The organism is Superficieibacter sp. (assembly GCF_032071645.1).
Lineage (GTDB): Bacteria > Pseudomonadota > Gammaproteobacteria > Enterobacterales > Enterobacteriaceae > Superficieibacter.
Window position 1 is genome coordinate 1 of the sequence record NZ_DAMAPU010000004.1, and the last position, 57,671, is coordinate 57,671.

At 55.3% G+C, this 57,671-nt stretch carries 51 protein-coding genes, 3 tRNA genes and 4 pseudogenes (1 of these 58 running past the window's edge); 23 read left to right on the top strand and 35 right to left on the bottom strand.

The genetic code is table 11. The features are described from left to right. Positions 1 to 103: 103 nt before the first annotated feature. The 16 genes from RT197_RS09090 to mngA all read right to left on the bottom strand — a co-directional run bounded on the left by RT197_RS09090 (position 104) and on the right by mngA (position 14,723). Positions 104 to 179: transfer RNA gene (locus tag RT197_RS09090), tRNA-Lys, on the bottom strand. 6 nt (positions 180 to 185) lie between these two features. After that, a tRNA-Val gene (locus RT197_RS09095) sits at positions 186 to 261 on the bottom strand. A 17-nt stretch (positions 262 to 278) separates the two neighbouring features. Then, positions 279 to 354 (bottom strand) — tRNA-Lys (locus tag RT197_RS09100). Positions 355 to 529: 175 nt separating this feature from the next. Next, positions 530 to 1,324 (bottom strand): cell division protein CpoB, encoded by a 795-nt coding sequence (cpoB, locus tag RT197_RS09105; protein ID WP_312949508.1) that lies wholly within the window; start codon positions 1,322 to 1,324, stop codon positions 530 to 532. Between the two features lie 9 nt (positions 1,325 to 1,333). Next, the gene (pal, locus tag RT197_RS09110) at positions 1,334 to 1,858 is read right to left on the bottom strand and encodes a peptidoglycan-associated lipoprotein Pal (RefSeq protein WP_312949510.1); all 525 of its coding nucleotides are present in this window, start codon (positions 1,856 to 1,858) and stop codon (positions 1,334 to 1,336) included. 34 nt (positions 1,859 to 1,892) lie between these two features. Further along, positions 1,893 to 3,185 (bottom strand): Tol-Pal system beta propeller repeat protein TolB, encoded by a 1,293-nt coding sequence (gene tolB / locus RT197_RS09115; protein ID WP_312949513.1) that lies wholly within the window; start codon positions 3,183 to 3,185, stop codon positions 1,893 to 1,895. A gap of 133 nt (positions 3,186 to 3,318) precedes the next feature. After that, positions 3,319 to 4,590, bottom strand: a complete 1,272-nt coding sequence (tolA, locus tag RT197_RS09120) for a cell envelope integrity protein TolA (RefSeq protein ID WP_312949514.1) — start codon at positions 4,588 to 4,590, stop codon at positions 3,319 to 3,321. A 64-nt stretch (positions 4,591 to 4,654) separates the two neighbouring features. Further along, positions 4,655 to 5,086 carry a colicin uptake protein TolR gene (tolR, locus tag RT197_RS09125; protein ID WP_312949517.1) on the bottom strand — a complete coding sequence of 144 codons (432 nt, stop codon included), beginning with the start codon at positions 5,084 to 5,086 and terminating at the stop codon, positions 4,655 to 4,657. A 3-nt stretch (positions 5,087 to 5,089) separates the two neighbouring features. Then, positions 5,090 to 5,782, bottom strand: coding sequence for a Tol-Pal system protein TolQ (gene tolQ, locus RT197_RS09130; protein ID WP_312949519.1), 693 nt, complete (start codon positions 5,780 to 5,782; stop codon positions 5,090 to 5,092). After that, positions 5,779 to 6,183, bottom strand: a complete 405-nt coding sequence (ybgC, locus tag RT197_RS09135; RefSeq protein WP_312949522.1) for a tol-pal system-associated acyl-CoA thioesterase — start codon at positions 6,181 to 6,183, stop codon at positions 5,779 to 5,781. The genes tolQ and ybgC overlap by 4 nt, the downstream gene beginning before the upstream one ends. Positions 6,184 to 6,331: 148 nt before the next feature. Beyond that, on the bottom strand, positions 6,332 to 6,625 hold the full coding sequence (ybgE, locus tag RT197_RS09140) for a cyd operon protein YbgE (RefSeq protein WP_312949524.1): 294 nt from the start codon (positions 6,623 to 6,625) through the stop codon (positions 6,332 to 6,334). After that, complete coding sequence (gene cydX / locus RT197_RS09145) at positions 6,625 to 6,738, bottom strand: cytochrome bd-I oxidase subunit CydX (protein ID WP_271281493.1); 114 nt, start codon at positions 6,736 to 6,738, stop codon at positions 6,625 to 6,627. Before cydX ends, ybgE begins: the two co-directional genes overlap by 1 nt. 14 nt (positions 6,739 to 6,752) lie before the next feature. Beyond that, positions 6,753 to 7,892: a cytochrome d ubiquinol oxidase subunit II gene (gene cydB / locus RT197_RS09150; protein ID WP_312949535.1), complete on the bottom strand. Its 1,140-nt coding sequence runs from the start codon at positions 7,890 to 7,892 to the stop codon at positions 6,753 to 6,755. Positions 7,893 to 7,907: 15 nt separating this feature from the next. After that, on the bottom strand, positions 7,908 to 9,476 hold the full coding sequence (gene cydA / locus RT197_RS09155; protein ID WP_312949537.1) for a cytochrome ubiquinol oxidase subunit I: 1,569 nt from the start codon (positions 9,474 to 9,476) through the stop codon (positions 7,908 to 7,910). 674 nt (positions 9,477 to 10,150) lie between these two features. Continuing rightward, positions 10,151 to 12,781, bottom strand: coding sequence for a mannosylglycerate hydrolase (gene mngB / locus RT197_RS09160; protein WP_312949539.1), 2,631 nt, complete (start codon positions 12,779 to 12,781; stop codon positions 10,151 to 10,153). A gap of 22 nt (positions 12,782 to 12,803) precedes the next feature. Continuing rightward, positions 12,804 to 14,723: a PTS 2-O-a-mannosyl-D-glycerate transporter subunit IIABC gene (gene mngA / locus RT197_RS09165; RefSeq protein ID WP_312950442.1), complete on the bottom strand. Its 1,920-nt coding sequence runs from the start codon at positions 14,721 to 14,723 to the stop codon at positions 12,804 to 12,806. 200 nt (positions 14,724 to 14,923) lie between these two features. On the opposite strand from mngA, the gene RT197_RS09170 reads away from it, so the two are divergent. Further along, complete coding sequence (locus RT197_RS09170) at positions 14,924 to 15,640, top strand: GntR family transcriptional regulator (RefSeq protein WP_312949540.1); 717 nt, start codon at positions 14,924 to 14,926, stop codon at positions 15,638 to 15,640. A 104-nt stretch (positions 15,641 to 15,744) separates the two neighbouring features. Here the strand turns inward: RT197_RS09170 and sucD are convergent, their stop codons facing one another. From sucD to sdhC, 8 genes are all read right to left on the bottom strand, one after another. Beyond that, on the bottom strand, positions 15,745 to 16,614 hold the full coding sequence (gene sucD, locus RT197_RS09175) for a succinate--CoA ligase subunit alpha (protein WP_312949542.1): 870 nt from the start codon (positions 16,612 to 16,614) through the stop codon (positions 15,745 to 15,747). Then, positions 16,614 to 17,780, bottom strand: coding sequence for an ADP-forming succinate--CoA ligase subunit beta (sucC, locus tag RT197_RS09180; RefSeq protein ID WP_103677500.1), 1,167 nt, complete (start codon positions 17,778 to 17,780; stop codon positions 16,614 to 16,616). Before sucC ends, sucD begins: the two co-directional genes overlap by 1 nt. Before the next feature lie 81 nt (positions 17,781 to 17,861). Then, complete coding sequence (gene odhB, locus RT197_RS09185; RefSeq protein WP_312949547.1) at positions 17,862 to 19,091, bottom strand: 2-oxoglutarate dehydrogenase complex dihydrolipoyllysine-residue succinyltransferase; 1,230 nt, start codon at positions 19,089 to 19,091, stop codon at positions 17,862 to 17,864. A gap of 14 nt (positions 19,092 to 19,105) precedes the next feature. After that, complete coding sequence (gene sucA, locus RT197_RS09190; protein WP_312949550.1) at positions 19,106 to 21,913, bottom strand: 2-oxoglutarate dehydrogenase E1 component; 2,808 nt, start codon at positions 21,911 to 21,913, stop codon at positions 19,106 to 19,108. Positions 21,914 to 22,117: 204 nt separating this feature from the next. Beyond that, complete coding sequence (locus RT197_RS09195; RefSeq protein ID WP_312949553.1) at positions 22,118 to 22,834, bottom strand: succinate dehydrogenase iron-sulfur subunit; 717 nt, start codon at positions 22,832 to 22,834, stop codon at positions 22,118 to 22,120. A gap of 15 nt (positions 22,835 to 22,849) precedes the next feature. Continuing rightward, positions 22,850 to 24,616, bottom strand: coding sequence for a succinate dehydrogenase flavoprotein subunit (sdhA, locus tag RT197_RS09200; RefSeq protein ID WP_312949556.1), 1,767 nt, complete (start codon positions 24,614 to 24,616; stop codon positions 22,850 to 22,852). Continuing rightward, a complete protein-coding gene (sdhD, locus tag RT197_RS09205) occupies positions 24,616 to 24,963 on the bottom strand; it encodes a succinate dehydrogenase membrane anchor subunit (RefSeq protein WP_312949559.1) in 348 nt (115 codons plus the stop codon). Before sdhD ends, sdhA begins: the two co-directional genes overlap by 1 nt. Further along, positions 24,957 to 25,361 carry a succinate dehydrogenase cytochrome b556 subunit gene (sdhC, locus tag RT197_RS09210; protein ID WP_312949561.1) on the bottom strand — a complete coding sequence of 135 codons (405 nt, stop codon included), beginning with the start codon at positions 25,359 to 25,361 and terminating at the stop codon, positions 24,957 to 24,959. The genes sdhD and sdhC overlap by 7 nt, the downstream gene beginning before the upstream one ends. A gap of 637 nt (positions 25,362 to 25,998) precedes the next feature. On the opposite strand from sdhC, the gene RT197_RS09215 reads away from it, so the two are divergent. Continuing rightward, positions 25,999 to 27,285 carry a citrate synthase gene (locus RT197_RS09215; RefSeq protein ID WP_312949563.1) on the top strand — a complete coding sequence of 429 codons (1,287 nt, stop codon included), beginning with the start codon at positions 25,999 to 26,001 and terminating at the stop codon, positions 27,283 to 27,285. Positions 27,286 to 27,345: 60 nt separating this feature from the next. On the opposite strand, the gene nei is transcribed toward RT197_RS09215, so the two are convergent. From nei to RT197_RS09240, 5 genes are read right to left on the bottom strand one after another with little or no spacing between them, the layout of a single operon-like run. Further along, positions 27,346 to 28,137 (bottom strand): endonuclease VIII, encoded by a 792-nt coding sequence (nei, locus tag RT197_RS09220; RefSeq protein WP_312949564.1) that lies wholly within the window; start codon positions 28,135 to 28,137, stop codon positions 27,346 to 27,348. Positions 28,138 to 28,183: 46 nt separating this feature from the next. After that, positions 28,184 to 28,912 carry a 5-oxoprolinase subunit PxpA gene (gene pxpA, locus RT197_RS09225; protein WP_312949565.1) on the bottom strand — a complete coding sequence of 243 codons (729 nt, stop codon included), beginning with the start codon at positions 28,910 to 28,912 and terminating at the stop codon, positions 28,184 to 28,186. After that, the gene (gene pxpC / locus RT197_RS09230) at positions 28,893 to 29,831 is read right to left on the bottom strand and encodes a 5-oxoprolinase subunit PxpC (RefSeq protein WP_312949567.1); all 939 of its coding nucleotides are present in this window, start codon (positions 29,829 to 29,831) and stop codon (positions 28,893 to 28,895) included. Before pxpC ends, pxpA begins: the two co-directional genes overlap by 20 nt. Then, complete coding sequence (pxpB, locus tag RT197_RS09235) at positions 29,825 to 30,481, bottom strand: 5-oxoprolinase subunit PxpB (RefSeq protein WP_312949569.1); 657 nt, start codon at positions 30,479 to 30,481, stop codon at positions 29,825 to 29,827. Before pxpB ends, pxpC begins: the two co-directional genes overlap by 7 nt. Before the next feature lie 14 nt (positions 30,482 to 30,495). Beyond that, the gene (locus RT197_RS09240; RefSeq protein WP_312949571.1) at positions 30,496 to 31,239 is read right to left on the bottom strand and encodes a type 2 GTP cyclohydrolase I; all 744 of its coding nucleotides are present in this window, start codon (positions 31,237 to 31,239) and stop codon (positions 30,496 to 30,498) included. 251 nt (positions 31,240 to 31,490) lie between these two features. Here RT197_RS09240 and dtpD point away from each other — a divergent pair, with 251 nt between their 5' ends. Next, positions 31,491 to 32,969 carry a dipeptide permease DtpD gene (gene dtpD / locus RT197_RS09245; protein ID WP_312949573.1) on the top strand — a complete coding sequence of 493 codons (1,479 nt, stop codon included), beginning with the start codon at positions 31,491 to 31,493 and terminating at the stop codon, positions 32,967 to 32,969. Between the two features lie 40 nt (positions 32,970 to 33,009). On the opposite strand, the gene phrB is transcribed toward dtpD, so the two are convergent. The 3 genes from phrB to RT197_RS09260 all read right to left on the bottom strand — a co-directional run bounded on the left by phrB (position 33,010) and on the right by RT197_RS09260 (position 35,734). Further along, positions 33,010 to 34,437, bottom strand: coding sequence for a deoxyribodipyrimidine photo-lyase (gene phrB, locus RT197_RS09250; RefSeq protein ID WP_312949575.1), 1,428 nt, complete (start codon positions 34,435 to 34,437; stop codon positions 33,010 to 33,012). A 3-nt stretch (positions 34,438 to 34,440) separates the two neighbouring features. Continuing rightward, positions 34,441 to 35,397: a DUF523 and DUF1722 domain-containing protein gene (locus RT197_RS09255; RefSeq protein WP_312949577.1), complete on the bottom strand. Its 957-nt coding sequence runs from the start codon at positions 35,395 to 35,397 to the stop codon at positions 34,441 to 34,443. Positions 35,398 to 35,527: 130 nt separating this feature from the next. Then, on the bottom strand, positions 35,528 to 35,734 hold the full coding sequence (locus RT197_RS09260) for a YbfA family protein (RefSeq protein ID WP_312949580.1): 207 nt from the start codon (positions 35,732 to 35,734) through the stop codon (positions 35,528 to 35,530). Between the two features lie 300 nt (positions 35,735 to 36,034). Between RT197_RS09260 and RT197_RS09265 the strand changes: the two genes are divergently transcribed. The 7 genes from RT197_RS09265 (at position 36,035) to speFL (ending at position 44,172) form a co-directional block, all read left to right on the top strand. Next, a complete protein-coding gene (locus RT197_RS09265; protein ID WP_312949583.1) occupies positions 36,035 to 36,124 on the top strand; it encodes a potassium-transporting ATPase subunit F in 90 nt (29 codons plus the stop codon). Continuing rightward, a complete protein-coding gene (kdpA, locus tag RT197_RS09270; protein ID WP_312949585.1) occupies positions 36,124 to 37,803 on the top strand; it encodes a potassium-transporting ATPase subunit KdpA in 1,680 nt (559 codons plus the stop codon). The genes RT197_RS09265 and kdpA overlap by 1 nt, the downstream gene beginning before the upstream one ends. 20 nt (positions 37,804 to 37,823) lie before the next feature. Continuing rightward, a complete protein-coding gene (gene kdpB, locus RT197_RS09275; protein WP_312949588.1) occupies positions 37,824 to 39,872 on the top strand; it encodes a potassium-transporting ATPase subunit KdpB in 2,049 nt (682 codons plus the stop codon). 7 nt (positions 39,873 to 39,879) lie between these two features. Further along, positions 39,880 to 40,458, top strand: coding sequence for a potassium-transporting ATPase subunit KdpC (kdpC, locus tag RT197_RS09280; RefSeq protein WP_312949590.1), 579 nt, complete (start codon positions 39,880 to 39,882; stop codon positions 40,456 to 40,458). Beyond that, entirely contained in the window at positions 40,455 to 43,136 is a 2,682-nt protein-coding gene (gene kdpD / locus RT197_RS09285) for a two-component system sensor histidine kinase KdpD (protein ID WP_312949593.1), read from the top strand. The genes kdpC and kdpD overlap by 4 nt, the downstream gene beginning before the upstream one ends. After that, entirely contained in the window at positions 43,133 to 43,810 is a 678-nt protein-coding gene (gene kdpE / locus RT197_RS09290) for a two-component system response regulator KdpE (protein ID WP_312949595.1), read from the top strand. The genes kdpD and kdpE overlap by 4 nt, the downstream gene beginning before the upstream one ends. 257 nt (positions 43,811 to 44,067) lie before the next feature. Beyond that, positions 44,068 to 44,172 carry a leader peptide SpeFL gene (speFL, locus tag RT197_RS09295; protein WP_148872342.1) on the top strand — a complete coding sequence of 35 codons (105 nt, stop codon included), beginning with the start codon at positions 44,068 to 44,070 and terminating at the stop codon, positions 44,170 to 44,172. Between the two features lie 204 nt (positions 44,173 to 44,376). Here speFL and RT197_RS09300 read toward each other — a convergent pair whose 3' ends face one another. After that, positions 44,377 to 44,547 (bottom strand): hypothetical protein, encoded by a 171-nt coding sequence (locus RT197_RS09300; RefSeq protein ID WP_312949601.1) that lies wholly within the window; start codon positions 44,545 to 44,547, stop codon positions 44,377 to 44,379. Between RT197_RS09300 and speF the strand changes: the two are divergent. The 9 genes and pseudogenes from speF to RT197_RS21990 all read left to right on the top strand — a co-directional run. After that, positions 44,489 to 46,624, top strand: a pseudogene (gene speF, locus RT197_RS09305) (ornithine decarboxylase SpeF); the annotation flags it as partial. The gene RT197_RS09300 and the pseudogene speF overlap by 59 nt on opposite strands. Next, the gene (gene potE / locus RT197_RS09310; protein WP_312949604.1) at positions 46,621 to 47,934 is read left to right on the top strand and encodes a putrescine-ornithine antiporter; all 1,314 of its coding nucleotides are present in this window, start codon (positions 46,621 to 46,623) and stop codon (positions 47,932 to 47,934) included. The pseudogene speF and the gene potE, both read left to right, overlap by 4 nt. 609 nt (positions 47,935 to 48,543) lie before the next feature. Continuing rightward, positions 48,544 to 49,743 (top strand): annotated as a pseudogene (locus tag RT197_RS09315) (RHS repeat-associated core domain-containing protein); the annotation flags it as partial. Next, positions 49,740 to 50,126: an ankyrin repeat domain-containing protein gene (locus RT197_RS09320; protein ID WP_312949606.1), complete on the top strand. Its 387-nt coding sequence runs from the start codon at positions 49,740 to 49,742 to the stop codon at positions 50,124 to 50,126. The pseudogene RT197_RS09315 and the gene RT197_RS09320, both read left to right, overlap by 4 nt. Beyond that, positions 50,107 to 50,595, top strand: coding sequence for a hypothetical protein (locus RT197_RS09325; RefSeq protein WP_312949608.1), 489 nt, complete (start codon positions 50,107 to 50,109; stop codon positions 50,593 to 50,595). Before RT197_RS09320 ends, RT197_RS09325 begins: the two co-directional genes overlap by 20 nt. After that, the gene (locus RT197_RS09330) at positions 50,592 to 51,095 is read left to right on the top strand and encodes a DUF6714 family protein (RefSeq protein WP_312949610.1); all 504 of its coding nucleotides are present in this window, start codon (positions 50,592 to 50,594) and stop codon (positions 51,093 to 51,095) included. Before RT197_RS09325 ends, RT197_RS09330 begins: the two co-directional genes overlap by 4 nt. Positions 51,096 to 51,152: 57 nt before the next feature. Beyond that, positions 51,153 to 51,498: pseudogene (locus tag RT197_RS09335) on the top strand (RHS repeat-associated core domain-containing protein); the annotation flags it as partial. Further along, positions 51,478 to 51,912 (top strand): hypothetical protein, encoded by a 435-nt coding sequence (locus RT197_RS09340; RefSeq protein WP_312949613.1) that lies wholly within the window; start codon positions 51,478 to 51,480, stop codon positions 51,910 to 51,912. The pseudogene RT197_RS09335 and the gene RT197_RS09340, both read left to right, overlap by 21 nt. Positions 51,913 to 52,401: 489 nt before the next feature. Continuing rightward, positions 52,402 to 52,534: pseudogene (locus RT197_RS21990) on the top strand (IS1 family transposase); the annotation flags it as partial. A 138-nt stretch (positions 52,535 to 52,672) separates the two neighbouring features. Here RT197_RS21990 and pgm read toward each other — a convergent pair. Together pgm and seqA are read right to left on the bottom strand one after the other, a co-directional pair. Then, on the bottom strand, positions 52,673 to 54,313 hold the full coding sequence (pgm, locus tag RT197_RS09345; RefSeq protein ID WP_312949615.1) for a phosphoglucomutase (alpha-D-glucose-1,6-bisphosphate-dependent): 1,641 nt from the start codon (positions 54,311 to 54,313) through the stop codon (positions 52,673 to 52,675). Between the two features lie 24 nt (positions 54,314 to 54,337). Next, positions 54,338 to 54,880, bottom strand: coding sequence for a replication initiation negative regulator SeqA (seqA, locus tag RT197_RS09350; protein WP_312949617.1), 543 nt, complete (start codon positions 54,878 to 54,880; stop codon positions 54,338 to 54,340). Between the two features lie 181 nt (positions 54,881 to 55,061). Between seqA and ybfF the strand changes: the two genes are divergently transcribed. The 4 genes from ybfF to fur form a co-directional block, all read left to right on the top strand. Next, positions 55,062 to 55,832, top strand: a complete 771-nt coding sequence (gene ybfF / locus RT197_RS09355) for an esterase (protein ID WP_312949619.1) — start codon at positions 55,062 to 55,064, stop codon at positions 55,830 to 55,832. A gap of 130 nt (positions 55,833 to 55,962) precedes the next feature. Further along, positions 55,963 to 56,256, top strand: a complete 294-nt coding sequence (ybfE, locus tag RT197_RS09360) for a LexA regulated protein (protein WP_312949621.1) — start codon at positions 55,963 to 55,965, stop codon at positions 56,254 to 56,256. A gap of 150 nt (positions 56,257 to 56,406) precedes the next feature. Next, the gene (gene fldA, locus RT197_RS09365) at positions 56,407 to 56,937 is read left to right on the top strand and encodes a flavodoxin FldA (protein WP_312949624.1); all 531 of its coding nucleotides are present in this window, start codon (positions 56,407 to 56,409) and stop codon (positions 56,935 to 56,937) included. 289 nt (positions 56,938 to 57,226) lie between these two features. Beyond that, a protein-coding gene (fur, locus tag RT197_RS09370; RefSeq protein ID WP_312949627.1) for a ferric iron uptake transcriptional regulator crosses the window boundary here: on the top strand, positions 57,227 to 57,671 show its 5' portion. 8 nt of this gene lie beyond the right edge of the window; the window shows 445 of its 453 coding nt (coding positions 1–445); its start codon is at positions 57,227 to 57,229; its stop codon lies off the right edge, out of view.

Here is a 57,671-nt window from a genome sequence, read left to right on the forward strand (position 1 = left end):
AACCTGCGACCAATTGATTAAAAGTCAACTGCTCTACCAACTGAGCTAACGACCCATCGGGTCACGCCTTCGAAGATACTGCTTGCTCGGGTCCACCTGATGATGGTGGGTCGTGCAGGGTTCGAACCTGCGACCAATTGATTAAGAGTCAACTGCTCTACCAACTGAGCTAACGACCCGAGCGGTGGTGGGTGATGACGGGATCGAACCGCCGACCCCCTCCTTGTAAGGGAGGTGCTCTCCCAGCTGAGCTAATCACCCGTTACTGCGCTGGTTAGTGGTGGGTCGTGCAGGATTCGAACCTGCGACCAATTGATTAAAAGTCAACTGCTCTACCAACTGAGCTAACGACCCACTATTTTACTGCTTTTCGGCTGCTTCAGGCTTGTTTGATATCCCGTGGCAACGGCGGCATATATTACTGATTTAAGAATTCAGCGCAACAAAAATTTTGAGGAAGATCACTTAACTGCTTATGATTCATGCAGCAAGACCAGAAATAAAGCGCTTTCTGGTCATGCGCTAATCATTACAGACCAGAAAGACGTTTTTGCGCCTGTTTGGCTCCGTCGGTGCCTGGATACTTGTTGATCACCTGCTGGTAAACGGCTTTCGCTTTCGCGGTATCACCTTTTTCCTGCATGATGATCCCGACCTTGAACATGGCATCAGCAGCTTTTGGCGATTTCGGGTAATTTTTTACCACATTCGCAAAATAATACGCCGCGTCATCCTTTTTCCCCTTGTTGTAATTCAACTGTCCGAGCCAGTAATTCGCATTCGGCAGGTAGGTTGAATCCGGGTACTTTTTGATGAAGTTCTGAAAGGCGGTGAGGGCATCATCCTGGCGCGATTTATCCTGCACCAGCGCGACAGCCGCATTGTAATCGGTATTGGCATCGCCGCTTTGGACCGGTGCGCCTGACGCCGACGCGCCCGCATTCGGCGCTGGCGCTGGTGTTGCGCTGGCCGCCCCGCTCTGATCGCCGTTCGCAGGCTGCGCCGCTGCGCCGCTGCTGCCAAGGCTATCTATCTGCAACTGCACCTGTTTCTGACGCTCAATGACCTGACTGAGCTGATACTGACTTTCCTGAATCTGACCACGCAGGGTGTCAATATCGGTCTGATTGTCAGTAAGCTGCTGCTGGAGCTGGGTTAAAAGCTGGCTGTGAGCATTTGAAATACGCTCAAGTTGAGTGACGCGGTCTTCGACCGAGCCGGAGCCGACACTACTGATTGGTGCCTGAGCAAAAGCGGCCCAGGGGGCCGCTATTCCAACCAGTAACGACAGACTCAGTAGTTGATGTCTGAAGTTACTGCTCATGCCATTCTCTTAGTAAACCAGTACGGCGCGACGGTTTTTGGCGTAAGCCGATTCGTCGTGACCCAGTACTGCAGGTTTTTCTTTACCGTAAGAAACGATGGAGATCTGGTCAGCAGAAACGCCTTTACCCTGCAGGTACATTTTAACGGCGCTGGCACGACGTTCACCCAGGGAGATGTTGTACTCAGGAGTACCACGTTCGTCCGCGTGACCTTCTACGGTGACTTTGTAAGACGGGTTGCTACGCAGGAAGTTAGCGTGCGCATCCAGCATTGCAGCGAAGTCAGAACGGATATCGTACTTGTCCAGATCGAAGTAAACGATGTTGTTCTGTTGCAGTTGCTGCATCTGCAGACGTGCCTGCTCTTCAGAAGACGCGTTGCCGCCGCCGTTAGCATCCATACCAGTGCCAGCGCCGTTCAGCATACCGCCTTCGCTACCGTCGTTGCTGGCATTCTTGTTGGAAGAACACGCTGCGATTGCCATAACAGGCAGGGCAATCATCAGCCCTTTCAGCACTTTGTTCAGTTGCATTTCAATGATTCCTTTATTAATCAATTATTTATTATCACAGATACGGCGACCAGGCAGGGAATTTGACCTGTCCATCAGTTGCCGGAAGACGCGCTTTGAAACGCCCATCTGTAGAAACCAAATTCAGCACGGAACCCATCCCCTGAGAAGAGCTGTAGATTACCATAGTGCCGTTAGGTGCCAGACTTGGCGTTTCATCCAGGAACGTTGACGACAGAACCTGTACGCCACCCGCTCCGAGATCCAGTTTAGCAATGTGTTGCTGCCCACCGTTGGAGCTAACCATTACCATAAATTTACCATCGCTGCTGACATCAGCATCCTGGTTTTGTGAACCTTCCCAGCTAATGCGCTGCGGCGCACCGCCGTTGACGTTCACTTTATAGACCTGCGGACGACCGGCCTGGTCAGAGGTAAAGGCCAGATTCTGGCTGTCCGGGAACCAGGTGGGTTCAGTGTTGTTGCTGCGACCATCAGTTACCTGGCGGATTTGACCAGAGCCAACGTCCATCACGTACAGGTTAAGGCTACCGGTTTTAGACAGGGCAAACGCCAGTTTGCTGCCGTCCGGTGAGAATGCCGGTGCACCGTTGTGACGCGGGAAGGAAGCCACCTGACGCACGGCACCGTTCGCCAGCGTCTGGATCACCAGCGCAGAACGACCGCTTTCAAAGGTGACGTAAGCGAGCTTGTCACCTTTCGGAGACCAGGCCGGAGACATCAAAGGCTGCGGTGAACGGTGAACCACAAACTGGTTGTAGCCATCGTAATCAGAAACGCGCAGTTCATACGGGAACTGACCGCCGTTGGTCTGCACTACGTAGGCGATACGAGTACGGAATGCGCCTTTAATACCGGTGATTTTTTCAAAGACTTCATCACTGGCAGTATGACCTGCATAACGCAGCCACTGCTTGTTCACTTTATACGTGTTCTGCGCCAGTACGTTCGGCGCACCGCCGCTCACGTCAACCAGCTGGTAAGCCACGCTGTAGCTTCCGTCCGGGTTTGGCGTCACCTGACCCACAACAACTTCGTTAATGCCAAGCGCAGTCCAGGCAGCCGCCTGAACGTCCTGTGCGGTTGCCGGCTGCTGTGGCAGCTTGGCGCGATCTAATGGATTAAATTTACCGCTGTTACGCAGGTCTGCACCCACGATACCGCCGATATCTTCAGGCGCGGCACCAGGCCCCGCCCACTGAAAAGGCACCACACCAATTGGGCGGCCCGCTTCCACACCGCTGTCGATCACGATGCGGACTTCTGCGTGCAGCACTGCCGCCCACATAATCAGAAAACCAAATGCTACTCGTAATGCCTGCTTCATCATATCTCCCTTATCCAGGCGGAAAGCCCACGATAATTTAGCAGAATGTTAACAAACTAAAATGGACAAAACTACTTTCACCCTGTCACTACCAGAGGTGATTCTTCTGCCGCTCTCACGGTCAAAGTTTAACCTATGGTTTAAAGTCCAGCGGTGCATTTTTAAAGACTTCGTATACCGCCTGGCTTGGTGGTTTTGGGATCTTCGCCTGTTTAGCCGCTGTAAGAGCAGCCTGGCAGAGCGCGGGATCGCCACCTTCAGACTGGATATCAAGCAGTAAGCCGTCAGGAGCCAGTTTCAGGCGCAGCGTACAGGTTTTACCTGCATAAGACGATGCGTCATAAAAACGGCTTTCGATGGCAGCTTTAATCTGCCCGGCATAGTTGCTGATATCCGCGCCTGATGCGCCATTATTTTTAGTATTACCACTCCCTGCCGGAGAAGCATTATTCCCTTTCGCTCCGCCACCGGTTTTCGGTGCATTCTTACCGGAGCTAAGATCGCCAAAGATATCATCAGCCGCAGCATCCGCTGCGGCTTTTTCAGCGGCAGCTTTTTTGGCTGCTGCTGCTTTATCTGCTGCGGCCTTGTCGGCGGCGGCTTTTTTATCAGCAGCGGCTTTCTTGTCCGCAGCCGCTTTCTTATCGGCGGCCGCTTTTTCAGCCGCAGCTTTGTCAGCAGCAGCCTTTTTATCGGCAGCGGCTTTCTTATCTGCAGCCGCTTTTTCTGCGGCTTTCTGCTCGGCGGCGGCTTTTTCAGCAGCGGCTTTCTGAGCTGCGTCCGCTTTAGCTTTTTTCTCCGCTTCGGCAGCCGTTTTAGCAGCTTCAGCCTGTTTCTTCGCTACGGCAGCGGCTTTTGCCGCCTCGGCGTCGGCCTGTTTCTTCGCATCCGCTGCCGCTTTCTTCGCTGCCGCCTCCGCTTCTTTAGCCTGGGCATCCGCTTTGGCTTTTGCCTCCGCTTGCGCTTTCGCCGCCGCTTCCTCAGCCTGTTTTTGCTGCGTTTTCGCCTGCTGCGCCGCTTCTTCAGCTTTTTTCTGTTCTTCTTGCTGCTGCGCCGCTTCTTCCTGCGCCTGCAGTTTTTCTTTCTCAAGCTGCTTTAGCTTTTCCTGATCAGCAGCCTGTTTATCACGTAGCTCCTGCGCCTGTTGCTGTTCCTGCTTTTTGCGTTGCTCAGCGGCACGGCGGGCGCTCGCTTCCTGTGCTTTGGTGCGATTATAGTTCTCAACGACCGCGCCGGAATCAACCATCACGGCATCAATAGAAGAGCCGCCTCCCCCGCCTGCGGAAGCTTCAATATGCTCATCGAACGAACTCCAGATCAGCCCTGCCACCAGAATAACGTGCAGCACGACTGAAATGATTATCGCTCGTTTAAGCTTGTCGTTTTGTTCGGTTGCCTTTGACACTCTCGGTTCCCAAAAACAGTTCGCCTGTTACCCGCCGTTTGCACAGCGGAGAAAATATGTCGGATCAAATAGGCTGCGTCATCAAACCAACCGATTTCACACCCGCAGTATGTAACAGGTTCAGCGCTTTAATAATTTCATCATAAGGCACGTCTTTCGCGCCACCGATTAAAAAGACCGCTTTCGGATTCGCTTTCAGACGGCTCTGCGCTTCGGCAATGACCTGCTCCTGCGGCAACTGCGGAAGCGTCTCGCCGCCCACCTTGATGCTGTATTGCCCAATGCCGGAAACCTGCACAATCACCGGCGGCTCGTCGTTGGAATTAACGGCCTCCGTCTCCTGGGCTTCCGGGAGATCAACTTCCACGCTCTGGGTAATAATCGGCGCTGTCGCCATGAAGATCAGCACCAGCACCAGCAACACGTCCAGCAGCGGTACGATGTTGATTTCGGACTTGACTTCGCGACGGCTCCGACGTCCACGTGCTTTAGCCATGATTTACCCCTTATTGCTCTCGCTGCTGCTAAACGCCTGACGATGCAGAATGGCGGTAAATTCTTCCATGAAGTTGTCGTAGTTCAGTTCGAGTTTGTTAACGCGCTGGTTCAGGCGGTTGTACGCCATTACCGCCGGAATTGCCGCAAACAGACCGATCGCGGTCGCGATCAGCGCTTCTGCGATACCCGGCGCAACCATTTGCAGGGTGGCCTGTTTTACCGCACCGAGACCGATAAACGCGTGCATGATCCCCCATACCGTACCGAACAGGCCGATATAAGGGCTGATAGAGCCAACGGTGCCGAGGAACGGGATATGCGTTTCCAGGCTTTCCAGCTCGCGGTTCATGGAAATACGCATAGCGCGGGAAGCCCCTTCCACGACCGCTTCCGGCGCGTGATTATTAGCGCGGTGCAGTCGGGCGAACTCTTTAAAGCCGCTATAGAAGATTTGCTCAGAGCCCGCCAGACTATCGCGACGCCCCTGGCTTTCCTGATACAGGCGAGAAAGCTCAATCCCCGACCAGAATTTATCTTCGAACGCTTCCGCTTCACGCGCAGCGGCATGGAGGATGCGCGTTCTCTGGATGATGATGGCCCAGGACGCGATTGAAAAGCCAATTAAGATCAGCATGATAAGTTTAACCAGAAGGCCAGCCTTCAGGAACAAATCAAGGATATTCATGTCAGTCACTGCTTAAACTCCGCGACAATAGACTTGGGAAGCGCACGAGGCTTCATTAAGAGTGGATCAACGCAGACAATCAGAACCTCAGCTTCGTTCAGGATTTTATTCTCTGCATTGACGATGCGCTGCGTGAACACCAGCGAGGTACCACGCATCGATGTTATTTCCGTTTGAACGTCGAGCATGTCATCGAGTCTGGCGGGCGCAAAATACTCGATCGTGATTTTGCGAACCACAAAGGCAACCCGTTCAGCCAGCAGAACCTGCTGACTGAAGTGATGATGACGCAGCATCTCTGTGCGTGCTCTCTCATAGAAAGCCACGTAGCTGGCGTGATAAACCACACCACCGGCGTCGGTGTCTTCATAGTAGACACGTACCGGCCATCGAAACAGCGTTGTATTCACTTTACATCCCAGTAACGCAAAAAAGGTTAGAGCTTTCAAACTTCGCTACTATACGCGCGGGAAAGGTTGTTTGGAATGGGTTGAAGTAAACGTAGAGTAAAAATTTATGGGCTTTTGCAAGCCCATAATCGTAAAGGTGTGTACTTGCTCAACTAAAGAAAAAAATCAAGCCTGCAATCAGGACGACATCGGCAACAAGTGGACAAAATATGCCCTGCCAGACCACCGCACGCGGGCGAAAACCGACGCCGTGGATCACCCCGGCACAAACCGCCCACATCAGCACCAGTCCGTGCCAGATTGCCAGTCCGCTGGTCTTCGCCGCAAAGCGGGTCGGGTCCCAGAACATGCAGCCTGCCAGCAGTAATGCCATCACTAAAGAAAGCGCCCGTAACGGGCGCTTGTCCATTACCGCATAAAGAGACGCGATAATCGTTTTCATCAGTGTTTTTCTTCGCCTGCTTTGGCCGCTTCAACGTGTTCAAGCGCCAGCGCAGTGATCACGCCGAATGCACAGGCAAGAAGCGTTCCGAGGATCCATGCGAAATACCACATATTTAGCTCCTTACTTAATACATAGAGTGAGTGTTGCTTTCGATCTGTTCTTTCGTAATGCGACCGAACATTTTCCAGTAACACCAGCCGGTGTAGAGCAGGATAATCGGCACAAATACCAGCGCAACAAAGGTCATCAGATTCAGCGTCATCTGGCTGGAGGTGGCATCCCACATCGTCAGGCTGGCATTCATCATGGTGCTTGACGGCATGACAAACGGGAACAGCGCAATACCCGCAGTGAGAATGATGCACGCCAGGGTCAGAGAAGAGACAACAAAGGCCAGCGCCCCTCTTTCCAGACGTGACAGCAGGATCGTCAGCAGCGGCAGCACTACGCCCAGCGCCGGGATCAGCCACAGAGCAGGCATATTATTGAAGTTCACCAGCCATGCACCGGCCTGACGCGCAACTTCTTTAGTCAGCGGGTTTGAAGCAGCATGATGATTAATGGCGGAGGTCACGACATAGCCATCAATACCGTAGACCACCCAAACGCCAGCCAGCGCGAAGCAGATCATGGTAACCAGCGCCGCAATCTGCGAGGTGGTACGCGCGCGCAGATGCAGTTCGCCGACGGTACGCATTTGCAGGTAAGTCGCGCCCTGGGTGATGATCATCGCCACGCTCACCACGCCCGCCAGCAGGCCAAACGGGTTCAGCAACTGGAAGAAGTTTCCGGTGTAGTACAGACGCATGTATTCATCTACGTGGAACGGTACGCCCTGCAACAGGTTGCCGAACGCCACGCCGATCACCAGCGGCGGCACAAAGCTACCGATGAAAATGCCCCAGTCCCACATGTTGCGCCAGCGGGAGACTTCAATCTTCGAGCGGTAGTCAAACCCGACCGGACGGAAGAACAACGACGCCAGCACGAGGATCATCGCCACATAAAAGCCGGAAAACGCCGCGGCGTAAACCATCGGCCAGGCAGCGAACAGTGCGCCACCGGCGGTGATCAGCCATACCTGATTGCCGTCCCAGTGCGGGGCGATGGAGTTAATCATGATCCGACGCTCGGTGTCATTACGGCCGAGGAAACGGGTGAGCATCCCCACCCCCATGTCGAATCCGTCGGTAACCGCAAAACCGATCAGCAGCACGCCAATCAACAGCCACCAGATAAAACGCAATACTTCATAATCAATCATTTGACGACTCCTGTCTTAGCGTGCCGGTTGCGAAGCGACGGTAGACTGCTCGTAGTGATAACGACCGGTCTTCAGGCTGCTTGGGCCAAGGCGTGCAAATTTGAACATCAGGAACAACTCTGCCACCAGGAACAGGGTGTACAGGCCGCAAATTAACAGCATGGAGAAGATAAGGTCGCCCGGTGTCAACGATGAGTTAGCGACTGCGGTCGGCAGCACCTCACCAATGGCCCACGGCTGACGGCCGTACTCTGCCACAAACCAGCCCGCTTCGATGGCAATCCACGGCAGCGGGATCGCGTAGAACGCGGTGCGCAGCAGCCATTTTTTCTGCCCGATACGGTTGCGGATCACGCTCCAGAAAGAGGCGGCGATGATCAGCAGCATTAATATGCCGCAGCCCACCATAATACGGAACGCAAAGTACAGCGGCGCAACGCGCGGAATAGAGTCTTTAGTTGCCTGCTGGATTTGCGCTTCGGTAGCATCAGAGACGTTTTCCGTATAGCGCTTGAGCAGCAAGCCATAGCCAAGGTCTTTTTTCACGCTGTTGAACTGATCGCGCACGGCCTGATCGGTAGAACCGGCACGCAGCTCTTCCAGCAGGTGGTAAGCACGCATCCCGTTACGAATACGCTCTTCGTGCTGCACCATCAGGTCTTTCAGGCCGATAACCGGCGTGTCAACCGAACGGGTGGCAATGATGCCCAGCGCGTAAGGGATCTGGATAGCGAGATGGTTCTCCTGAGAATCCTGATCGGGAATACCAAACAGCGTAAAGGAAGCAGGCGCAGGCTGCGTTTCCCATTCGGCTTCAATGGCCGCCAGTTTAGTCTTCTGCACGTCGCCCATTTCGTAACCGGATTCATCACCCAGAACAATAACGGACAGCACCGCCGCCATGCCGAAGCTGGCTGCAATAGCAAACGAACGTTTAGCAAAGGCAAAGTCGCGACCGCGCAGCATGTAGTATGCGCTGATACCGAGAATAAACATCGCGCCGCAAACGTAGCCGGAAGCCACGGTATGGACGAATTTGACCTGGGCAACCGGGTTCAGCACCAGCTCGGAGAAGCTCACCATCTCCATACGCATGGTTTCGAAGTTGAAGTCTGAGGCAATCGGGTTCTGCATCCAGCCGTTAGCGACGAGGATCCAGAGCGCGGAGAGGTTAGAGCCAAGCGCCACCAGCCACGTTACCGCCATATGCTGCACTTTGCTCAGGCGATCCCAGCCGAAGAAAAACAGCCCGACGAACGTGGACTCCAGGAAGAACGCCATCAACCCTTCGATGGCCAGCGGCGCACCGAAGATATCGCCCACATAGTGAGAGTAGTATGACCAGTTAGTCCCGAACTGGAACTCCATAGTCAGACCGGTTGCCACACCCAGCGCAAAGTTGATACCAAACAACTTGCCCCAGAATTTGGTCATATCTTTATAAATTTGTTTGCCGGAAAGCACGTACACCGTTTCCATAATGGCCAGCAAAAACGCCATACCCAGCGTCAGCGGCACAAACAGAAAGTGGTACATCGCAGTTAAGGCAAACTGTAAGCGCGACAGTTCGACGATATCTAACATTATGACTCCTTGCTCATCGCATGAAGACTCCGAGAGTGAACCCCGTTAGAAAGGATCACACGCATGCCCCAATACAAATTATATGTAGCTTTTCTGCCGTAGAATGCGGATTTATCATTGCGTTCTCACTTTTATACTGAAAAGTTACAAATACGTTAATAAAAAACTCAAATTGATCCCGCGAATATACTACGCCGTAAAACCCTTGCAATAAACAGGTTTTTACAGAGTAATTTTACGATTTTAGATGGCGATCAAGATCTGCACATTTTATCAGTTTGCGGCAGATTTGATCTGCAACAATTTAGCCCTTTCTGGTGCATTTTTCAAAGTATTACTTTTTGATTTAAATCAATTTTAGCGATAATTGTTAATTATGTTCGTATTTGGCGTCCAGAGTAAAAACCATGTTAAAAACATGATCTTTTAATAACATTGATGACGGTCAATTATTGCGAAAAGCCTGCGCCCGCAGGTTAAATTAATGAGGGGAAAAAAATTAACGCCGCCAGAGGAAAAAATACGGCGGTCTGAGCCTGTTTTCATGTAGCCAGAGTGGTTATCGTTGTTTATTACATTTATTTTACTTACTAACCCGTGAAAATTAACACCGCTGATTGATACTTCCGGTGAATAACAAAGCCACTCATTGAGTGGCTTTGCGGGGGTGAGATTTAAATCTTAACGCTCCACGTTCGCGCCTGTCCTGGGCGGAAGCTGACGGGCCGGGCGGTGATGTCCGCGCCCTGCGCGCGGAACTGTTCGTCCATCCCGGTTTCCTGACAGTGCGGATGGTGCTGATTAAACATCAGCATCGTCTGCGCGTTTTCGCTGTCCGACGGGTTAAAGAGACGCACAATCAGTTCGTCGCGATCTTCCGCCTTTTTCAGCACGCTTAGCTGACAGCCGGTGGAAGGCATACTGAACAGGCTGTAGTTTTCCGGCGCGGTCAGCGTGCTGCGGTTGAGTTTCATGGCGTCCCAGGGGATTTTGTTGTAGCACTGTACCGGCGTCAGCCAGCACCTTGCCTGCTGCGCGACGCCCGCATTAAGCGGTGACCCCACGAACGGCCACAGGCTGAAGCGACACTGAAGTTCCCCGCGCAACTGCGAATCCGGCACCGGCATTTTGATCCCGGAAGGCCGCCCCGGTCGCAGGAGCAAATCTTCTTTGCCGAGCAGCCCGACGCCGCGCAGCAGCGTCAGCGCAAACGCGCTGCGTTCTTCGCCAATGATTTCCACCTCGCGCAACCCCTCGCTGAACAGCGCCAGGCCGTGGCGTTGATGTTGCAAGGCGGCGTAATTAAGCAGATTCCACACCGGCACCGGCGCTTCTTTCCAGCCCTCTTCCTGCCAGTTTGCCATCGCCGGATCGCTGACCGGGCGCGTAACAGCGCCAAACTGGGTATCGGTCAGAACCGTTTGCGCTTTATACGGCACCGGAATGCGCACCCGCACGCGGTGATCGTCGGCCTGATTCACAATCCGCAGGTCAAAATCCACGCGTTTGCTGTGATGGCTCAGCGTAATAGTGCTGTCGATAATCAGCCTGCCATCACGCTGACGCGCGGCGCGTTGCGCCAGATCCACAGGAACAGCCATTTCACTGCGCAGCGTTGCCCGGCTTTGCCACGCATCGTGGGTGACATTCATCAGGCGGGTCGTCCCGGCGGAGGTGAGCAGCCACTCTTCGCGCAGCGGGGAATAATCATATTCGTCACCGTCGTCGGAGCCGTCTTCAAATTCCAGCACCCGGTCGTACACCAGACCGCTGTCTTTATCGGTCATTTTCAACGTGCCGTCATCGTTGAGCACGATCCGCCAGCCGTCGTTTTCCAGTAGCGCGTCGCTCTGCGCCGGTACGGCCGCCTGCGTCCCCGCTTCGCCGGGTAAAATATGCAGCGTCAGATAGCCCATCGCGGGCAGCACCTGGCACAGCTGGATGTCGTACTCCATAAAGGGATCGTAGTTGCCGTAATGGACGATCTGGCGGTCCACCAGGCCGGGGTCAATCTCCCGTTGCGCGCGAATGTAATACGGCACATCGTGGCCTTCGCTGTCCTGCAAGCGGAAGGCGGCGGCGCGCAGGCGGAGGGTGGTGTTGACCACTTCCTTACGCGGCCACGGCATCAGGTTGAAGAGCGCCAGTTTATCGCCCGCCTGCTGCGGCATATTGTCGACGATTTTGCGCATATAAAAGCGAATGAGGCTATCGGCCATATCTTCCGCCAGCCAGAAGCGGCTCATGATTTCGCGATGCACTTCATCGCTACAGCAGCAGCCGATACTGTCGTGGGCGTGATTTTTGAGGATCTCTTTCCACATTTTTTCCAGCAGGCCGTGCTGATACTCAAAGCCCAGCGTCCAGGCGAGGGTCGCCAGCGGCTCCAGCAGATTAACGATTTTGTTTTCAATTCGTGCGTGGGCAATTTTGATATCCATCCGCGTGGAGCCGATGGTGCGGTGCACGCGCATATATTTGCCGTCAATGAATTCGCCTTTCAGCGTTGCCAGCGCATCGCGCTGTTGCTCAATACGTTCGAAGACCTCTTCAAAGCGGCTCATCACAAATTCTCGCTGCGGATAAATTTCACGCAGTTTAGCCATCACCGCAAAGATATTTTGCTGGAGCGGCATCTGATCGTGGCCGTTCGGCAGCAGGATCTCTTTGGTGATCGAGGCGCTTTCCAGTACTTCAAAGTAGCTGTCGAGACGTTTACGCAGCCCCTCTTCGTCCTCCGGCAAATATTTGCCGATGGCATAACCCAGCGGCAGCACCTGGGCCACCACTTCGCTCCCCTCCCCGCTCTGCCAGAGGAATTCTGTTTTATCGGTGCCGTGACGCTCGGAACAGCCGCGCCAGAACATGGTGCGCGTAATACCAAAGCCGTTGTAGATTTGCGGAAGCTGCCCGGACATGCCGAACGAATCCGGCAAATAACCGATTTTCATCGGCTCGCCAAACGCCAGGCAGTCGCGCATCCCGTAAAGCAAATTACGCAGGACAGACTCGCCTGCCACAATGGTGGTGTCGGTTTGCGTATACCACGGGCCGACGATCAGCCTGCCCGCCTGCACCAGCGCCGTCACCCGCGCTTTGTTTTCCGGTTTTACCGCAAAATAATCTTCGAGGATCGCCGTTTGCCCGTCGAGAACGTAGTATTTGTACTCCGCATCCTGCTCCAGACGGGTGAGGATTTCTTCCATATTATTGACGAGTAAAATGCGGGACTCTTCGGTGGTGAAGTACCACTCTCTGTCCCAGTGCATATGCGGCGTAATGTGAACGCGAGATACAGCTTTCATCTTCGTTTCCTTTCAATCAAAATCAGATCGTAGCGCTGTCAGGGAAGTATTTACCCGCCCGCACCGCGTGGCGTCGCCACAGCACCAATACACAGGTGGAAATAGCCGTGCCGAGCAGCGCCGCGCCAAACCAGCCCGCCGCCGCAATCGCGCCGCCCAGACCGCCGTCGTGCAGCAGGAACAGTGAGAAAATTCCCGCCCCCGGCGTGGAGAGGCCGATGTGCATTCCGCCGACAACCGCGCCGGTCACCAGCGACCCCAGCACAAATGACCCGATGACCCGGAGCGGATCTTCAATCGCCATCGGAATGGCGCCTTCGGTGATCCCGGCAAGCCCCAGCAGCCAGGTTGATTTGCCGGTCTCGATTTCAAAGCTTTTAAAGAGATGCGGCGCAATCATGGTGGAGGCGGTGACGGTAAACGCCGAAACCATCTTCACCGAGGCAAAAATGGCATACGGACCGAAAACGCCGTTCGCCATTGCGCCGAGGCAAAAGGCGTAGGCGGCCTTATTGACCGGCCCGCCGAGGTCGAAGGAACACATAAAGCCGAGGATCGCCCCCAGCAGCAGCGCATTGGTGCCGGATAACCCCTTCAGCCAACTGGTCAGCCCGTTGTTAATCCACGCGACCGGTTCGCCGATCACAAACAGCATCAGGCTGCCCGCCACCAGCGTGCCGAGAACAGGATATAAATAGAACGTCAGAAAACCGTTAAACCGGCTGCTCAGGCGGATATGCGCTTTCACCCAGCGCATCAGATACCCGGCAATCAGCCCGCCGACGACCGCGCCAAGAAAGCCGGAGCCGATCATATTGGCTGCCAGCCCCGCCGCAAAACCGGGTGCCAGGGCCGGTTTATCGGCCAGCGAATACGCGGTATAGGCCGCCAGCACAGGCACCATCAGCGTGCCGAGAATGCCGCCGCCCAGCTTGCGGTACATCCACAGCCAGGAGTTCTCCTGATCGAAAAGAGGTTGCAGGCCCAGCATCTGCGCCAGCAGTACCGAAACCGCCAGCACCGTGCCGCCCGCCACGATCAGGGGTACGGCAAAAGAAATCCCGCTTAGCAGCGCCTGTTTTAATTCGGTTTTAACGCTCTTTTTGCTTTCCTCCTGCACCTGCGTAACCCGCTGCGCGCCGCCGGGTTTCAGCGCCAGCGCCTGCTGGATTAAGGCTTCGGCGCGGCGGATGGGTTCTGCCACCGGCACGTTCAGCGCCGGTATGCCGTTAAAGCGCTCCGATTCTTTCACCGCCACTTCCGCCGCGAAAATACACGCCCGCGCAGCATTAAGCTGCTCCGCCGTCAGCCGCCCTTCAATGCCGTTCGCGCCCTGCTTTTCAACGTATACCCGCACGCCCAGCTTTTTCCCGGCTTTTTCGAGGTATTCCGCTGCCATATAGGTGTGCGCGATCCCCGCCGGGCAGGCGGTGACGCAGACAACCACCGGCGCATCGGCGGCGACCGCCACTTCTTTCGCCCGCTCGTCGTCGGATGCCAGTGCGGTTAAAAGCTGTTCCGGCGTGCTGGCTGCGCTGACAGCCGCGCGCGCCGCATCGTCAGCCAGGCGGCTGGTTAATGCAGTTAACAACTGCATATGAGTCGATCCGGCTTCGGCAGGCGGGATCGCCAGCAGGACCACTAAATCCACCTGTTCCGGCCCGTCCACGCCCTGCCAGCTTACCGGCTCGCGCAGCGTCGCCACGGCAAAAGCGGCGTCTTTCACCGCATGGCTTTTGCCGTGCGGCACCGCCAGCCCTTCCCCCAGTGCGGTTGGCCCCTGCGCTTCACGGGCAAATACGTCGTCAAGAAACTGATCCAGATGTGTGATTTTGCCAAGCTGTGCCAGCCGTTGCGCCAGCGCGTGGATGGCCGCATCCCGGCTGTCGAACGTCGTTTGCAGGCAGATCGCCTCCGGGTGCGTTAATGTCGTCAGGTTCATCATGATCCCCACTGATTCATAAAGGGCAGCCTTTCTCGCTGCGGATGATCTTTATCATGGCGCAGAAAGTAATACATTTATGTGATCATTTTCGCTTTCTTTGAAATTTGTATTTAATTTGTATTATTTACATTTTATCAACGACGCGGATAATTGCTGGAAAGGTATTATTTCGGCGCACGCCAGGAGCCAGCAACGTAATGTCCAACAAACCGATGTACCGGCAAATCGCCGACGCCCTGCGCGAACGCATCCAGCGCGGCGATCTGAAACCCGGCGATGCGCTGCCCACGGAATCCACGCTTCAGGAGCAGTTCAACGTCAGCCGCGTCACCGTGCGCCAGGCGCTCCGGCAGCTCACCACCGAGTCGATCATTGAAAGCATTCAGGGCAGCGGTTCGTACGTAAAAGAAGAGCGGGTGAATTACGATATCTACCAGCTCACCAGCTTTTACGAGAAGCTGGCCGACCGTAACGTAGATACCCACAGCGACGTCAGAGTATTTGAGGTGATCCCGGCCGAGCCGTGGCTGGCAGAAAAGCTCCAGATCGCCGCAGAGGAAAAAGTCTGGCACATCAAACGGGTGCGCTTTATCAAGCAGAAACCGGTGAATCTGGAAGAGACCTGGATGCCGCTGGCCCTGTTCGCCGACCTGACGTGGGAAGTGATGGAAAATTCAAAATATCGCTACATTGAACAGATCAAAAAAATGATTATTGACCGCAGCGAGCAGGAGCTGGTCCCGGTGATGCCTTCCGAAGAAGCGATTACCGCGCTGGCGATCGACGCCCATCAGCCGATCCTCGAAAAAATCTCGCGCGGTTTCCTGAAAGACGGCAGAGTGTTTGAATACAGCCGCAACGTCTTCAGAAACGACGATTATAAATTTACTCTTGTTGCCCGGCGTGGGCGTTAATCCCCCGGACGCGATAACGATTCCGCTGCCTGAGGCACCATAAAAAAAGGCCGCTTTTCAGCGGCCAACCATGTCGAAAACCAGCTCCCTCTTCGGGGAGCCCTTTACTTAATAATCGCTTTCAGCGCTTCGCCGATATCCGCCAGGCTGCGTACGGTTTTCACGCCTGCCGCTTCCAGCGCCGCGAATTTTTCATCCGCCGTGCCTTTGCCGCCCGCGATGATTGCGCCCGCGTGGCCCATACGTTTACCCTTCGGCGCGGTGACGCCCGCGATGTAGCCGACCACCGGTTTGGTGACGTGATCTTTGATATACGCCGCCGCTTCTTCTTCTGCACTGCCGCCGATCTCACCGATCATCACAATCGCTTCGGTCTGTGGATCTTCCTGGAACAGCTTCAGAATATCGATAAAGTTAGAGCCGGGGATCGGGTCGCCGCCGATGCCCACGCAGGTGGACTGGCCAAAACCGTAGTCGGTCGTCTGCTTAACCGCTTCGTAGGTCAGCGTACCGGAACGGGAGACGATGCCCACTTTACCCGGCTTGTGAATGTGTCCCGGCATAATGCCGATTTTGCATTCGCCCGGTGTGATGACGCCCGGACAGTTCGGGCCAATCATGCGCACGCCCGCTTCGTCCAGCTTCACTTTTACCGTCAGCATATCCAGCGTCGGGATGCCTTCGGTAATGGTGATAATCAGCTTAATACCCGCGTCGATCGCTTCCAGAATCGAATCTTTACAGAACGGTGCCGGAACGTAGATCACCGAGGCGGTTGCGCCGGTGGCTTCCACCGCTTCACGCACGGTGTTGAACACAGGCAGACCCAGATGCTCAGTGCCGCCTTTGCCCGGCGTCACGCCGCCGACCATTTGCGTACCGTAGGCAATCCCCTGTTCGGAGTGGAATGTCCCCTGGCTACCGGTAAAACCCTGGCAGATCACTTTGGTGTTCTTATCAATTAAAACTGACATTATTTCCCCTCCACTGCGCCAACGACCTGCTGGGCTGCATCCGTCAGACTCTTCGCTGCAATAATATTCAGGCCGCTGTCTGCCAGGCGTTTCGCGCCCAGTTCAGCGTTGTTCCCTTCCAGACGTACCACTACCGGCACGTTAACACCGACTTCTTCGACCGCGCCGATGATGCCGTCGGCAATCAGATCGCAGCGGACGATACCGCCGAAGATGTTAACCAGCACCGCTTTCACGTTGTCGTCGGAAAGAATGATTTTGAACGCCTCGGTGACGCGCTCTTTGGTTGCGCCGCCGCCCACGTCGAGGAAGTTCGCCGGTTCGCCGCCGTGCAGTTTAACGATGTCCATGGTGCCCATCGCCAGACCCGCGCCGTTAACCATGCAGCCGATGTTGCCATCGAGCGCAACGTAGTTCAGTTCCCACTGCGCAGCCTGTGATTCACGCGCATCTTCCTGCGAGTGGTCGCGCATTTCGCGCAGATCCGGCTGGCGGAACAGCGCGTTGCCGTCCGCGCCCAGTTTGCCGTCGAGGCAAATCAGGTCGCCCTGTTTGGTGATCACCAGCGGGTTGATTTCGATCAGCGCCAGATCGCGCTCAAGGAAAATAGTCGCCAGGCCCATGAAAATTTTGGTGAACTGCTGAACCTGTTTACCTTCCAGACCCAGTTTAAACGCCAGTTCACGTCCCTGATACGGCATCGGACCGGCCAGCGGATCGAGCGCCACTTTGTGGATCAGGTGCGGGGTTTCTTCCGCCACTTTTTCAATTTCCACGCCGCCTTCGGTAGACGCCATGAATACCACGCGACGCGAACTGCGATCGACGACCGCGCCGAGGTACAGCTCTTTATCAATGTCCGTCGCCGCTTCCACCAGGATCTGGTTCACCGGCTGACCGTTAGCATCCGTCTGGTAGGTCACCAGACGTTTACCCAGCCAGTGCTCAGCGAAGGCGCGAATTTCTTCTTTGCTTTTGACGACTTTTACGCCGCCCGCTTTACCGCGACCACCCGCGTGGACCTGGCATTTCACCACCCACGGACCCGCACCAATTTTCGACGCCGCCTCTTCTGCTTCGCGCGGCGTATTGCAGGCATAGCCTACCGGCGCGGGTAAACCATAGCGGGCAAAGAGTTGTTTTGCCTGGTATTCATGTAAGTTCATGTGTTCTGTCCATCCTTCAGATAGTCGTTATCTTTATGTCCGCAGGCCAGCCGACCTGCGGGCAGGTGATATTCTTTACTACTACACGTCCAGCAGCAGACGGGTCGGATCTTCCAGCAGATCTTTAATGGCGACCAGGAAACCTACCGATTCACGGCCGTCGATCAGGCGATGATCGTAGGAGAGCGCCAGATACATCATCGGCAGGATCTCCACTTTACCGTCAACCGCCATCGGACGATCTTTAATGGCGTGCATACCGAGGATCGCGCTCTGCGGCGGGTTGATGATCGGCGTGGACATCAGCGAGCCAAAGACGCCGCCGTTGGTAATGGTGAAGTTACCGCCGGTCAGATCTTCCACCGTTAACTTGCCGTCACGTCCTTTCAGCGCCAGTTCTTTAATGCGTTTTTCGATGTCTGCCATGCCCAGCGCGTCAACGTCGCGCAGTACCGGCGTCACCAGGCCGCGCGGCGTGGAAACGGCCATGCTGACATCGAAGTAGTTGTGGTACACCACGTCATCGCCATCAATAGAGGCGTTCACTTCCGGGTAGCGTTTCAGCGCTTCGACAACCGCTTTTACGTAGAACGACATAAAGCCCAGACGAATACCGTGACGTTTTTCGAAGGCATCGCCGTACTGCTTGCGCAGATCCATAATCGGCTTCATGTTGACTTCGTTGAAGGTCGTCAGCATGGCGGTGGAGTTTTTCGCTTCCAGCAGACGCTCGGCAACGCGCTTGCGCAGACGGGTCATCGGCACGCGTTTTTCTGAACGGTTACCCGGTTGCGGAGCAGCGGCTGCGGCTGCGGCAGCCGCCTGCGGCGCTTTCTCTTCCGCTTTTGCCGGCGCTTTGCTCAGATGTTTGTCCACATCTTCACGGGTAATACGCCCGCCCACGCCGGTGCCTTTGATGGCGCTGGCGTCAAGATTGTGCTCGGCCAGCAGGCGACGGATCGCCGGGCTGAGCGCATCGTTATTTTGCTCTTCAAGCGATGCCTGCTGACGCTGGGCCGGGGTCGATTCTTTCGCTTCTGACTTCTCGCTGGTTTCTTTACCGGCGCTGTTGCCTTCGCGCAGGCGGCCCAGGATCTGGCGGGAAGTTACGGTCGCGCCTTCGTCTTCCAGCACGGCATCCAGAACGCCATCCGCCGATGCCGGTACTTCCAGTACCACTTTGTCAGTTTCGATTTCTACCAGCACTTCATCACGTTTTACCGCATCGCCCGGTTTTTTATGCCAGGTTGCCACGGTCGCATCCGCAACGGATTCAGGCAGGTCAGGAACGAGAATATCTACGCTACTCATTATTTATCCTTTATTTAATCGACGTTCAGCGCGTCATTGACCAGATCTTGCTGCTGTTTCTGGTGAACGGACAGATATCCTACCGCCGGTGAGGCGGAGGCCGGGCGGCCTGCATAGCGCAGGGCAGCCCCAAAGGGAATCACTTCACGGAAATGATGCTGGCTGCAATACCATGCGCCCTGGTTAAGCGGCTCTTCCTGGCACCAGACAAAATCATGGACGTGAGCGTAAGGCTTCAGCGCTTCCTGTACCGCCTGATGCGGGAACGGGTAGAGCTGTTCGATGCGCACAATGGCGACATCTTTTTGATCGTTTTTGCGGCGCTGCTCCAGCAGGTCGAAATAAACCTTACCAGAACACATCACCACGCGCTTCACCGCCTGCGGATCGAGTTCATCAATCTCGCCAATGGCTGGCTGGAAAGCACCGTCTGCCAGTTCTTCAAGCGTAGAGACTGCCAGCGGGTGACGCAGCAGCGATTTTGGCGACATGACGATCAGCGGGCGACGCATTCCGCGCAGCGCCTGACGACGCAGCATGTGGTACACCTGCGCCGGGGTGGACGGCACGCACACCTGCATGTTTTGCTCGGCGCACAGTTGCAGGTAACGCTCCAGACGGGCGGAGGAGTGCTCCGGTCCCTGCCCTTCGTAACCGTGCGGCAGCAGCATCACCAGTCCGCACATCCGGCCCCATTTCTGTTCGCCGGAAGAGATGAACTGATCAATCACCACCTGCGCACCGTTGGCGAAGTCGCCGAATTGCGCCTCCCAGATGGTCAGGGTGCGCGGCTCTGCGGTGGCATAGCCGTATTCAAACGCCAGCACCGCTTCTTCAGACAGCACCGAGTCCCAGACTTTAAACGGTCCCTGCGCATTGTGAACGTGGTGCAGCGGGGTATAGGTTGAGCCGTTTGCCTGGTTGTGGATCACCGCATGACGGTGGAAGAAGGTGCCGCGACCGGTGTCTTCCCCGGACAGACGCACGGAAATGCCTTCATCCACCAGCGTGGCGTAGGCGAGGTTTTCCGCGCCGCCCCAGTCAAACAGTTTTTCACCCGCCGCCATCGCCTGACGGTCGCCGTAGATTTTCGCGACCCGCGACTGCATTTCAATGGCTTCCGGCACGGTACTGATGCGCTTCGCCAGTTCCTGCAAACGCTTCATTTCCACTTTGTTCGGATAGCTTTCATCCCACTCGTGGTTAAGGTACGGCGACCAGGTGAAGGAGTGCATATTCATCGAGCGGAACTCTTTCACCACGCACTCACCGGCATCCAGCGCGTCGCGGTAAAGGTTCACCATTTCAGTCGCATCTTCCAGCGTCGCAACCCGATCCTGCTCCAGACGATCGGCGTACAGCTTACGCGGCGTCGGGTGCTTCTTGATTTTCTGATACATCAGCGGCTGGGTCGCGCTCGGCTCGTCGGCTTCGTTATGGCCGTGACGGCGGTAGCACACCAGATCGATGAACACATCACGTTTAAAGGTATTACGGAAATCCAGCGCAATGCGGGTGACGAAAGCCACGGCTTCCGGGTCATCGGCGTTAACGTGGAAAATCGGCGACTGCACCATTTTACCGATGTCAGTACAGTACGGCGTGGAGCGCGCATCCAGCGGGTTGGACGTCGTAAAACCGACCTGGTTGTTAATCACGATCCGCACGGTGCCGCCCACTTCGTAGCCCCGCGCTTTCGACATGTTCAGGGTTTCCTGCACCACGCCCTGCCCGGTCACGGCGGCATCGCCGTGGATGGTGATCGGCAGCACTTTATTGCTGCTCGGCTCGTCCAGACGATCCAGACGCGCGCGCACGGACCCCATCACCACCGGGCTAACGATTTCCAGATGCGACGGGTTAAACGCCAGCGCCAGGTGTACCAGACCGCCTTCGGTTTCGATATCCGACGAGAAGCCCATGTGGTATTTCACGTCACCGGTGCCGAGGTGTTCTTTATGCTTACCGGCAAACTCATCAAACAAATCCTGCGACTGTTTGCCGAGCACGTTAATCAGGACGTTCAGTCGTCCACGGTGCGCCATGCCCAGCACCACTTCGCGGGTGCCGCTTTTACCGGCGTGGCGGATCATCTCTTTGAGCATCGGGATCAGCGCATCGCCGCCTTCCAGCGAGAAGCGTTTCGCGCCGGGGAATTTAGCCCCCAGGTAGCGCTCCAGCCCTTCTGCCGCCGTCAGTTCGCCGAGGAACCGTTTTTTCTCTTCAACGCTAAAGTTCGCGTGACCGGCCACGGATTCGATACGCTGCTGGATCCAGCGTTTCTCTTCGGTGGAGGTGATGTGCATGTATTCCGCGCCAATCGAACCGCAGTAGGTCTGCTTCAGCGCGTCCAGCAGCTCGCCAAGCTTCATCGTGTCTTTGCCGATAGCAAAAGAGCCAACGTTAAAGGTTTCCTGGAAATCTGCTTCGGTTAAATCATGGAATGACGGATCGAGGTCCGCCACGCGCTCCTGCTGCCACAGCCCCAGCGGATCGAGATTCGCATGTTGGTGCCCACGGAAGCGGTACGCGTTGATCAGTTGCAGGACTTTAACCTGCTTTACGTTGGTGTCAGGGTCAGAGACGGAAGAGGTGTAACGTGAGGCATCCTTCGCCAGGCGGCGGAAATAATCACGCGTTTTGGAATGGAATTGATCCGGTTTAACTCCGGTGCCAGGTAACTGCTGGAACATCGTACGCCATTTGACGTCTACAGAGTCAGGATCGGTTAAGAAGTCTTCATAGAGCTGTTCTATCCAGCTCTGGTTGGCACCAGAGAGGTAAGAAGAGTCCAGCCAGGCTTGCATTGCGCCGTTCTGCATCGTGATCCCTTAAGCATCTATATGCTTACTTCGCCGTGGATAACTACAACGCACGCGGCAAGGCGTACGTCCCAGGGTTCACTTGCGAGCTCTTCTCATTTGGCCCGCGAAGGAACCTTTAAAAACTGTCAGCAAGAGGGGGCAGTTTTTAGAGGTTTCCTGCACTTTTTATGCCCTCTCCCGCGCCAGGGAGAGGGCGATCAATCAGGCACTGCGTTGTAACAGCATCGACTTAATATGGCCGATGGCGCGCGTCGGGTTTAGCCCCTTCGGACACACACTGACGCAGTTCATGATGCTATGGCAGCGGAATACGCTGAAAGCGTCACTTAATCCTTCAAGACGGCTGTCGGTTTCAGTATCGCGGCTGTCGATCAGGAAGCGATAAGCTGCCAGCAAACCTGCCGGGCCGATGAACTTATCCGGGTTCCACCAGAAGGACGGGCAGGACGTTGAACAGCACGCACACAGAATACACTCGTACAGCCCGTCGAGTTTTTCCCGCTGCTCAGGCATCTGCAAATGCTCGCGAGCGGGTGGATTTTGCCCATTATTCAACAAGTAAGGCTTAATCTTCTCATATTGTGCGTAGAATTGCCCCATGTCCACCACCAAATCGCGGATCACCGGCAGGCCCGGCAGCGGACGGATAACAATCTTCTTCTTGCCGTTGCCCAGCGCCGAGAGCGGCGTGATGCAGGCCAGACCGTTTTTGCCGTTCATGTTCAGACCGTCGGAGCCGCAAACCCCTTCACGGCACGAGCGGCGAAACGACAGGCTGGGGTCCTGCTCTTTCAGCAGCATCAGGGCATCGAGCAACATCATGTCGCGCCCTTCTTCGCCCTCCAGCGAGTAATCCTGCATACGCGGAGCGTCATCAACATCCGGGTTATAACGATAAACTGAAAATTCGAATTTCATTTTCCTGTCTCCGCATTAATAAGTACGAATCTTCGGCGGGAACGCCGGGCGCAGTTTCGGCTCCATATTGACGCTGCGACGCGTCATGGATTCCGACTGCGGCAGATACAGGCTATGGCAAAGCCAGTTTTCATCGTCGCGATCCGGGAAGTCGAAGCGGCTGTGCGCGCCACGGCTTTCGGTGCGGAAGTTAGCAGATACCGCCGTCGCATACGCGGTTTCCATCAGGTTATCCAGCTCCAGGCATTCAACGCGCTGGGTGTTGAATTCGCTGGAGGTGTCATCCAGACGGGCATTTTTCAAACGCTCACGGATTTGCTTAAGCTGCTCCAGCCCTTTTGCCATCGCGTCGCCTTCGCGGAATACCGAGAAGTTATGCTGCATACATTCCTGCAACGCTTTGCGGATGACCACCGGATCTTCGCCGTCGCGGTTGTTGTTCCAGCGATTGAGGCGCTCCAGCGATTTTTCGATATCGGCTTCGCTGGCATCGCGCAGTTCGCCCTGCTCAGCGATGGACTCCAGCAGATGCAGACCTGCCGCGCGACCAAACACCACCAGGTCAAGCAGCGAGTTGCCGCCAAGACGGTTCGCGCCGTGGACCGATACGCAGGCGATTTCACCTACCGCGAACAGGCCGGGGATCACCACGTCTTCGCCCTGCTCATTCACCGTCAGCGCCTGACCGGTCACTTTGGTCGGAATGCCGCCCATCATATAGTGGCAGGTCGGGATCACCGGAATCGGCTCTTTCACCGGATCAACGTGAGCAAAGGTACGGGAGAGTTCGAGAATACCCGGCAGGCGGGATTCCAGTACCTCTTTACCCAGATGGTCGAGTTTTAATTTAGCGTGCGGTCCCCACGGACCGTCGCAGCCGCGACCTTCACGGATTTCGATCATGATGGAACGCGCAACCACGTCGCGGCCCGCCAGATCTTTTGCATTCGGCGCGTAACGCTCCATAAAGCGCTCGCCGTGTTTGTTCAGCAGATAGCCGCCTTCACCACGGCAGCCTTCCGTCACCAGTACCCCTGCCCCGGCGATGCCGGTCGGGTGGAACTGCCACATTTCCATATCCTGCACCGGCACGCCCGCACGCAGCGCCATACCTACGCCGTCGCCGGTATTAATGTGCGCATTGGTGGTGGACTGGTAAATACGGCCCGCGCCGCCGGTCGCCAGCACGGTTGCTTTCGCTTTGAAGTACACCACTTTACCGGTTTCGATGCACAGTGCGGTACAGCCAACCACGGCACCATCGTCATTTTTCACCAGATCCAGCGCGTACCATTCGGAGAAAATCGTGGTTTTGTTTTTCAGGTTTTGCTGATAAAGCGTATGCAGCAGCGCGTGACCGGTACGATCAGCCGCCGCTGCGGTGCGTGCCGCCTGCTCGCCGCCGAAGTTTTTCGACTGGCCGCCAAACGGACGCTGGTAAATTTTACCGTCATCAAGACGGGAGAACGGCAGGCCCATGTGTTCCAGTTCCAGAATCGCTTCCGGGCCGGTTTTACACATATATTCAATCGCGTCCTGGTCACCGATATAGTCCGACCCTTTTACGGTGTCGTACATGTGCCATTCCCAGTTATCTTCATGGGTATTGCCCAGCGCGACGGTAATGCCGCCCTGCGCGGAAACGGTGTGCGAGCGGGTCGGGAACACTTTAGAGAGCAGCGCACAGGTCTGGCCGCTCTGGGAAATTTGCAGCGCCGCGCGCATACCTGCGCCACCGGCACCAATCACAACAGCATCAAATTCTCTGACGTCCAGTTTCATTACACACCCCACACCACAACGAATCCATAAATCACGTATGCCACCAGCGCGATAACAATAAGCAGTTGCAGCGTCAGACGCAGCGCCAGTGATTTAACGTAGTCGGTTAACACCTGCCACATGCCAATCCAGGCATGGATCAAAACTGAAAACAGTGCCAGCAGGGTAAACACTTTGGTGAATGCGGAAGCAAAGAAACCTGACCAGACTTCCCAGGTGATATCGCGGGTGATGGCGAAGAAACCGACCATGTAAATAATGTACAGGGTCAGAATAATCGCTGTAGCGCGAACCAGAATGAAGTCATGTACGCCATTGCGTCCTAATGCTGAGGCGTTGCTTACCATACGAGGACTCCTGCGAGAATTGAAAGCACGACAGTAATAACAAAAGAAAGCGTAGCGGAGCGCTGTCCTGCCGCAAAAGTTTCTTCCAGATAACCCACGTCCATCAGCATATGGCGGATACCACCGACGGCGTGATACGCCAGCGCGGTAAGAATGCCCCACAGGATGAATTTGACAAAAAAGCTGTCCATGATGGACGACGCGGTAAGGAAGCCTTCAGGCGAGGAGAGGCTGGTGCCCAGCAACCACAGCAGTAAACCGACCGCCACAAAAGTGATCACGCCGGACACGCGGTGGAGAATGGACGCTATAGCCGTTACGGGAAACCGGATCGTTGTCAAATCCAGGTTAACAGGTCTTTGTTTTTTGACATTTTTTATCATGAATAACGCCCACATGCTGTTCTTATTGTTCCCTTCCTCCGGTCTGCGTGCGGGTCAGACAGCGTCCTTTCTATAACCACTCGTCATGGAAAAAAACTTTCGCAAAAGTCCAAACGACGCGGGCTAACGCTGGGTGGCTCGGGATAGCAGCATATTCCGGAGACCTGGCGGCAGTATAGGATGTTCACAAAATCATTACAATTAACCTACATATAGTTTGTCGGGTTTTATGCTGAACAGTGATCCGGGTCACGATAACAACATTATTTTAAATTTTAATCATCTGATTTGACAAATATTAAACATTCTTGTTACAAACGATAGCCGAAAAGTCATATAATGCGTAAAAGTTATGGGGTCACTCTTTCACCTGCGAATAAGTTATGTAACAGTGAGATGTTATTGACCGCTGTAATCAGTACAGGTATTAGTGATAGACAGGTTTGAAGATTCGGATTGCAACACCCTGATTTGCTGTTGTTTCGCTGGAATTTTGACGTGTACCTGCAAGCGCCCATCGCTCTGTACCCTGGTTTCCCTGTATAAACACAGAGCTGCGAGCCAAATAACAAACTGGTCACGTTTATTAACAGACTGAAGGCAAATCCGGCTGGCGGCAGTCTTAAGCAATAAGGCGCTAAGGAGACCGTAAATGGCTGATAATAAAGCAAAGCTCACCCTCGGTGGTGACGATGCCGTTGAACTGGATGTGCTAAAAGGCACGCTAGGTCAGGATGTAATCGATATCCGTAGTCTGGGATCAAAAGGCGTTTTCACATTTGACCCTGGTTTCACCTCCACCGCATCTTGCGAATCCAAAATCACCTACATTGACGGTGACGAAGGCATTCTGTTGCATCGCGGTTTCCCTATCGACCAACTGGCGACCGGATCTAACTATCTGGAAGTCTGTTATATCCTGCTGTACGGCGAAAAACCGACCCAGCAAGAATATAAAGATTTCCAGACTATCGTTACCCGCCACACCATGATCCACGAGCAAATCACCCGCCTGTTCCACGGTTTTCGTCGTGACTCGCACCCTATGGCGGTGCTGTGCGGCGTGACCGGCGCGCTGGCGGCGTTCTATCATGACTCGCTGGATGTGAATAATTCACGTCACCGTGAAATTGCCGCTTTCCGTCTGCTCTCCAAAATGCCGACCGTGGCAGCGATGTGTTACAAATATTCGATTGGTCAGCCGTTCGTTTATCCGCGTAACGACCTGTCCTATGCGGGCAATTTCCTGCACATGATGTTCGCCACGCCGTGCGAACAGTACGAAGTGAATCCGGTTCTGGAACGGGCAATGGACCGCATTCTGATCCTCCATGCCGACCACGAGCAAAACGCCTCCACGTCTACCGTGCGTACCGCAGGTTCATCCGGCGCGAATCCATTTGCCTGTATCGCGGCGGGTATCGCCTCGCTGTGGGGACCCGCACACGGCGGCGCGAACGAAGCCGCGCTGAAAATGCTGGAAGAAATCAGCTCTGTGAAACACATTCCTGAATTCCTGCGCCGCGCGAAAGACAAGAATGATTCGTTCCGTCTGATGGGCTTTGGTCACCGCGTGTACAAGAACTACGATCCGCGTGCCACGGTGATGCGTGAAACCTGTCATGAAGTGCTGAAAGAACTGGGTACGAAAGACGATCTGCTGGAAGTGGCGATGGAGCTGGAAAACATCGCCCTGAACGACCCGTACTTTATCGAGCGTAAACTGTACCCGAACGTCGATTTCTACTCCGGTATCATCCTGAAAGCGATGGGCATCCCGTCCTCTATGTTTACGGTGATCTTCGCGATGGCGCGTACCGTGGGCTGGATTGCGCACTGGAATGAAATGCATGACGACGGCATTAAGATTGCGCGTCCGCGTCAGCTCTATACCGGCTACGACCAGCGTGATTTCAAATCCGACGTCAAAAAACACTGACGGCGGATTGACGTTTTACACGCCAGCGTGCAAAAACCCCGTATTTTATACGGGGTTTTTCTATTTCTGGCAGCCCGGACACCAGTAAAAGGGACGCGATGAGAGCGTGGTTTTTTCAATTATTCCCCCGCAGCGCTCGCATTTCTTTCCTGCCCGATGAAACACCTTAAAGCGAAACAGCGCGCCGTGATGTTTTTTCTCGTTCACCTTACCGCGCGTCTGGTAAGAAAGACGCGGGATCGCCAGCAGCGCGTGGGCCAGCGCATCCAGTTGTGGTTCGCTGATTTCAGCGGCTTTATGGCCGGGGGCAAGACCCGTATGCCAGAGGATTTCCACCCGCAGATAGTTGCCCAGTCCGGCGAGAAACGCCTGATCCAGCAGCAGCCCGGAAAACTGGCGGCGGCAAAAACGTCGGGAAAGCAGACGCTCTTTGACCTCCTGTGCCGTCAGTGTCATATCCAGCACGTCCGGCCCGACGCGCAGTAAAAACGGATGCTGAGCCAGTTCATCGACGGTCAGCATTTCAATATCCGAAGCGCTGTAGAGCAAAATTGCCTTTTCCGCCGTTTGCAGTTTCACCCGCAGCACGCGCGATGACTGGGGCGTTTCGCCCGCGTCAACCACCCGCCAGACGCCGTAAAGCTGGTTATGGCTGTAGAGGGTCAGACCGTTTGAAAAGTGGGTCAGCAGCGCCTTACCGCGCGTTTCGATGGCGTCTATCCGCTCCCCCAGCAGGCTGGCGGAATAGCGCTGTAACTGGGGGAAGGCAAACCAGGCTTCGGTGAGCGGTTGACCTTTGACGGCGGCTTCGAGGCTGTCCGCCGCGCGGCGGATCTCCGGGCCTTCTGGCATAGTGTCTCCTGATTAATGATTTCTGGCGTTCGGCAATCCGCAAACGCTATTGCGCGCTGACGACGATGCCCTGCGCCGCAAAGGCAGCCCGTAAACGGTGGGCATGATCCAGCGCGCGATCGTCGTCACCGTGCAGGCACAGCGTGTCAGCCTTCACTGCCACCCACTGTCGGTCAATGCTCATCACTCGCCCGCGCAGGATCATCTCCAGCGCCTGCTGTTCATTCTCAGTCAGCGCCCCCGGCTGGCCGCGCGGCACCAGGCTACCGTCAGCCTGATAGCCCCGGTCAGCAAACACTTCCTGACGGGTGCGCAAACCGTAACGTTCTCCGGCGCGGATAAGCTCGCTGCCCGCCAGCCCGACGAGGATCAGCTCCGGCGAAAAGGCGTGAGTTGCACGGGCGATGGCATCCGCCAGCTGCGGATCTTTCGCCGCCTGGTTGTAGAGCATTCCGTGCGGTTTGACATGGCGCAGGGCACCGCCTTCCGCGCGGGCTATCGCCGCCAGCGCACCGATCTGATACAGCGTCTGGGCACGGACCGTCTCCGGCGGCAACTGCATGGCGGTACGGCCAACGTTCTCCCGGTCGGGGAAGCCCGGATGCGCGCCAATCGCCACGTTGTTTTTTAACGCGGCGCGAACGCTCGTCAGCATGGTGTACGCATCGCCCGCGTGGAAGCCACAGGCAATATTGGCTGAGGAAATTAAGGTGAAGAGTTCGCCATCGCTGGCGCAGCCTTCGCCAACATCGGCGTTAAGATCGATCGTCGTCATTCAGTCGCCACGCCAGTTGTTCAATGTAACGCTGCTGGTCACTGCGGGCTTTTAACGCCTCTTCCAGCGTGCAGGGGGTAAAGTGGATCGGTTGTCCCAGCGGGATCTGCGCCAGGTGATACATATCCGCTTCAATAACAGACGCAATGCGCGGATAGCCGCCGGTGGTCTGGGCATCATTCATCAGTACGATCGGCTGACCGTTATGCGGAACCTGGACGATGCCCGGCAGCAGGCCATGTGATACCAGCTCGCGTTCCGTGTTACGACGAAGCACCTGCCCCTGTAAACGGTAGCCCATCCGGTTGCTTTGCGGGCTAAGACGCCACGGCAGCCGCCAGAACGCCGCCTGCGATGCCGCGTCGAATTCGTGATATTCCGGCCCCGGCAGTGCGCGCAGGCGATTGCCCCACAGCAACTGGCGGATCCCGTGCGGGCCGCTGAATTCCCGTGCAGGCATGCCGACGCGGAGCTGGTCGCCATCCTGCAACAGCCGCCCTTCCAGCCCGCCGATGCCGAGTTTCAGGTCGGTGCTGTACGAGCCCATCACCTGCGGTACATCAATGCCCCCGGCTACCGCCAGATAGCTGCGCACGCCGTGGCGCGGACGCTTCAGCGTCAGTACCTGACCGGCGCGCGCCTGGAGCCGCCAGCCGGTCCAGACGGCATGGTCATCAAGCTTCGCGTCGCAGCCAGCGCCGGTCAGCGCAAACCAGCCGTCCTGTTTAAACTCAACGCTAAACTGGCCGAGCACAATTTCCAGCGCCGCCGCGTTTTTATCGTTGCCCACCAGCAGATTCGCCGTATGCAGCGCAGGCAGATCCAGCGCGCCGCACCGGCTGATCCCGGACTGACGCTGGCCAATTCGCCCGCCGTCCTGGACCGTTGTCATCATCCCGGCTTGAATAATATTCAGCATACGCCCTCCTTTTGCGGCACAAAGCGCACGGTGTCACCGGGGCGCAGCAGAACGGGTTCATCTTTTGCCGGATCGAACAGCGCCAGCGGCGTAACGCCGATGAGCTGCCAGCCACCCGGCGTCGGCAGCGGATAGACGCCGGTCTGCTCGCCGCCGATACCCACCGATCCGGCAGGCACCAGCACGCGAGGCTCGGCGCGACGCGGCGTGATCAGCGGTTCCGGCAGGCCTCCCAGATAGGGGAAGCCTGGCTGAAAACCAAGAAACCAGACCACGTAATCCACCGACGAATGCAGCTCCACGACCTGTTTTTCACTCAGCCCGCAGTGACGGGCGACATCGCCCAGATCCGGCCCCTGTGCGCCACCGTAGATCACCGGAATATTAATAGCGCGCGAATCCGGCTCCAGCGCCTCGCTCTCCTCCCACCAGCGCTGTAAACGCTCGATGGCATCCAGCGCCAGCGACTGCGGATCGCGCAGCACGACGGTGATATTGTTCATCCCCGGAATGGCTTCCACCACGTTTGGCATTTCCGCGACACGCTGGGTCAAACGCCAAATCCGCTTCTGGCTCGCCAGCGTCACCGGAGGCTCAAGCTCCAGCACCACGGCGGTCTCTCCTGACAAATAACAACGCGCTCGCTGCACTCTACTTCCTCTCTTCAGGCCGGGTTAGGGATATCAATAAAAGTGACATCCAGATCGGTATTTTCGGTCAGCCATTCGCTCAGGGCGCGAATACCGCCGCGCTCAGTGGCGTGGTGTCCGGCGGCGTAGAAATGCAGCCCCTGCTCGCGCGCCGAATGAATCGTTTGTTCCGACACTTCGCCGGTGATGAAAGCATCGACGCCAAAACGCGCCGCGCTGTCGATAAATCCCTGCCCGCCGCCGGTACACCAGGCCACGCGCTGGACCAAATCCGGCCCGGTATCGCCGCTCCACAGCGGTCGGCGTCCGAGGCGCGCCTCGATCCATGAGGCCAGTTCCAGCCCCGGCACCGGCATTGACAGCTCGCCCCACGGCACCAGCGGCTCAATCTCTCCTTTCACGGTGATGCCGAGCAGCGCGGCAAGCTGGACGTTGTTACCCAGTTCCGGGTGCGCATCCAGCGGCAGGTGCCAGCCGTAAAGGTTAATGTCATTTTGCAGCAGCGTTTTCAGGCGATTGCGCTTCATGCCCCGGATCACCGGCGCTTCGTTTTTCCAGAAATAGCCGTGATGCACGATCACCGCATCCGCCTGCTGACGTACCGCTTCGTCCAGCAATGCCTGGCTGGCGGTGACGCCAGTGATAATCTTTTGCACCGTCTCTTTACCTTCCACCTGCAAACCATTCGGTCCGTAGTCGCTGAAGGTGCTGCTATTAAGCTTTTCGTTAATCAGCTGTTCCAGTTCGGTGTTTTTCATCATCACTCTCTTTATCTTTTATTTTACACGCCCGGATAAAATAGCCTTCTCCGCTGCGCGCGTCGACTGACAATTCACACGCCTTGCCCGCCGCGCCCCCGACCTCATCCCTCAAAATGCGTAGAATAGCGTGACGTGAATCATGTATATTTATGCAATCAGATAGCATATTGCATAAATATTTGATCCTCGCAGCAGCATATAATTCGGGTATTACCCCACTTTCTGGTGGGAAGAAGTCAGGGTTTAAGATGAATAAAAAAGCAGCACAGCCGCGCGCGATTTATTACGTCGTCGCGCTGCAAATTTGGGAATATTTCAGCTTTTACGGTATGCGCGCACTGCTGATCCTCTATCTCACCAACCAGCTCAGATACGATGATAACCATGCCTACGAACTGTTCAGCGCGTACTGTTCGCTGGTCTACGTGACGCCGATTCTCGGCGGCTTTCTGGCAGATAAGCTCCTCGGTAACCGCATGGCGGTGATGATCGGCGCAGTGTTAATGGCGATTGGGCATCTGGTGCTCGGTGCCAGCGAAATGGCGCCGGCTTTTCTCTATTTATCACTGGCGATTATCGTCTGCGGCTATGGCCTGTTTAAATCGAATATCAGCTGCCTGTTAGGGGAGCTGTACCAGCCACAGGATCCGCGCCGCGACGGGGGCTTTTCGCTGCTGTATGCCGCCGGTAATGTCGGCTCAATTGTTGCCCCTGTCGCCTGCGGCTACGTGCAGGAGGAGTATAGCTGGGCGATGGGCTTCGCGCTGGCGGCCATCGGCATGGTGGCGGGGCTGATCATTTTTCTGTGCGGTCATCGTCATTTCGCCCACACGACCGGCGTCAATCACGCGGCACTTCGCACCCGCACGCTGGCATTACCTAACTGGAGCTGGCTGCTGGCGTTGCTGATTGCCGCGCCGCTGTGCATCACCATCCTGTTCTGGAAAGCGTGGGCGGTGTACGCCATCATCGCGGCAACGGTGGTTGGGGCCGTGGTGCTGGCGAAGATTTATCGTCAGGCACCAGGACAAAAGCAGCGCAAAGAGCTGGGGCTTATCATTACGCTGACCCTGTTCAGCCTGCTGTTCTGGGCTTTTGCCCAGCAGGGCGGAAGCTCCATCAGCCTTTATATTGACCGTTTTGTGAACCGCGACGTTCTCGGCTATGCCGTGCCGACCGCCATGTTCCAGTCGGTAAACGCGTTTGCGGTGATGCTCTGCGGCGTGGTGCTGGCCTGGCTGGTCAAAGAGAGCGTCAGCGGCAATCGCACGGTGCGCATCTGGGGAAAATTTGCCCTTGGCCTCGGCCTGATGAGCGCCGGATTCTGCATTCTGACCCTCAGCGCCCGCTGGTCTGCGACCTACGGTCACTCCTCCATGCCGTTAATGATCCTCGGTCTTGCGGTAATGGGCTTCGCCGAACTGTTTATCGACCCGGTAGCGATGTCGCAAATTACCCGCATTGAGATCCCTGGCGTCACCGGCGTTTTAACCGGCATTTATATGCTCTTCTCCGGGGCCATCGCCAATTATCTGGCAGGCGTCATCGCCGATGGAACGTCGCAGGGCACGTTCGATGAATCCGGCGCGATCAACTATTCCATTCATGCGTACATTGATGTGTTTAGTGAAATCACCTGGGGGGCACTGGCGTGCGTGGGGCTGGTGCTGGCGATCTGGTTATACCAGGCGCTGCGGGTCAAAAAACAGGCGGCAGCCACCGCCTGATGTGACTGATAGCCCGGCGTTCTGCCGGGCTAAAAGTGAGTTATGCGGACTCCCCCTTCCGCGCCGCCTCATACGCGGCAAGCGTCGTTTTGCGCGCCTGTTTATGGTCCACCACCGGGCGCGGGTAATCGAGCGTGACGCCGTTTTTCTCCGCCCACTCCCACGGGGTATGCACTGCTTTTCCCGGCACCGCTTTGAGCTCCGGCAGCCACGTGCGGATAAATTCGCCGTCGCGGTCAAACTTCTCGCCCTGGGTCGTCGGATTGAAGATGCGAAAATAGGGCGCGGCGTCGGTGCCGGTGGACGCGGCCCATTGCCAGCCGCCGTTGTTGGCCGCCAGATCGCCGTCAATCAGTTGCGACATGAAATAACGCTCGCCGCTGCGCCAGTCGATCAGCAAATCTTTAACCAGGAAACTGGCGGCGATCATCCGCAGGCGGTTATGCATCCAGCCGGTGGCATTCATCTGCCGCATGGCAGCATCAACTATCGGATAGCCGGTTTTGCCCTGCTGCCAGGCCTCAAGTAGCGCGTCGTCATGCTGCCATTTGACGTTATCGGTCCAGCGAATAAACGGACGGTAGCGGCAAAGCTGCGGATTCCAGGTCATCAGATGACGGTAGAATTCGCGCCAGATCAGCTCATTCAGCCAGACGGCCCCGGCCCCGCCCGCCAGCGCGTCCGGCTGCTCCGCCAGCAGGCGATGCAGACACTGACGCGGCGACAGCATCCCCAGCGTGAGACAGGCCGACAGGCGGCTGGTGCCATCAATTGCCGGGTAATCGCGCCGCTGCGCGTACTCTGCGGCTCCGCTACGGCAAAACTCGCGCAGCCGCTCAAGAGCGGACGCTTCATCCGGGGCGAAGAGGTCAGGATCAAACGCCTCCTGCGGATAGTTAATGGTGATCGGCGTAGCGGGTGGCTCCAGTGCTCCACTCTCGCGCACTTTCGGTGCCGCCACGCACTCCGGCAAACCGTCCATCAGGCGGCGCAGAAAGGCATTTTTAAACGGCGTAAACACCTTATACATCTGCTGATTACCGGTCATTACGCTGCCGGGTGGCAGCATCACGCTATCGTCAAACCCCTGGCAAATCACCCCGCTTAACGCTTTTTCCAGCGCCGCATCGCGTTGCCGCTCATTGAGTTCATACTGATAGTTGTAAAACAGATCGCTGACCTGTTCCTGCTCGCAAACCTGCTTAATGGTTTCGAGGCTGGCCGTAAAATCCGCTGCTTCTTTATAAATCAGCGCGATGCCCTTCTGTGCCAGCGTCTGGCGCAGCGCGTTGAGCTGGGAGGTCAACAACGCGGCCTGACGCGGGGCGAGGTTATGCGTTCGCCACTGTTCGGGGGTGGCGATAAAGAGCGCCAGCACTCTGGCGTGCCGATCCCGACACGCCGCCGCCAGCGCAAAATTGTCATGCAGACGCAGGTCTGCCCGAAACCAGACCAGATGAGTAGTCATAAATTAATGTCCGTAACGCAGGCGTAATTCTTCGGGCCAGGGATCGAAATAGCGCTGTCCTGCCAGATAAGCATCCGGGTATTCAGCCATGTAATGTTTGATCAGCGTAACCGGGGCCAGCAGCGGCTGAAGTCCCTGGCGGTAGCGGTCAATGAGCGCGGCCAGTTCCTGGCGCTGCCGGGAATTAAGCTGTTTACGAAAGTAGCCCTGAACGTGCATGAGGACGTTGGTATGGTTGCGCCGCGAGGTCGGCATCGCCATCAAATCCATCAGCCGCTGACGGTATTCCACGAAATACGCCTCCAGCGAATCCCATTCATTGACCGCCGCCACGAAGCGCCCAAGTTCGCGGTACTTCGGCTGGGAATGCGCCAGTAACAGCAGCTTGTAGCGGCTGTGAAAGGCAATCAGATCGCCACGGGTCAGACCTGCCTCGCGCAGGCTGTTCAGTTCGTGCAGCGCGTAAATGCGCTCGACGAAATTCTCGCGCAGCAGCGGGTCCTGAAGGCGACCGTCCTCTTCAACCGGCAGCCACGGAAAGGTTTCCATCAGGATGCGGGTATAAATGCCGCGCCCGGCTTTACGGTTGTTCTTCCCCTCTTCCTCATACACCCTCACCCGCTCCATCCCGCAGCTGGGGGATTTAGCGCAGACGATGTAGCCGCAAAGATATTCGAAGCGGCGGATGCGCTGACGGGTAAAGTTTTCCATGCTGGCGGTTAAATCACCTTCGCGCTTGTCGCTAAAGCGCAGGCTGATGTCGCCCTCATTGTTTTTGACCAGCCGCAGCGCCGGACGCGGCACTGGCAGGCCAATGCCCACTTCAGGGCAGACGGGTTCAAACTGAACCCAGGGTGCCAGTTCATCCACGGCGAAAATCAGCCGCTTGTGTCCGCCATCAAAACGGACCTGCTCTCCCAGTACGCAGGCACTGACGCCAACAGGAATTTTGTTACTCATAACGGCTCCTTTTCACTCTCAAAGGTAAGTGTAGTCAGAGCCAGATAAAAAAAACGGCCCGTCTGTAAAAGACGGGCCGTGAAAGGATGGAATTATTATTTTTTTGCTGCGTGTAGTCTTTGTAGTCTGATTAATAAAAATCACAGGCTGCTTTTTCAGCCTGATCCATCCATACGGGCTTCTCGCTGGTTTTAGACCAGATACGATGCAGATAGCTATAGAAACGAGCGCGATCTTTCCAGAAAAGCAGGACCGGTAACGCGACAATCCCCGCCACCAGGGCGAAAATGCGACGAATCAACACGGTGCTTGCGGAATATTCTTTATACATGTCCATATTATTCTCCCCTTAAGTTGGCCGGTAACGTTAACCGGAAATCGTTGTCTGGCTAAAATAGTACCGCTTTGCGCGTAATTTTACTACTCATCCGACCACTTTTTTTAAGGATTTCCTAAAAAAATTTGCTCACTTTGGTAATTAAGTTACATAAAAGTTAAAAGAATACTAATCATTAGTTAAATAATGGGTATTTCGATTTTTATACTTTTTTTACATCCCACCCACTGATTTTTGCAAAATCTTTGCGCGCAGACCTCTATCTTCACCGCATTAACCTAATCACTGTGGAGGTGACCTGTGGGTGCAGGCGTGATAGCTGGCGTGGTGCTGGTGATCCTGTTACTGGCGTGGCTGATTTATGCCCTGATTAATGCGGAGGCATTCTGATGGCGGCGCAAGGATTTTTATTGATTGCCAGTTTTTTGCTGGTGCTGATGCTGGCGGCGCGTCCGCTGGGGACATTACTGGCGCGCATGATCGCCGGACATACTCTGCCGGGCGCGTTGCCAGTGGAAAAAACCCTCTGGCGGCTGCTCGGCGTTTCAGACGAGGAGATGAGCTGGCGTCATTATTTGTGGGCGATACTGCTGTTTAACCTGCTGGGTCTGCTGGTGCTGTTTGTTCTGCTGATGATGCAGGGATCGCTGCCGTTAAATCCGCAGCAACTGCCCGGCTTGTCCTGGCATCTGGCGCTGAATACCGCCGTCAGTTTTGTCGCCAATACCAACTGGCAATCCTACAGCGGCGAAAGCACGATGAGCTATTTCAGCCAGATGGTGGGGCTGACGGTGCAAAACTTTCTTTCCGCTGCCAGCGGGATTGCGGTGGTGTTTGCGCTGACCCGCGCCTTCGCCCGCCGCAGTATGAGTACGCTCGGCAACGCGTGGGTGGATTTGACCCGCATTACCCTCTGGGTGCTGCTGCCGCTGTCGCTTGTCCTCGCGCTGTTTTTTATCCAGCAGGGGAGCCTGCAGAATCTGCTGCCGTACCAATCGGTAACGTCGCTGGAAGGCGTGCAGCACTGGCTGCCGATGGGACCGGTCGCCTCGCAGGAAGCGATCAAAATGCTCGGCACCAACGGCGGCGGCTTCTTTAATGCCAACTCTTCGCATCCGTTTGAAAACCCGACCGCGTTGACCAATTTCGTTCAGATGCTGGCGATTTTCATCATTCCCGCCGCGCTGTGCTTTGCGTTTGGCGAAGCGGTGGGCGACCGCCGTCAGGGGCACACCTTGCTGTGGGCAATGACGCTGATTTTCATCGTCAGCGCCGCCGTGGTGATGTGGGCGGAGAGCGTGGGCAATCCACATCTGATCCCGCTCGGCGCGGACGGTAGCCTGAATATGGAAGGCAAGGAAAGCCGCTTCGGTATTCTCGCCAGCAGCCTGTTTGCGGTGGTGACGACCGCCGCATCGTGCGGGGCGGTTAATGCCATGCACGACTCGTTCACCGCGCTGGGCGGCATGGTGCCGCTATGGCTGATGCAAATCGGCGAGGTGGTTTTTGGCGGCGTCGGCTCTGGTCTGTACGGGATGCTGCTGTTCGTGCTGCTGGCGGTGTTTATCGCCGGGCTAATGACCGGGCGCACGCCGGAATACCTCGGTAAAAAAATCGATGTCCGGGAAATGAAAATGACCGCGCTGGCGATCCTCGTCACCCCGGCGCTGGTGCTGGGCGGCACGGCACTCGCCATGATGACCGATGCCGGGCGCAGCGGCATGTTTAATCCTGGCGCGCATGGCTTCAGCGAAGTGCTGTATGCGGTGTCTTCTGCCGCCAACAATAACGGCAGCGCCTTTGCCGGACTCAGCGCGAACACGCCCTTCTGGAACTGCCTGCTGGCGTTCTGCATGTGGGTGGGTCGCTTCGGCGTCATCATCCCGGTGATGGCGATTGCCGGTTCGCTGGTCAGCAAAAAAATCCAGCCCGCCAGCGCCGGGACGCTGGTCACATCCGGCGCGCTGTTTGTTGGCTTACTGACCGGGACGGTGCTGCTGGTCGGCGCGCTGACCTTTATCCCCGCACTGGTCTCCGGGCCGGTGGCAGAACTTCTCTCGTTACGTTGAGTCAGGTGGAGCATTTAACTATGAATCGCAGGAAACAGGCGCTGTTTGAACCCGCGCTGATTCGGCAGGCGACGATCGATTCGCTAAAAAAATTGAGTCCGCATATCCAGTTACGTAACCCGGTGATGTTTATCGTCTGGGTAGGGAGCGTGCTGACCAGCGGGCTAGCGATAGCCATGCTCGCCGGACAGTTAACCGGCGACGCGCGCTTTACGGGCGCGGTCAGCCTGTGGCTGTGGTTTACCGTACTGTTCGCCAACTTCGCCGAGGCGATGGCGGAAGGACGCAGTAAAGCCCAGGCCAGCAGCCTGAAAGGTGTGCAAAAAACGGCATTTGCGTGGAAGCTGGACGCGCCCTCGTCTCAGGCAAAAGGCGAGCGCGTCCCGGCGGCGTCGCTGCGCAAGGGAGATATCGTGCGGGTTGAAGCTGGCGATATTATCCCCTGCGATGGCGAAGTGGTCGAAGGCGGCGCATCGGTTGATGAAAGCGCCATCACCGGGGAATCCGCGCCGGTGATCCGTGAGTCAGGCGGCGATTTCGCCTCTGTCACCGGCGGCACGCGCATTCTTTCCGACTGGCTGGTGATTACGTGCAGCGTTAATCCGGGTGAAACCTTTCTTGACCGGATGATCGCCATGGTCGAGGGCGCGCAGCGGCGTAAAACCCCTAACGAAATCGCCCTGACGATCCTGCTGATTGCGCTGACCATTGTCTTCCTGCTGGCGACCGCCACGCTGTGGCCGTTCTCGGCCTGGGCGGGCGAGCCGGTGAGCGTGACGGTGCTGGTGGCGCTGCTGGTGTGTCTGATCCCGACCACTATCGGCGGTCTGCTGTCAGCTATCGGTATCGCCGGGATGAGCCGGATGCTCGGGGCTAACGTCATCGCCACCAGCGGGCGCGCGGTTGAAGCCGCCGGGGACGTTGACGTGCTGCTGCTGGATAAAACCGGCACTATTACGCTGGGCAACCGCCAGGCATCGGAGTTTATTCCGGCGCAGGGGGTCGAGGAACGCACGCTTGCCGACGCCGCACAGCTGGCGTCACTGGCGGATGAAACCCCGGAAGGCCGCAGCATTGTGGTGCTGGCGAAGCAGCGGTTTAACCTGCGCGAGCGCGATGTTCAGTCGCTGCACGCCACCTTCATTCCCTTCACCGCCCAGACGCGGATGAGCGGAATTAACGTGGATGAGCGGACGATCCGTAAAGGCTCCGTTGACGCCATTCGCCGCCATGTGGAAGCCAACGGCGGCCAGTTTCCTGCTGAAGTTAACCAGCGCGTTGAAGACGTCGCCCGGCAGGGTGCCACCCCGCTGGTGGTGGCGGAAGGCGCGCGGGTGCTGGGGGTGATTGCCCTGAAAGATATCGTCAAGGGCGGCATTAAAGAACGCTTTGCCCGGCTGCGGCAGATGGGGATCAAAACCGTCATGATCACCGGCGATAACAGCCTCACCGCCGCCGCCATTGCCGCCGAGGCGGGAGTGGATGATTTTCTGGCGGAGGCCACGCCGGAAGCCAAGCTGGCACTGATCCGCCAGTATCAGGCCGAAGGTCGGCTGGTGGCGATGACCGGCGACGGCACCAACGACGCCCCGGCGCTGGCGCAGGCGGACGTGGCGGTGGCGATGAATTCCGGCACCCAGGCGGCGAAAGAAGCGGGCAATATGGTGGATCTGGACTCCAACCCCACCAAGCTGATTGAAGTGGTGCATATCGGTAAGCAGATGCTGATGACGCGCGGCTCGCTGACCACGTTCAGTCTCGCTAACGACATCGCCAAATATTTCGCCATTATTCCGGCAGCTTTCGCCGCCACCTGGCCGCAGATTGGCGTGCTGAATATTATGCACCTGCATTCGCCGGTGTCCGCCATTCTCAGCGCGGTGATATTCAATGCGCTGATTATCGTCTTCCTGATCCCGCTGGCGCTGCGCGGCGTGAGCTATAAACCGCTCTCCGCGTCCGCCATGCTGCGGCGTAATTTGCTGATCTACGGTCTCGGTGGCCTGGTGGTGCCGTTTATTGGCATCAAACTTATTGATTTATTATTGACCCTGCTGGGTCTGGCGTGAGGTGTGTATGCGTCTGATTCGACCTGCTCTTTCCCTGCTGATTTTACTGACGCTGATTACCGGCGGGCTTTATCCGCTGCTCACCACCGCGCTGGGGCAGTGGTGGTTCCACAATAACGCTAACGGTTCGCTGATCCAGTCGGCGGACGGGCTGCGCGGCTCACGGCTGATAGGCCAGGATTTTACCCGCGCCGATTATTTTCATGGTCGTCCGTCCGTGACCGCTGACGCGCCTTATAATCCGTCCGCGTCCGGCGGCAGCAACCTCGCGGTCAGCAATCCGGCGCAGGATAACGCTATCCGCGAGCGCGTGCAGGCGCTGCGGGCCGCCAATCCCGACGCCGTGCCTGCCGTTCCGGTGGAACTGGTCACCGCGTCGGGCAGCGGACTGGATAATCATCTGACGCCGCAGGCCGTGCTGTGGCAACTGCCGCGCGTGGCGAAGGCGCGGGATCTGTCGGCAGAACAGATCGCACCGCTCATCGCCCGTGCCACGCAGAAACCGCTGTTCAGCTTTCTCGGCCAACCTGTGGTAAATATTGTCGAGCTGAATATGTCTCTGGATGATCTAAAGGAAAATAAATGACCGACGAGCCGCTGCGTCCCGACCCCGACCGCCTGCTGGAGCAAACTGCCATAGCGCATCGCGGCAAGCTGAAGATTTTCTTCGGGGCCTGCGCGGGGGTGGGAAAAACCTGGGCGATGCTGGCGGAGGCGCAACGGCTGCGCGCGCAGGGGCTGGATATTCTGGCAGGCGTCGTGGAAACCCACGGCCGCAAAGAGACGGCGGCGATGCTCGAAGGACTCGCCAGATTGCCGCCGCGCCAGTTTACGCATCGCGGGCGCAGGGTCGCCGAATTCGATCTCGATGCGGCGCTGGCCCGCCGTCCGGCGCTGATCCTGATGGACGAGCTGGCGCACAGCAATGCGCCCGGCTCGCGTCATCCCCGCCGCTGGCAGGACGTTGAGGAATTGCTCAACGCGGGCATCGACGTTTTCACCACCATTAACGTTCAGCATCTGGAAAGCCTGAACGACGTGGTCAGCGGCGTAACCGGTATCCAGGTGCGGGAAACCGTGCCGGACCCGGTTTTTGACGCCGCCGATGACGTGGTACTGGTCGATCTGCCGCCTGACGATTTGCGCCAGCGCCTGCATGAAGGCAAGGTGTATCTGCCCGGCCAGGCGGAGCGTGCCATCGAAAACTTTTTCCGCAAGGGCAATCTTTATGCCCTGCGCGAACTGGCGCTGCGACGCACCGCTGACCGCGTTGACGATCAAATGCGCGCCTGGCGGGAAAATCAGGGGCAGGAAAAAGTCTGGCATACCCGCGACGCTATTCTGCTGTGCATTGGTCATCAGACCGGCAGTGAAAAACTGGTGCGCACCGCCGCGCGGCTGGCGGCAAAACTCGGCAGCGTCTGGCACGCGGTGTATGTGGAAACGCCACGCCTGCACCGCCTGCCGCTCGCGCAGCGTCAGGCTATCCTCAGCGCCCTGCGGCTGGCGCAAGAACTGGGCGCGGAGACCGCCACTCTCGCCGATCCCTCGGAAGAAAAAGCGCTGTTACGCTACGCGCGCGAGCACAATCTCGGCAAAATTGTGCTCGGACGCCAGACCCGGCGGCGCTGGTGGCAGGGAGATTCCTTCGCCGGACGTCTCGCCCGCCACGGGCCGGATCTGGATGTTATGATGGTCGCCCTCGACGATCCCCCCTCCTCGCCCTCGCCGCGCGCCAGCGACAGCCGGGGATTTATCGACCGCTTTCGGGTACAGCTGCACGGCTGCCTGGTCGCGCTCGCGCTGTGCGCCGGGATCACCCTGATGGCGATGCAGTGGCTGACCGCCTTCGATCCTACCAATCTGGTGATGATCTACCTGCTGGCGGTGGTGATCGTCGCGCTGCGCTACGGGCGCTGGCCGTCGGTACTGGCAACGCTTATCAACGTGGTGAGTTTCGACCTGTTTTTCATCGCCCCGCACGGCACCCTCGCGGTGTCCGACGTGCAGTACATTCTGACCTTTATGGTGATGCTGATTGTCGGGCTGGTGATCGGCAACTTAACGGCGGGAATGCGCTATCAGGCGCGGGTCGCCCGCTACCGCGAGCAGCGCACGCGTCACCTGTATGAGATGTCGAAATCGCTGGCGATAAGCCGCAGCGCAGAAGATATTGCTGAGATTAGCGAGCGGTTTATCCACTCCACTTTTCAGGCGCGCAGCCAGTTGCTGTTTCCCGAGGCTGGCGGGCGGCTTATTCCGCTTAATCATCAGCCCGGCATGACGCCGTGGGATGACGCTATCGCCCGCTGGAGTTTTGATCGCAGCCAGCCCGCAGGCGCGGGAACCGATACGCTGCCCGGCGTGCCGTACCAGATTTTGCCGCTGAAAAGCGCCAGCCGCACGCACGGGCTGGTGGTGGTCGAGCCGGGAAATCTGCGCCAGCTGATGATCCCTGAGCAGCAGCGGCTGCTGGAAACCTTTACCCTGCTGATTGCCAGCGCCCTGGAGCGGCTGGCGCTCACCACCAGCGAAGAGCAGGCGCGGCTGGCGAGCGAGCGCGAAAGCGTGCGCAACGCGCTGCTGGCGGCGCTGTCGCACGATCTGCGCACGCCGCTGACGGTGCTGTTCGGACAGGCGGAAATCCTCACGCTGGATCTGGCCAGCGAAGGGTCGAAACACGCGCCGCAGGCCAGCGAAATTCGCCAGCATGTGCTCAACACCACCCGGCTGGTCAATAATCTGCTGGATATGGCGCGAATTCAGTCCGGTGGGTTTAATCTTAAGAAAGAGTGGCTGACGCTGGAAGAACTGGTGGGTAGCGCATTGCAAAGCCTGGAGCCGGGCAGCCAGCCGATCACGCTCTCTTTGCCGGAGCCGCTGCTGCTTATCCACGTCGACGGCCCGCTGTTTGAGCGGGTGCTGATCAACCTGCTGGAGAACGCCCTGAAATATGCCGGAAGACGGGCGCAAATCGGGCTGAACGCCCGTAAAGAAGACCAGCAGTTGGTGCTGGAAGTGTGGGACACCGGGCCGGGTATTCCGCCCGGTCAGGAGCGGAAGATCTTCGACAAATTCGCCCGTGGAATGAAAGAGTCGGCCATCCCCGGCGTGGGGCTGGGGCTGGCAATTTGCCAGGCGATCGTCAGCGTTCACGGCGGCACGCTGACCGCCAGCAACCGGGCGCAGGGCGGAGCCTGTTTCCGTGTTACCCTGCCCCGGCACGCGCCACCCGCGATGGAAGAGCCTGGTGAGGTACTGTGATTAACATTCTGATTATTGAAGATGAACAGGCAATCCGCCGCTTTCTGCGCACCGCGCTGGAAGCCGACGGGCTGCGGGTATTCGAAGCCGACAGCCTTCAGCGCGGGCTGCTGGAGGCCGCGAGCCGCAAACCCGATCTGGCGATCCTCGATCTGGGTCTGCCGGACGGCGACGGCATTGATTTTATCCGCGAGGTCCGCCTGTGGAGCCAGATGCCGATTATTGTGCTGTCGGCGCGCGTGGAGGAAACCGACAAAATCACCGCCCTGGACGCGGGCGCGGATGACTATCTTAGTAAACCGTTCGGTATCGGCGAGCTTCAGGCCCGGCTGCGGGTTGCGCTGCGCCGCCATGCCAACGGGCAGCAAAATGAGCCGCTGATCTCGTTCGGCAATTTGCAGGTGGATCTTGCCGCCCGGCAGATTATGCGCGACGGCGAGCCGGTGCATTTAACGCCGATTGAGTTTCGCCTGCTGGCGGTGCTGCTCAATAATGCCGGAAAAGTATTAACCCAGCGCCAGCTGCTGAATCAGGTCTGGGGACCAAATGCCATTGAGCATAGTCACTATTTACGCATTTATATGGGACACCTTCGGCAAAAGCTGGAGGCCGATCCAGCGCGCCCCCGCTATTTATTAACGGAAACCGGCATCGGCTACCGTTTTATGCTTTGAATAACTATTCATTTATTTCACCGCTTTATTAACTTTCTCGCCGGAAATTTATTTTCGCGGCGACACTTTTTCGCAAAATAAAATTTTCACTTATTATTTACATCTCATACACATTAACGCATCTCGCCGTCATTTATGCATAATCAGTGAGTAATTATTTCTGTAATGATCTTTTTTTGTTGACACACTTCACAGTTAATACCGTTTTTCCAGATAAAATGTGCACACCTTCAATGAACATATGAATGGTGAATAAAATGGAAAACAATAGCCGAATTATGCCACATATAAGGCGGACAACGCATATTATGATGTTTGCCCACCGCAATAGTTTTGATTTTCACTTCTTTAATGCCCGATAGTCATCTGACATCGGCGCTTCCGCGCACAGCTAACCTTAAGGCTTTTAATACAGTCTGTTACCTGTAGCGAACCGCGCTTACTCCCGATAAATCCTGTATTGCTGGTGACCGGACCGGCAGGATTTATGACACCCAGAAAAAGTTATGCACTGATTTTTTATCAGCAAATACGCATTGCTTTTTTTCCCGGAATAATCAGTTTCTTTACCTGAAAGAAATTGAGGGATTGCTATTACCAAAAATAAAGGAATAACAAATGTCACAATTAAAAATTGCTGTGAGTCGCTCTTGCCCTGATTGTTTTTCTACCCAGCGTGAAATAGTGAATACCTCCGCCACCCACTTTATTGACGTCGCCGCCATCATATTGACCATTGACGATGTGGAATGCGGTAAGCTCGATGAAATTGACGCCACCGGTTATCACATTCCGGTATTCATCGCCATTAATAGCGAAGAGCGCGTTCCGGCAGAGTACCTGTCACGCATTCAGGGCGTGTTTGAATACGACGAAACGCGCATCGAATTTTATGGCCGCCAGCTGGAGGCCGCCGCGCAGAAGTATGAAACCCAGCTGCGCCCGCCCTTTTTCCGGGCGCTGGTGGACTATATCAAACAGGGCAACAGCGCGTTTGACTGCCCCGGACATCAAGGCGGGGAGTTCTTCCGCCGCCATCCGTCCGGCAATCAGTTTGTCGAGTTTTTTGGCGAGACGCTGTTTCGGGCAGATCTGTGTAATGCGGACGTCGCGATGGGCGATTTACTGATCCACGAAGGCGCGCCCTGCGTGGCGCAGCAGCACGCCGCGAAGGTGTTTAACGCGGATAAAACTTACTTCGTGCTCAACGGCACCTCATCGGCCAACAAAGTGGTGCTCAACGCGCTGCTGACGCCGGGCGATCTGGTGCTGTTTGACCGCAATAACCATAAATCGAATCACCACGGCGCGCTGCTTCAGGCGGGCGCAACTCCGGTGTATCTGGAAACCGCGCGTAACCCTTATGGATTTATCGGCGGCATTGACGCGCACTGTTTTGAAGAGCGCTATATGCGCGAACTGATCGCTGAAGTCGCGCCGCAGCGCGCCCACGACGCGCGTCCGTTCCGCCTGGCGGTGATCCAGCTCGGCACCTACGATGGCACCATTTACAACGCCCGTCAGGTGGTGGATAAAATCGGCCACCTGTGCGATTACATCCTGTTTGACTCGGCGTGGGTCGGCTACGAGCAGTTTATTCCGATGATGGCGGATTGTTCCCCGCTGCTGCTGGATCTGAATGAAAACGATCCGGGCATTCTGGTTACCCAGTCGGTCCACAAGCAGCAGGCAGGCTTCTCCCAGACCTCGCAGATCCATAAAAAAGACAGCCATATTAAGGGCCAGTCGCGTTACGTTCCGCATAAACGCCTGAACAACGCCTTCATGATGCACGCCTCCACCAGCCCGTTTTATCCGCTGTTTGCCGCGCTGGATATCAATGCCCGGATGCACGAGGGCGAATGCGGCCGCAATATGTGGATGGACTGCGTGGCGCACGGCATCGACGCCCGCAAGCTGATCCTTGATAACTGCAATGACATCCGCCCGTTTGTCCCGGAACAGATCGACGGCAAAGCGTGGCAGTGCTGGCCGACCGCTGATATCGCTAACGATCTGCGCTTCTTCCATTTTGTGCCCGGTGAACACTGGCACGCGTTTGAAGGCTACGCTGAGCATCAGTATTTTGTCGATCCCTGCAAACTGCTGCTGACCACGCCGGGCATTGATACCGCCAGCGGCGAGTACGAAGCCTTTGGCGTACCTGCAACCATCCTCGCTAACTTCCTGCGTGAGAACGGCGTTATCCCGGAAAAATGCGATCTCAACTCGATTCTGTTCCTGCTGACCCCGGCGGAAGATATGGCCAAGCTGCAACAGCTTGTCGCGCTGCTGGTACGTTTTGAAAAACTGCTGGAGACGGATGCGCCGCTGGAAGAGGTACTGCCGTCACTTTACCGCCAGTATCAGCAGCGCTACGAGGGCTATACCCTGCGCCAGCTGTGCCAGGAGATGCACGATCTCTATACCCGCCACAATGTGAAACAGCTGCAAAAAGAGATGTTCCGCAAGGAACATTTTCCGCGCGTCAGCATGAATCCACAGGACGCCAACTACGCCTTTATTCGCGGCGAAGTCGAACTGGTGCGCCTGCCGCAGGCCGAAGGACGCATTGCCGCCGAAGGTGCGCTCCCCTACCCGCCAGGGGTGCTCTGCGTGGTTCCCGGTGAAATCTGGGGCGGTGCGGTACTGCGCTATTTCAGCGCGCTGGAGGAAGGCATCAATTTACTGCCGGGCTTTGCGCCTGAACTTCAGGGGGTCTACCTCAAGGAGCAGGACGGACGTAAACAGGTCTGGTGCAACGTCATTAAAGCCGTTGAGCGTGGCCCGCTGCTGAAAGGAGAAAAATTATGAGTAAGTCCAATAAAATGGGCGTGGTTCAGCTCACCATTTTGACAATGGTCAACATGATGGGATCGGGCATCATCATGCTGCCCACCAAACTCGCCGAAGTGGGCACCATTTCGATTATTTCCTGGCTGGTCACCGCCGTCGGGTCAATGGCGCTGGCATGGGCATTCGCCAAATGCGGGATGTTCAGCCGTAAATCGGGCGGCATGGGCGGCTATGCGGAATACGCCTTTGGCAAATCCGGCAACTTTATGGCGAACTATACCTACGGGGTTTCGCTGCTGATTGCCAACGTGGCGATTGCTATTTCCGCCGTCGGCTATGGCACGGAGTTGTTTGGCCTCGCCTTAAGCCCGGTGCAAATCGGGCTGGCGACCATCGGCGTGCTGTGGATTTGCACCGTCGCCAATTTTGGCGGGGCGCGGATCACCGGGCAACTGAGTAGCGTCACTATCTGGGGAGTGATTATTCCGGTGGTGGGTCTGTGCATTATCGGCTGGTTCTGGTTCAGCCCGACGATGTACGCTGAATCCTGGAATCCGCACAACGTGCCGTTCTTCAGCGCCGTAGGCTCTTCCATTGCTATGACGCTGTGGGCTTTTCTCGGTCTGGAGTCGGCCTGCGCGAATACGGACGTCGTGGAAAACCCGGAACGCAACGTGCCGATTGCGGTACTTGGCGGGACGCTGGGCGCAGCGGCCATTTATATTGTCTCCACTAACGTGATCGCCGGGATCGTGCCGAATATGGATCTGGCAAACTCCACCGCCCCGTTCGGCGTGGCGTTTGCCCAGATGTTCACCCCCGGCGTCGGCAAGGTCATTATGGGTCTGATGGTGATGTCCTGCTGCGGCTCCCTGCTCGGCTGGCAGTTCACCATTGCGCAGGTGTTTAAATCTTCTGCGGATGAAGGCTATTTCCCGAAGATCTTCTCGCGGCTCAATAAAGCCGACGCCCCGGTTCAGGGGATGCTGGCGATTGTGATTTTCCAGAGCGGGCTGTCGCTGATGACCATCAGCCCTTCGCTGAACAGCCAGTTCAACGTGCTGGTCAACCTGGCGGTCGTCACCAATATTATCCCGTATATCCTGTCGATGGCGGCGCTGGTGATTATTCAGAAGGTGGCAAAGGTCGATCCGAAGAAAGCCAAAGTGGCCAACGTGGTGGCGTTTATCGGCGCGGTTTATAGCTTCTACGCGCTTTACTCGTCCGGGGAAGAAGCCATGCTGTACGGAGCAATCGTGACCTTTATGGGCTGGACGCTGTACGGTCTGGTCTCACCACGCTTTGAAATGAAGAATAAGCACGGCTGATGATGAGGTGGAGGCTCCGCGAGGGGCCTCTCAGACTGCTAATCTTATGCTTTTCAAAATCAGTCTGACCAGTGCATGATACGCGACGGATTCATGGGTTCGACAATATTTTCACGATCGTATGGCGTGTTCAGTTCACTCTCGCCGTCATTACAAAGTGACGTTAATAAATATCAAAAAAGGCAATGATATAAGTTTAATTATAATATCCAAATTCATTATATATGCATTATATTAATAATTCCGATTGATTTTATATGTATATTTACTATTTTCATTATTCACTCATCTCCTGTTCTTATCTTCCCCTCGGGCTACACAAAATATTGTTTGATATTTCGTGACTTCATGCAGTGCCGCAGGCATAATTAATTATCAGCCGTCCTTTTATTTATATTCCGAATACTTTAACGAATTTTATTAACTGTTTATATATTACCGGTTTCAGTATTACTGTTGCTGCCGCATATTGCGCAGCAGGCTGACGGCAAACGGATTTCCCGGCATTTCATCAACAGTGCCCGGCCGCTGAAAAACAAAGGAGCGTGTTATGTCAAAGGCCGCCTCATCAGCGAGCGCCAGACGGTGCACAACCCGGAGACGGGGAACCTGCTCTGGACGCATGAGACGACGCACGGCTACAGCGACCGGGGCCTGGCAACCCGGCTGGTGCCGGACGGCCTGCCGCCGGTGGCGTGGCTGACCTACGGCTCCGGGTATCTGGCGGGGATGAAGCTCGGCGACATCCCGCTGGCTGAGTTCACGCGTGACCGCCTGCACCGCGAGACGGTACGCCGCTTCGGGACCGGCGCGGACAGTACCGCCGGATACGAACAGACCTCGGCGTACATCCTCCCGGGCCGGCTGCAGAGTCAGCACCTGAACCTTCCGCAATCTGACCGCGAATACACGTGGAATGATAACGGGCAGCTCATCCGCATCAGCGGCCCGGACCAGACCAGGGAGTACCGTTACAGCGCCACGGGGAGGCTGGCCGGGGTACGTACCCTCGCCGCGGACCTGGACATCAGTATCCCGTATGCCACCGACCCGGCGGGCAACCGGCTGGCCGCGCAGCTGGAGCCGGAACACATCCCGGAGAGAAAAATCCACCTGTACCACTGCGACCACCGGGGCCTGCCGCTGGCGCTTGTCAGCCCGGACGGGAGCACGGCATGGCGGGCGGAGTATGATGAGTGGGGCAACCTGCTGAATGAGGATAACCCGCATAATCTGGAGCAGCTCATCCGGCTCCCGGGCCAGCAGTACGATGAGGAGTCGGGGCTGTACTACAACCGGCACCGGTATTATGACCCGTTACAGGGAAGGTACATCACCCAGGACCCGATTGGGTTGCGGGGCGGATGGAATCCTTATACGTATCCGTTAAATCCAGTCGCAGATATAGATCCGTTGGGACTGATTGTATGGATGGTAATTCCTGGTGTTTGTGCTGCGGGAGGGTGTGAAGCAATTCTTGTAGGGTTGGGTTTGTCGGCATCTATAGCAGGACAACAAATGCAGGTTAATTCATCTAATTCTTCAGGGCAAAGTGGTAGTTCGTTTTGGGATGATGGAAGACAAAGTGAATATGAACATGCAAAAATGTTTTGTGATACCCCCCCGCCACCAGGAAGTAACGAATGCTCATCATTATCCAAGAAAATAGGTCACTCAAAGGAGTGTATCAATTTATATGAAAATTGGGATTCCAGATGGTTGCCCGGTCGTCATGATGAAAAACTTGATGGTTGGCGGCAGCGCTTGAATAATTTAAAAGAAGAACATAATAAAAAATGTACAAAATGAAGAAAGCAAAGAAATTAAAAATTAAAAATTTAATTGATAAATATAAAGAACATGCCGAATTTTTAGGGATGGAACTGTTGGATATCAATCAACCTGGCTCAGTAGACGATACAATGCTACACATTGCGGCAAGGAAAGGTAATATTGAAGATATATATTTTTTGATATCCGTTGGTGCAAATATAAACGCTATTGGTGACTTAGGGAATACACCATTACACCAAGCTGCAATGCGAGGAGCACTTGATTCTGTAAAGGTCTTGCTGGAGCTGAATGCAAATCCTTTGATAAAAAATGAATTCGGGCAAACAGCTGCGGATGTTGCCAGAATTGGAAAATATTTGAGTATATATGAACTAATAAATGAACATATTAAAGAGTGAAGTTACAGAGAAATCAGCGAAGACAACCGGGCGCCGCTGGCGCTTATCAGGGTGTGAAGCAATACTTGTAGGATTGGGTTTATCAGCATCTATAGCCGGACAACAAATGCAGGCTAGCTCATCTAACGGAGGAAGGGAAGTTAGCACAATATTAAATACAAATGTTTATGATAAATCAGGATCAAAAGTCAGTCCTAATGTTTTAAATATGCAGCCTCCGGGAGATTGTGATCCTTACGATCAAAAAAAGATGCAGCAGGAGGTAGATGGATGGTGTAAAGGTAAACAGACTCCTACATCATGTAAAGGTATTAAGTCTCCCTCAATTCGTTCGGCAATAGCTGAAGTGAATAGACAATGTGGTATGGCTCGTGACAAGATCAATAAACAATGTTTTGCTGGAGGTGATCTTACACACCGAAATCAGGCTATTGACGCTTGGAAAGAATATAGTGAGTGTATGGAATGAAAAAAATAGAATGTACTAAATCTTTGCGAGAGTTAATTTTGACGGCATTCGATAGCACAGAATATCCCGGTGATGATAATATTGTCTTAGGTGCGTATCCACCTAATATGCCAGATTACATGGCTGTTTATAATCTATATAATGGACATAAATGGAATTCTTTTAGCGATAGTTTTTTTTACTCTCACGGAGAAGTTCAGTCATCAATTGAATTTTTAACACCAAAGGCATTTCTTTATTACTTACCAGCATTCATGCTTCATATCATTAGTGATGAATGGAGCAACGATATAAATGGATTAATTGTTGATATTTTTTCAGGGTTAGATTATACAAAAAACTCTACAACATCATTGATTTTCACTCAGATGAATGAAATGCAATTTAAATGCGTTGCTTTATTTCTTGATTTTATTTTTTCTAATAGTGATATTTATACGGGTTTTTACGTTGAAGAGCTAGAAGAAATTATTAATGAATATTGGTGGCAGTTTTTATGATCATACTTACAGAACTGATGGTCAAGTAGATGAATAAAGTATGTATCCTGGAAAGGAAAAATCCACCTATATCACAGCGATCATCGGGACCTAGTGCTATCATGTCGGAAAAACTAAATGGTTAGCGGAATATAGATGCGTGGGGTAATGTGCTGCGGAGGATAATCTTGACAATCAGCAACAGCTCATCCGGCTCCCGGGCCAGCAGTATGATGAGGAGTCGGGGCTGTACTACAACCGGCACCGGTATTATAACCCGTTACAGGGAAGGTACATCACCCTGGACCCGATTGGGTTGCGGGGCGGATGGAATTTATATAAATACCCCTTGAACCCGGTTAGATATATAGACCCTTATGGCTTAGATAAAGTAGATGTCATTGTGAATAATAATGGAATAGGACATGTCGGTTTACATATGGGATCTGGGGATAGTGAATTATTGTATGATCCTGGTGGTTCTTATATGACACCTGAAGGAATACCTTCAGGCAGCGGAGGCACGTTTATGGGAAGGGATGCCAACTTGAATAATTATTTAAAATATCAATATGCGGATGGTCCGGATGTTAAAGTGTACAGTTTCGAGCTGACCTCAGACGATGATAAAAAAATTAGAGATGCTATAGATGAGCAAGGGGGATGCTCGCCGCTTAATTGTGCGTTGTGTTCTAGCAGTGTTTTAAATGGCATCGGCCCTTTTAAAAAATTAGGATCAATCAGAACACCTTGGGGGATGGGGGATGCCATGAATGAGCTTCTATACCCCAGGCCTAAGGATCCGTTTGGTTCACTTTTCATATCTCCAGTATACTAACGGATAGATGTTATGAGAGTAATAAAGTTGTTATTGCTGGGCTGCTCGATAATTATTCATTTTGTTATTGCAAAAGATCATGTGTTTAAAATATTCAATCAATATACTTATTACATTTTGTTTGTTTTCTACATTTTGATAGCGCTCGGTTTTTTATTGTGCTTTACAAAATATTTTGCTGTTGATATGATCACTTGCATCATAACCCCTTATATTTCCTCTGCGATAAGCTTCTTCTTTTTGACCATGTTAATATCACCTCACTTTATGATGAATAATTTATGGTCAAGTATTGTAGTAGCAATGATATTACCATATTTTGCATTGTATTCTTGGATTTTATCAATATCATTAGTGATAGTGCGAAGTGGGATATATTATTTATCTAAAATTATTAAAGTCCTCTGATATAGAAGAGCGGGCAAACAGGGTCATGTATTCAATCCGGTGATATCAGGTAAAATACCTGCTTTTAGCGAAGGAATTCTGATGACTAAGGTCGATGTGAAATGTCCTTTTTGCCAGCAAACAGGCCCGGTGAAAAAACATGGGCAGGGAAGCTCCTGCCATCAACGTTATCGCTGTCAGACATGCTGTCGAAGGTTTGAACTTGAATATGATGATCGATTATACCCGAATTGTGAGAAACGGGTGGTTTTTGCGCTGTTTGATGCAGCCGTCAGGCAGAATTCGTCTTGATCCCACATTACAGACAGCAAAACGCCTCCCGCAGGAGGCGTTAATAAAGAAGGTCGCCGGATCAGGCGTTCTTCAGGACTTCACTGACGATTTCTACCGCTTCTTTCTCAATCAGCTTGCGGTGTTCTTCGCCGAGGAAGCTTTCACAGTAAATTTTATAGGCGTCTTCGGTACCGGACGGACGCGCCGCAAACCAGCCGTTGTCGGTCATCACTTTCAGACCGCCGATAGATGCGCCGTTACCCGGTGCGGTGGTCAGACGCGCGGTGATTGGATCGCCCGCCAGCGTGTCGGCGCTGACCATTTCCGGCGAGAGCTTAGACAGCGCGGCTTTCTGCGCGGAAGTCGCGCTGGCCCCCAGGCGGTTGTAGCTCGGTGCACCGAAGCGTTCTGCCAGCTCATCATAATGCTGCTGCGGGTTTTTCCCGGTGACGGCGGTAATTTCAGCCGCCAGCAGGCACATAATGATGCCGTCTTTGTCCGTGGACCACGGCGTGCCGTCGAAACGCAGGAAGGAAGCGCCCGCGCTCTCTTCGCCGCCGAAGCCAAAGCTGCCGTCGAACAAGCCATCCACAAACCATTTAAAGCCGACCGGCACTTCTACCAGCTTACGACCCAGATCGTTCACCACACGGTCAATCATCGCTGAAGACACCAGCGTTTTACCCACGGCAACGTCTTTGCCCCACTGCGGGCGGTGCTGGAACAGGTAGTTGATCGCAACCGCGAGATAATGGTTCGGGTTCATCAGTCCTGCCGGAGTGACGATACCGTGACGGTCGTAATCCGGGTCGTTCGCAAAGGCCAGATCGAATTTGTCGCGCAGCGCCAGCAGCCCCGCCATCGCTGATTCAGAGGAGCAGTCCATACGGATCACGCCGTCTTTATCCAGATGCATAAAGCGGAAAGTCTGATCGACCTGATCGTTAACGATAGTCAGGTTCAGCGTGTAGTGCTCGGCAATGCGTTTCCAGTATTCGATACCGGAGCCGCCGAGAGGATCGACGCCCAGCGTCAGGCCCGCTTTCTGGATCGCCGCCATATCGACGATCTCCGCCAGCCCTTCGATAAACGGCTGTACCAGATCCCGCTCTTTCACGTGACCGGAAGCCATCGCGGCATCAAGCGTAATACGCTTCACGCCGTTCAGGCCATCTGCCAGCAGCGCGTTGGCGCGATCTTCCACGACTTTAGTGACGTTGGTATCGGCCGGGCCACCGTTAGGCGGGTTGTATTTAATGCCGCCATCTTCCGGCGGGTTGTGCGACGGCGTAATGACGATGCCGTCAGCCTGCGCGCCGCCGTTTTTGTTGTGGACCAGGATAGCGTTCGATACTGCAGGCGTTGGCGTAAAGCCGTTATTCTGCTGAACGATCACATCGACGCCGTTTGCCGCCAGCACTTCAAGAACCGAGATAAATGCCGGTTCAGACAGCGCGTGGGTGTCTTTGCCGACATAGCAAGGACCGGTGATACCGTTTTTGGCGCGCTCTTCCGCGATGGCCTGGGCAATCGCCAGAATGTGCGGTTCGTTAAAGCTGTGACGTGCCGCGCTGCCACGATGGCCGGAAGTACCAAACTTTACTGCATGCTCCGGGTTGCCTGCTTCCGGCTTCAGTACATAGTACTGCGCGGTAAGCTGGGCGACGTTGATCAAATCACTCTGTTGTGCGGGTTGGCCCGCACGATTGTGAACTGCCATTGCCTGGTCCTTCTGATGCAAGGGTTAAATAGTGCCGCAAACCTTCTCTGTCAGTTCCGCCGGGAACTGCATGGATTGCATGATATGTTCAATCATGCCGCATTTACGACCTGTATTGGTATTGGTAATCACCCAATAGGGGGTGCCCGGCACCTGTTTCGGTTTAGTCTGATTACCGCTTTGCAGCAACGTCTGCTCGTCGGAGGCGAAATAAACGCGGGTCCGACCGTGCAGGGATTCAGTGGCTTCGGCGAATGCGTTGCTGTCCAGTGAATAGAGTGTAGACAGCACCAGCATAAAACGATTCACCGCTTTGCGTTGCTCTGCATATTCGTCAGATAACAGCAGTTCACGCATTGCGCGAACGTTATCTTTAGGAGAGTTAACCGGTTTTTTCTCCACCACTGGCGCGGGGGAAGTGACCTCTTTATTCACCGGTGTGGCAGGCTGTGATGCGGCGGAAAACTTCAGTATGCGCCGTAAAATGTCGGATGCGCTCTCACCAATGTGCTGCGTGTGGCTGGCAATATAGCGATAGAGTTCATCATCAACTTCGATCGTTTTCATCTTTATCCAGTACGATAATTAAGAGTACAAGTTATTGAGATTATAAGGTCAAATCTCAACTGCGGATAGCGTCAGGCCAGGATGACCGCAAAAGTCAGGAAACTTCTGAACGCTTGCAGCCGGGCGGCAGAATGTTCACCATGATACCCTAACCTGCCAGAGCGAAAAAAAGATCTTTACCATGAAATTAAACACTCGCACGCTATCTGCACAAAATTCGACTACCTCTTCACCGGTGGTTCTGGTTCACGGCCTGTTTGGTAGCCTGGATAATCTCGGCATTCTCGCCCGCGATCTGGTGAGCGACTATGACGTCGTTCAGGTCGATATGCGCAACCACGGCCTTTCCCCGCGTTCGCCTGAAATGAACTATCCGGCGATGGCGCAAGATCTGCTTGATACGCTCGACGACTTATCTATTGATAAAGCCACCTTTATTGGTCACTCGATGGGCGGCAAAGCGGTAATGGCGCTGACCGCGCTGGCAAAAGATCGCATTGACGGCCTGGTGGCGCTGGATATCGCCCCGGTCAATTATGCGGTCCGCCGCCATGATGAAATCTTTGCCGCCATTAACGCCGTCACCGCTGCCGCCAGCACCACGCGCCAGCAGGCCGCGACGGTCATGCGCGACATTATTGCTGAAGAAGGCGTGATCCAGTTTTTACTGAAATCGTTCGTTGACGGCGAATGGCGCTTTAACGTGCCGGTACTGTGGGAGCAATATCCACATATCGTCGGCTGGGAAACGGTTCCGGCGTGGGATCGCCCGGCGCTGTTCGTTCCCGGCGGTAATTCGCCATACGTCACCGCTGAATACCGCGATGCGCTGCTGGCGCAATTCCCGCAGGCCAAAGCGCACGTCATTGCCGGAGCCGGTCATTGGGTGCACGCTGAAAAACCGGACGCGGTGCTGCGGGCCATCCGCCGCTATCTGAACGAGCAGCAGTGATTAAAAATCCAACGTCCGTACGCCAGATTGCTTGCGGACGTTGGCGTGCCTGCTGCACTGATGTATGATGGCGCGCTACTCAACCGGGCAAAGGCCCGGCTGCTCGTTTCCCCCGAAGTCACTCTGAATCATGGCAAAAGAACAAACGGACCGTACGACAATAGATCTGTTCGCGAATGAGCGTCGCCCGGGAAGACCCAAAACCAGTCCCCTCTCGCGTGACGAACAGTTGCGCATCAATAAGCGTAATCAGCTTAAGCGTGACAAAGTGCGCGGCCTGAAGCGGGTTGAGTTAAAACTTAACGCCGATGCCGTGGATGCGCTGAACGAACTGGCGGAAGCCCGTGAAATCAGCCGCAGTGAACTGATCGAAGAAATGTTGCTCCTTCAGCTTGCGCATCTGCGCGGGCAGGATATTGTCTGAAAAGTCGTCCAGAATCCCCTTTCATGTAGCAGAGAGTGCAGTCGGACGCGATTGCTATTTCCGGGTACTTCTCTGTTCTGCTATGATTGCCTTTATCCGTGTGCAATCCGCCACCACCATATCAATAAGTATCAAGAGGTTATTTCACTCATGGCAATCACAGGCATCTTTTTCGGCAGCGATACAGGCAACACTGAAAATATCGCGAAGATGATTCAAAAGCAGTTGGGTAAGGACGTTGCCGATGTGCATGACATTGCCAAAAGCAGCAAAGAAGACCTTGCCGGTTACGACATTCTGCTGCTGGGCATCCCGACCTGGTACTATGGTGAAGCACAGTGTGACTGGGATGACTTCTTCCCGACGCTGGAAGAGGTAGACTTCAACGGTAAGCTGGTAGCGCTGTTTGGTTGCGGCGATCAGGAAGACTACGCGGAATACTTCTGCGACGCGTTAGGCACCATCCGCGATATCATCGAACCGCGCGGCGCGACCATCGTCGGTCACTGGCCGACCGCTGGCTACCATTTTGAAGCATCGAAAGGTCTTGTCGATGACGACCACTTTGTGGGCCTGGCGATTGACGAAGACCGCCAGCCAGAACTGACTGCTGAACGCGTAGAGCAGTGGGTAAAACAGATTTCTGAAGAATTGCACCTGAAAGACATCATCAACGCCTGATGATTAAAGGCGCAGCGGCGGCTGCGCCTTGTTAATAGTTTTAAGCAATCAAAATAATTGCTACATTTTTTTAACTTTTCAGTACATACCTGTACAATAGCCACTGATTTAACGAGGTCAGTGCGCCACTTTGCAGGCCGTGCCTCGTTTTAAACGCTAACTTTGTCTGATACTTGCAGTTTTCAATCAGGCATCGCAGTTCTATAATGAGAGGCGTTACGACAGTTGCACTCTCTGTAAATACTTCCTTGCCAGGAAGTGAATCTTATAGCAACAGGACAGATTCCGCATGACTGACAACAATACCGCATTAAAGAAGGCAGGCCTGAAAGTCACGCTTCCCCGGTTAAAAATTCTGGAAGTGCTTCAGGAGCCTGACAACCATCACGTCAGTGCGGAAGATTTATACAAACGCCTCATTGACATGGGCGAAGAGATTGGCCTGGCCACCGTCTACCGGGTACTGAACCAGTTTGACGATGCCGGCATTGTGACTCGCCATAATTTCGAAGGCGGCAAATCCGTTTTTGAACTGACCCAGCAGCATCACCACGATCACCTGATCTGCCTCGACTGCGGCAAGGTTATCGAATTCAGCGATGATTCTATTGAATCCCGCCAGCGTGAGATTGCTTCGAAACACGGCATCCGTCTTACCAACCACAGCCTTTACCTGTACGGGCACTGTGCGGAAGGCGACTGTCGGGAAGATGACAACGCTCACGACGGCGTAA

What these genes read in the sequence shown, in the direction of transcription:
- cpoB (WP_312949508.1), bottom strand. Translation starts at nt 1,324, where the DNA reads ATGAGCAGTAACTTCAGACATCAACTACTGAGTCTGTCGTTACTGGTT.
- pal (WP_312949510.1), bottom strand. Translation starts at nt 1,858, where the DNA reads ATGCAACTGAACAAAGTGCTGAAAGGGCTGATGATTGCCCTGCCTGTT.
- tolB (WP_312949513.1), bottom strand. Translation starts at nt 3,185, where the DNA reads ATGAAGCAGGCATTACGAGTAGCATTTGGTTTTCTGATTATGTGGGCG.
- tolR (WP_312949517.1), bottom strand. Translation starts at nt 5,086, where the DNA reads ATGGCTAAAGCACGTGGACGTCGGAGCCGTCGCGAAGTCAAGTCCGAA.
- ybgE (WP_312949524.1), bottom strand. Translation starts at nt 6,625, where the DNA reads ATGAAAACGATTATCGCGTCTCTTTATGCGGTAATGGACAAGCGCCCG.
- cydX (WP_271281493.1), bottom strand. Translation starts at nt 6,738, where the DNA reads ATGTGGTATTTCGCATGGATCCTCGGAACGCTTCTTGCCTGTGCATTC.
- cydB (WP_312949535.1), bottom strand. Translation starts at nt 7,892, where the DNA reads ATGATTGATTATGAAGTATTGCGTTTTATCTGGTGGCTGTTGATTGGC.
- cydA (WP_312949537.1), bottom strand. Translation starts at nt 9,476, where the DNA reads ATGTTAGATATCGTCGAACTGTCGCGCTTACAGTTTGCCTTAACTGCG.
- mngB (WP_312949539.1), bottom strand. Translation starts at nt 12,781, where the DNA reads ATGAAAGCTGTATCTCGCGTTCACATTACGCCGCATATGCACTGGGAC.
- mngA (WP_312950442.1), bottom strand. Translation starts at nt 14,723, where the DNA reads ATGAACCTGACGACATTAACGCACCCGGAGGCGATCTGCCTGCAAACG.
- RT197_RS09170 (WP_312949540.1), top strand. Translation starts at nt 14,924, where the DNA reads ATGTCCAACAAACCGATGTACCGGCAAATCGCCGACGCCCTGCGCGAA.
- sucD (WP_312949542.1), bottom strand. Translation starts at nt 16,614, where the DNA reads ATGTCAGTTTTAATTGATAAGAACACCAAAGTGATCTGCCAGGGTTTT.
- sucC (WP_103677500.1), bottom strand. Translation starts at nt 17,780, where the DNA reads ATGAACTTACATGAATACCAGGCAAAACAACTCTTTGCCCGCTATGGT.
- odhB (WP_312949547.1), bottom strand. Translation starts at nt 19,091, where the DNA reads ATGAGTAGCGTAGATATTCTCGTTCCTGACCTGCCTGAATCCGTTGCG.
- sucA (WP_312949550.1), bottom strand. Translation starts at nt 21,913, where the DNA reads ATGCAGAACGGCGCAATGCAAGCCTGGCTGGACTCTTCTTACCTCTCT.
- RT197_RS09195 (WP_312949553.1), bottom strand. Translation starts at nt 22,834, where the DNA reads ATGAAATTCGAATTTTCAGTTTATCGTTATAACCCGGATGTTGATGAC.
- sdhA (WP_312949556.1), bottom strand. Translation starts at nt 24,616, where the DNA reads ATGAAACTGGACGTCAGAGAATTTGATGCTGTTGTGATTGGTGCCGGT.
- sdhD (WP_312949559.1), bottom strand. Translation starts at nt 24,963, where the DNA reads ATGGTAAGCAACGCCTCAGCATTAGGACGCAATGGCGTACATGACTTC.
- sdhC (WP_312949561.1), bottom strand. Translation starts at nt 25,361, where the DNA reads ATGTGGGCGTTATTCATGATAAAAAATGTCAAAAAACAAAGACCTGTT.
- RT197_RS09215 (WP_312949563.1), top strand. Translation starts at nt 25,999, where the DNA reads ATGGCTGATAATAAAGCAAAGCTCACCCTCGGTGGTGACGATGCCGTT.
- nei (WP_312949564.1), bottom strand. Translation starts at nt 28,137, where the DNA reads ATGCCAGAAGGCCCGGAGATCCGCCGCGCGGCGGACAGCCTCGAAGCC.
- pxpA (WP_312949565.1), bottom strand. Translation starts at nt 28,912, where the DNA reads ATGACGACGATCGATCTTAACGCCGATGTTGGCGAAGGCTGCGCCAGC.
- pxpC (WP_312949567.1), bottom strand. Translation starts at nt 29,831, where the DNA reads ATGCTGAATATTATTCAAGCCGGGATGATGACAACGGTCCAGGACGGC.
- RT197_RS09240 (WP_312949571.1), bottom strand. Translation starts at nt 31,239, where the DNA reads ATGAAAAACACCGAACTGGAACAGCTGATTAACGAAAAGCTTAATAGC.
- dtpD (WP_312949573.1), top strand. Translation starts at nt 31,491, where the DNA reads ATGAATAAAAAAGCAGCACAGCCGCGCGCGATTTATTACGTCGTCGCG.
- phrB (WP_312949575.1), bottom strand. Translation starts at nt 34,437, where the DNA reads ATGACTACTCATCTGGTCTGGTTTCGGGCAGACCTGCGTCTGCATGAC.
- RT197_RS09255 (WP_312949577.1), bottom strand. Translation starts at nt 35,397, where the DNA reads ATGAGTAACAAAATTCCTGTTGGCGTCAGTGCCTGCGTACTGGGAGAG.
- RT197_RS09260 (WP_312949580.1), bottom strand. Translation starts at nt 35,734, where the DNA reads ATGGACATGTATAAAGAATATTCCGCAAGCACCGTGTTGATTCGTCGC.
- kdpA (WP_312949585.1), top strand. Translation starts at nt 36,124, where the DNA reads ATGGCGGCGCAAGGATTTTTATTGATTGCCAGTTTTTTGCTGGTGCTG.
- kdpB (WP_312949588.1), top strand. Translation starts at nt 37,824, where the DNA reads ATGAATCGCAGGAAACAGGCGCTGTTTGAACCCGCGCTGATTCGGCAG.
- kdpC (WP_312949590.1), top strand. Translation starts at nt 39,880, where the DNA reads ATGCGTCTGATTCGACCTGCTCTTTCCCTGCTGATTTTACTGACGCTG.
- kdpD (WP_312949593.1), top strand. Translation starts at nt 40,455, where the DNA reads ATGACCGACGAGCCGCTGCGTCCCGACCCCGACCGCCTGCTGGAGCAA.
- speFL (WP_148872342.1), top strand. Translation starts at nt 44,068, where the DNA reads ATGGAAAACAATAGCCGAATTATGCCACATATAAGGCGGACAACGCAT.
- RT197_RS09300 (WP_312949601.1), bottom strand. Translation starts at nt 44,547, where the DNA reads ATGGTCAATATGATGGCGGCGACGTCAATAAAGTGGGTGGCGGAGGTA.
- potE (WP_312949604.1), top strand. Translation starts at nt 46,621, where the DNA reads ATGAGTAAGTCCAATAAAATGGGCGTGGTTCAGCTCACCATTTTGACA.
- RT197_RS09320 (WP_312949606.1), top strand. Translation starts at nt 49,740, where the DNA reads ATGAAGAAAGCAAAGAAATTAAAAATTAAAAATTTAATTGATAAATAT.
- RT197_RS09325 (WP_312949608.1), top strand. Translation starts at nt 50,107, where the DNA reads ATGAACATATTAAAGAGTGAAGTTACAGAGAAATCAGCGAAGACAACC.
- RT197_RS09330 (WP_312949610.1), top strand. Translation starts at nt 50,592, where the DNA reads ATGAAAAAAATAGAATGTACTAAATCTTTGCGAGAGTTAATTTTGACG.
- pgm (WP_312949615.1), bottom strand. Translation starts at nt 54,313, where the DNA reads ATGGCAGTTCACAATCGTGCGGGCCAACCCGCACAACAGAGTGATTTG.
- seqA (WP_312949617.1), bottom strand. Translation starts at nt 54,880, where the DNA reads ATGAAAACGATCGAAGTTGATGATGAACTCTATCGCTATATTGCCAGC.
- ybfF (WP_312949619.1), top strand. Translation starts at nt 55,062, where the DNA reads ATGAAATTAAACACTCGCACGCTATCTGCACAAAATTCGACTACCTCT.
- ybfE (WP_312949621.1), top strand. Translation starts at nt 55,963, where the DNA reads ATGGCAAAAGAACAAACGGACCGTACGACAATAGATCTGTTCGCGAAT.
- fldA (WP_312949624.1), top strand. Translation starts at nt 56,407, where the DNA reads ATGGCAATCACAGGCATCTTTTTCGGCAGCGATACAGGCAACACTGAA.